49 protein-coding genes (1 of these 49 running past the window's edge) are annotated in these 57,671 nt (G+C 51.9%); 7 read left to right on the forward strand and 42 right to left on the reverse strand.

The annotated features are described in order from the left end of the window. The 29 genes from LUCIF_RS03205 to LUCIF_RS03345 all read right to left on the reverse strand — a co-directional run. A partial coding sequence (locus LUCIF_RS03205; RefSeq protein WP_122626436.1) for an amino acid permease occupies positions 1–469 on the reverse strand: 469 nt, incomplete at its 3' end. A gap of 409 nt (positions 470–878) precedes the next feature. Then, complete coding sequence (locus LUCIF_RS03210) at positions 879–1,277, reverse strand: hypothetical protein (protein ID WP_122626437.1); 399 nt, start codon at positions 1,275–1,277, stop codon at positions 879–881. 77 nt (positions 1,278–1,354) lie between these two features. Beyond that, positions 1,355–2,020 carry an MgtC/SapB family protein gene (locus tag LUCIF_RS03215; protein WP_122626438.1) on the reverse strand — a complete coding sequence of 222 codons (666 nt, stop codon included), beginning with the start codon at positions 2,018–2,020 and terminating at the stop codon, positions 1,355–1,357. Positions 2,021–2,229: 209 nt separating this feature from the next. Continuing rightward, positions 2,230–2,607 (reverse strand): DUF1667 domain-containing protein, encoded by a 378-nt coding sequence (locus tag LUCIF_RS03220; RefSeq protein WP_122626439.1) that lies wholly within the window; start codon positions 2,605–2,607, stop codon positions 2,230–2,232. A 68-nt stretch (positions 2,608–2,675) separates the two neighbouring features. After that, on the reverse strand, positions 2,676–3,941 hold the full coding sequence (locus LUCIF_RS03225) for an NAD(P)/FAD-dependent oxidoreductase (protein ID WP_122626440.1): 1,266 nt from the start codon (positions 3,939–3,941) through the stop codon (positions 2,676–2,678). Next, the gene (locus LUCIF_RS03230; protein WP_122626537.1) at positions 3,934–5,415 is read right to left on the reverse strand and encodes an NAD(P)/FAD-dependent oxidoreductase; all 1,482 of its coding nucleotides are present in this window, start codon (positions 5,413–5,415) and stop codon (positions 3,934–3,936) included. The genes LUCIF_RS03225 and LUCIF_RS03230 overlap by 8 nt, the downstream gene beginning before the upstream one ends. Before the next feature lie 223 nt (positions 5,416–5,638). Next, complete coding sequence (glpK, locus tag LUCIF_RS03235; RefSeq protein ID WP_122626441.1) at positions 5,639–7,135, reverse strand: glycerol kinase GlpK; 1,497 nt, start codon at positions 7,133–7,135, stop codon at positions 5,639–5,641. Positions 7,136–7,212: 77 nt separating this feature from the next. Continuing rightward, entirely contained in the window at positions 7,213–7,938 is a 726-nt protein-coding gene (locus LUCIF_RS03240; protein WP_122626442.1) for an MIP/aquaporin family protein, read from the reverse strand. Between the two features lie 271 nt (positions 7,939–8,209). Next, positions 8,210–8,791 (reverse strand): glycerol-3-phosphate responsive antiterminator, encoded by a 582-nt coding sequence (locus tag LUCIF_RS03245; RefSeq protein ID WP_122626443.1) that lies wholly within the window; start codon positions 8,789–8,791, stop codon positions 8,210–8,212. Between the two features lie 273 nt (positions 8,792–9,064). Beyond that, positions 9,065–11,464, reverse strand: coding sequence for a phosphoketolase family protein (locus tag LUCIF_RS03250; RefSeq protein ID WP_243638672.1), 2,400 nt, complete (start codon positions 11,462–11,464; stop codon positions 9,065–9,067). Positions 11,465–11,570: 106 nt separating this feature from the next. After that, positions 11,571–12,950, reverse strand: a complete 1,380-nt coding sequence (gene rpoN / locus LUCIF_RS03255; protein WP_243638678.1) for an RNA polymerase factor sigma-54 — start codon at positions 12,948–12,950, stop codon at positions 11,571–11,573. A 98-nt stretch (positions 12,951–13,048) separates the two neighbouring features. After that, positions 13,049–14,056 (reverse strand): hydrogenase expression/formation protein HypE, encoded by a 1,008-nt coding sequence (hypE, locus tag LUCIF_RS03260; RefSeq protein WP_243638674.1) that lies wholly within the window; start codon positions 14,054–14,056, stop codon positions 13,049–13,051. Further along, a complete protein-coding gene (gene hypD, locus LUCIF_RS03265; protein ID WP_122626446.1) occupies positions 14,053–15,147 on the reverse strand; it encodes a hydrogenase formation protein HypD in 1,095 nt (364 codons plus the stop codon). Before hypD ends, hypE begins: the two co-directional genes overlap by 4 nt. Next, entirely contained in the window at positions 15,128–15,358 is a 231-nt protein-coding gene (locus tag LUCIF_RS03270) for a HypC/HybG/HupF family hydrogenase formation chaperone (protein ID WP_122626447.1), read from the reverse strand. Before LUCIF_RS03270 ends, hypD begins: the two co-directional genes overlap by 20 nt. 41 nt (positions 15,359–15,399) lie before the next feature. After that, a complete protein-coding gene (gene scfB, locus LUCIF_RS03275) occupies positions 15,400–16,761 on the reverse strand; it encodes a thioether cross-link-forming SCIFF peptide maturase (RefSeq protein ID WP_122626448.1) in 1,362 nt (453 codons plus the stop codon). 64 nt (positions 16,762–16,825) lie between these two features. Beyond that, positions 16,826–16,966, reverse strand: coding sequence for a six-cysteine ranthipeptide SCIFF (gene scfA, locus LUCIF_RS03280; protein WP_122626449.1), 141 nt, complete (start codon positions 16,964–16,966; stop codon positions 16,826–16,828). A 90-nt stretch (positions 16,967–17,056) separates the two neighbouring features. Then, positions 17,057–18,115, reverse strand: a complete 1,059-nt coding sequence (locus LUCIF_RS03285) for a copper amine oxidase (RefSeq protein ID WP_122626450.1) — start codon at positions 18,113–18,115, stop codon at positions 17,057–17,059. 86 nt (positions 18,116–18,201) lie between these two features. Then, complete coding sequence (gene treC / locus LUCIF_RS03290; RefSeq protein WP_122626451.1) at positions 18,202–19,875, reverse strand: alpha,alpha-phosphotrehalase; 1,674 nt, start codon at positions 19,873–19,875, stop codon at positions 18,202–18,204. 69 nt (positions 19,876–19,944) lie between these two features. Continuing rightward, positions 19,945–21,402, reverse strand: a complete 1,458-nt coding sequence (gene treP / locus LUCIF_RS03295; protein WP_122626452.1) for a PTS system trehalose-specific EIIBC component — start codon at positions 21,400–21,402, stop codon at positions 19,945–19,947. A gap of 22 nt (positions 21,403–21,424) precedes the next feature. Next, the gene (locus LUCIF_RS03300) at positions 21,425–22,285 is read right to left on the reverse strand and encodes a PRD domain-containing protein (protein ID WP_126720567.1); all 861 of its coding nucleotides are present in this window, start codon (positions 22,283–22,285) and stop codon (positions 21,425–21,427) included. 16 nt (positions 22,286–22,301) lie between these two features. Continuing rightward, positions 22,302–22,793, reverse strand: coding sequence for a PTS sugar transporter subunit IIA (locus LUCIF_RS03305; protein ID WP_122626454.1), 492 nt, complete (start codon positions 22,791–22,793; stop codon positions 22,302–22,304). 165 nt (positions 22,794–22,958) lie between these two features. Continuing rightward, complete coding sequence (gene whiA, locus LUCIF_RS03310) at positions 22,959–23,894, reverse strand: DNA-binding protein WhiA (protein WP_243638675.1); 936 nt, start codon at positions 23,892–23,894, stop codon at positions 22,959–22,961. Between the two features lie 49 nt (positions 23,895–23,943). Continuing rightward, the gene (gene mgfK / locus LUCIF_RS03315) at positions 23,944–25,302 is read right to left on the reverse strand and encodes a gluconeogenesis morphogenetic factor MgfK (RefSeq protein ID WP_122626456.1); all 1,359 of its coding nucleotides are present in this window, start codon (positions 25,300–25,302) and stop codon (positions 23,944–23,946) included. A gap of 10 nt (positions 25,303–25,312) precedes the next feature. After that, positions 25,313–26,191, reverse strand: coding sequence for an RNase adapter RapZ (gene rapZ, locus LUCIF_RS03320; RefSeq protein ID WP_122626457.1), 879 nt, complete (start codon positions 26,189–26,191; stop codon positions 25,313–25,315). Positions 26,192–26,208: 17 nt separating this feature from the next. Then, entirely contained in the window at positions 26,209–26,922 is a 714-nt protein-coding gene (locus tag LUCIF_RS03325) for a phosphatase (protein ID WP_243638679.1), read from the reverse strand. 375 nt (positions 26,923–27,297) lie between these two features. Next, complete coding sequence (locus LUCIF_RS03330) at positions 27,298–29,364, reverse strand: EAL domain-containing response regulator (protein WP_122626459.1); 2,067 nt, start codon at positions 29,362–29,364, stop codon at positions 27,298–27,300. A gap of 352 nt (positions 29,365–29,716) precedes the next feature. After that, the gene (locus LUCIF_RS03335) at positions 29,717–30,523 is read right to left on the reverse strand and encodes a Cof-type HAD-IIB family hydrolase (RefSeq protein ID WP_122626460.1); all 807 of its coding nucleotides are present in this window, start codon (positions 30,521–30,523) and stop codon (positions 29,717–29,719) included. Positions 30,524–30,706: 183 nt separating this feature from the next. Further along, on the reverse strand, positions 30,707–31,042 hold the full coding sequence (locus tag LUCIF_RS03340) for a phage holin family protein (protein ID WP_243638681.1): 336 nt from the start codon (positions 31,040–31,042) through the stop codon (positions 30,707–30,709). Positions 31,043–31,120: 78 nt separating this feature from the next. Beyond that, positions 31,121–31,624 carry a methylated-DNA--[protein]-cysteine S-methyltransferase gene (locus LUCIF_RS03345; protein ID WP_122626462.1) on the reverse strand — a complete coding sequence of 168 codons (504 nt, stop codon included), beginning with the start codon at positions 31,622–31,624 and terminating at the stop codon, positions 31,121–31,123. A gap of 297 nt (positions 31,625–31,921) precedes the next feature. On the opposite strand from LUCIF_RS03345, the gene LUCIF_RS03350 reads away from it, so the two are divergent. Continuing rightward, on the forward strand, positions 31,922–32,461 hold the full coding sequence (locus LUCIF_RS03350) for a DUF3231 family protein (RefSeq protein WP_122626463.1): 540 nt from the start codon (positions 31,922–31,924) through the stop codon (positions 32,459–32,461). A gap of 251 nt (positions 32,462–32,712) precedes the next feature. Here LUCIF_RS03350 and rd read toward each other — a convergent pair whose 3' ends face one another. Next, on the reverse strand, positions 32,713–32,874 hold the full coding sequence (gene rd / locus LUCIF_RS03360) for a rubredoxin (RefSeq protein WP_122626465.1): 162 nt from the start codon (positions 32,872–32,874) through the stop codon (positions 32,713–32,715). Positions 32,875–33,036: 162 nt separating this feature from the next. Here rd and LUCIF_RS03365 point away from each other — a divergent pair, with 162 nt between their 5' ends. The 5 genes from LUCIF_RS03365 to LUCIF_RS03385 all read left to right on the forward strand — a co-directional run bounded on the left by LUCIF_RS03365 (position 33,037) and on the right by LUCIF_RS03385 (position 40,651). Beyond that, positions 33,037–35,013, forward strand: coding sequence for a TPR domain-containing glycosyltransferase (locus LUCIF_RS03365; RefSeq protein ID WP_122626466.1), 1,977 nt, complete (start codon positions 33,037–33,039; stop codon positions 35,011–35,013). Then, on the forward strand, positions 34,998–36,737 hold the full coding sequence (locus tag LUCIF_RS03370; RefSeq protein ID WP_207856919.1) for a tetratricopeptide repeat-containing glycosyltransferase family 2 protein: 1,740 nt from the start codon (positions 34,998–35,000) through the stop codon (positions 36,735–36,737). The genes LUCIF_RS03365 and LUCIF_RS03370 overlap by 16 nt, the downstream gene beginning before the upstream one ends. Beyond that, positions 36,734–38,203, forward strand: coding sequence for a tetratricopeptide repeat-containing glycosyltransferase family 2 protein (locus tag LUCIF_RS03375; protein ID WP_122626468.1), 1,470 nt, complete (start codon positions 36,734–36,736; stop codon positions 38,201–38,203). The genes LUCIF_RS03370 and LUCIF_RS03375 overlap by 4 nt, the downstream gene beginning before the upstream one ends. Continuing rightward, positions 38,200–39,705: a glycosyltransferase gene (locus LUCIF_RS03380; RefSeq protein WP_122626469.1), complete on the forward strand. Its 1,506-nt coding sequence runs from the start codon at positions 38,200–38,202 to the stop codon at positions 39,703–39,705. The genes LUCIF_RS03375 and LUCIF_RS03380 overlap by 4 nt, the downstream gene beginning before the upstream one ends. A gap of 91 nt (positions 39,706–39,796) precedes the next feature. Further along, positions 39,797–40,651 carry a DUF6385 domain-containing protein gene (locus LUCIF_RS03385; protein ID WP_122626470.1) on the forward strand — a complete coding sequence of 285 codons (855 nt, stop codon included), beginning with the start codon at positions 39,797–39,799 and terminating at the stop codon, positions 40,649–40,651. A gap of 118 nt (positions 40,652–40,769) precedes the next feature. Here LUCIF_RS03385 and LUCIF_RS03390 read toward each other — a convergent pair whose 3' ends face one another. From LUCIF_RS03390 to uvrC, 3 genes are all read right to left on the reverse strand, one after another. Beyond that, positions 40,770–41,543 (reverse strand): TPM domain-containing protein, encoded by a 774-nt coding sequence (locus tag LUCIF_RS03390; RefSeq protein ID WP_122626471.1) that lies wholly within the window; start codon positions 41,541–41,543, stop codon positions 40,770–40,772. Between the two features lie 91 nt (positions 41,544–41,634). Further along, positions 41,635–42,186 (reverse strand): LemA family protein, encoded by a 552-nt coding sequence (locus tag LUCIF_RS03395; protein WP_322353399.1) that lies wholly within the window; start codon positions 42,184–42,186, stop codon positions 41,635–41,637. 723 nt (positions 42,187–42,909) lie between these two features. Further along, complete coding sequence (gene uvrC, locus LUCIF_RS03405) at positions 42,910–44,697, reverse strand: excinuclease ABC subunit UvrC (RefSeq protein ID WP_122626473.1); 1,788 nt, start codon at positions 44,695–44,697, stop codon at positions 42,910–42,912. Positions 44,698–44,831: 134 nt separating this feature from the next. On the opposite strand from uvrC, the gene accC reads away from it, so the two are divergent. Further along, positions 44,832–46,223 (forward strand): acetyl-CoA carboxylase biotin carboxylase subunit, encoded by a 1,392-nt coding sequence (gene accC / locus LUCIF_RS03410; RefSeq protein ID WP_122626474.1) that lies wholly within the window; start codon positions 44,832–44,834, stop codon positions 46,221–46,223. 24 nt (positions 46,224–46,247) lie between these two features. On the opposite strand, the gene uvrA is transcribed toward accC, so the two are convergent. The 9 genes from uvrA to LUCIF_RS03455 all read right to left on the reverse strand — a co-directional run. Further along, positions 46,248–49,082: an excinuclease ABC subunit UvrA gene (gene uvrA / locus LUCIF_RS03415; protein ID WP_122626475.1), complete on the reverse strand. Its 2,835-nt coding sequence runs from the start codon at positions 49,080–49,082 to the stop codon at positions 46,248–46,250. Next, on the reverse strand, positions 49,079–51,139 hold the full coding sequence (uvrB, locus tag LUCIF_RS03420; protein WP_122626476.1) for an excinuclease ABC subunit UvrB: 2,061 nt from the start codon (positions 51,137–51,139) through the stop codon (positions 49,079–49,081). Before uvrB ends, uvrA begins: the two co-directional genes overlap by 4 nt. A gap of 6 nt (positions 51,140–51,145) precedes the next feature. Then, positions 51,146–52,390, reverse strand: a complete 1,245-nt coding sequence (locus LUCIF_RS03425) for a PDZ domain-containing protein (RefSeq protein WP_122626477.1) — start codon at positions 52,388–52,390, stop codon at positions 51,146–51,148. Positions 52,391–52,653: 263 nt separating this feature from the next. Beyond that, entirely contained in the window at positions 52,654–53,808 is a 1,155-nt protein-coding gene (locus LUCIF_RS03430) for a S41 family peptidase (RefSeq protein ID WP_122626478.1), read from the reverse strand. Positions 53,809–53,935: 127 nt separating this feature from the next. Continuing rightward, positions 53,936–55,057: a murein hydrolase activator EnvC family protein gene (locus tag LUCIF_RS03435; protein ID WP_207856921.1), complete on the reverse strand. Its 1,122-nt coding sequence runs from the start codon at positions 55,055–55,057 to the stop codon at positions 53,936–53,938. A 32-nt stretch (positions 55,058–55,089) separates the two neighbouring features. After that, positions 55,090–55,977 (reverse strand): permease-like cell division protein FtsX, encoded by an 888-nt coding sequence (ftsX, locus tag LUCIF_RS03440; RefSeq protein ID WP_122626479.1) that lies wholly within the window; start codon positions 55,975–55,977, stop codon positions 55,090–55,092. After that, a complete protein-coding gene (ftsE, locus tag LUCIF_RS03445) occupies positions 55,967–56,653 on the reverse strand; it encodes a cell division ATP-binding protein FtsE (RefSeq protein WP_122626480.1) in 687 nt (228 codons plus the stop codon). Before ftsE ends, ftsX begins: the two co-directional genes overlap by 11 nt. A gap of 131 nt (positions 56,654–56,784) precedes the next feature. Then, positions 56,785–57,525, reverse strand: a complete 741-nt coding sequence (locus LUCIF_RS03450; protein ID WP_122626481.1) for a site-2 protease family protein — start codon at positions 57,523–57,525, stop codon at positions 56,785–56,787. A 76-nt stretch (positions 57,526–57,601) separates the two neighbouring features. Continuing rightward, positions 57,602–57,671: the end of a transketolase family protein gene (locus LUCIF_RS03455; RefSeq protein ID WP_122626482.1), read on the reverse strand. 875 nt of this gene lie beyond the right edge of the window; only the last 70 of its 945 coding nucleotides appear in the window; its start codon lies off the right edge, out of view — the gene reads right to left on this strand; the stop codon is at positions 57,602–57,604.

Here is a 57,671-nt window from a genome sequence, read left to right on the forward strand (position 1 = left end):
GTAAATTAATAATTCCCCCATCCGCCGGAACTGCCGTCCAAGCCTTGGGCAATATAATTCCCGCCGACTTAAGCAGTCCAACGGTATAGCCTGACCAGCCGGCGGCAACCGCCGACGCCCCGACCGTATACTCGCAAACCAAAGCCCAGCCTACAACGAACGCTATTATTTCTCCCAGGGACGCATAGGCAAAGGTGTAGGCACTACCTGCTACCGGCACCATTGCGGCCAGTTCGGCATAAGCCAGTGCGGCAAATGTACAGGCAAGACCTGACAGAACAAAAGATAACATGATCCCCGGTCCGGCATATTTGGCGGCAGCTACTCCAGTAAGGACGAAAATACCTGTGCCGATAATGCATCCGATACCGAGTAGCACCAGATCCATGGCGCCAAGAGATTTTTTTAGGGCATGTTTTTCCGTCCCGGCAATCATGTCGGCAATACTTTTTGTTCGAAACAAATTCATTTGTTCTCCCCCTCTCGCGAATTACAAATCAATCAAACCAGTATGGCTGTATCCTCCTGCCCTTTCAAATTGCCAATATTCATACAAATTACTATATGGAAACCGTTGTCCGCATAAGCAGTGGCACACCAACAAGCATAAATAGGACCTCCTTTTATTGTGATGCAATTATTAAATGCAAGTACTGTGCCAAGCTAAAATCCGACTATCTAACCCCGCTTGCCAGTGACTTTTACCGGGTAATCTCACTCGCCGCTTGTCGACTCGCCGCCAACGTTTGGAACGAAATGTTTCCGTTGGTTGGAATGAAAAACTGATTTATTCATTATATACTTTCCGGTCCTGCGCAAAAAAATAGTTAAACGACCTGGCCAGGGCCAGGTCGTTTAACTATTCCTTCTACGCTTCACTAATCCCGCAGAAATTTAACCGTCACTTCCGGCAAGTACTTCCGGATGGCTGCGGCGGTATCTTCCATGAACGCCGCCTCATTCGCCAGCATTGCCTCCAGCGTAGCTTTTTCCACAACCAAATAGGGCCGGATCACGCCGAGAAACGGATGATGAATCTCCGGTGACAGCTTATCCGGTTCCGTCCGGGAAATTTTCACCCCCGCCAGATGCAGGGTATAACGGCCGCTCACATTTCCCTTTTCCGTAACCTCTACACCGAACCGGTTTTGTTTTCCGCTTAAGAACGCATTCACCATACCCATCAGTTGGGGATGCTTGTCGGCCACAGCCGTCAGCACCCGCTCCCGGAACGGCACAAACCGCTCCATAAACAGGGAATCCACTTCGCTTGCCATAGTAAATCCTCCTTGCCCGTAATCATTTTATATTAGGATTATGCACCGGACCGCAAGCATTTATGTATGAACAACGCTTATTGATGATGGACGGCTTCCATTCCGTCGATATTCATCAGATTCGTCAGTACGTCACTTGGTTGTAATTGCGGCGGTAAACTTAGGGAAAAGGTAATTGAAAGGTTTTTTTGCTCCTCTTGAGACTCCATCCGGATGTCCCGGATGCGAATCCCCATATCACCTAAACTAGAAGAGATTTTGCCGATTTGTCCCGGCCGATTCACGGTTACGACACAAAGTTCCATCAGGCAGTCACTGCCAATCACCGCAGCTTCAAACCGCGAAAGAATACGTAATGTCAAAAAGGCCAGAACCGTTGTAGCTACGGCGCTTACAAAACTGCCGCTGCCAACGGCCAGTCCGATCCCGGCTACTACCCATAAACTGGCCGCCGTTGTGAGACCGGTGATAAACCGCTTTTGAGTAAGAATCGAGCCGGCCCCCAAAAAGCCAATACCGCTGACGACCTGAGCCGCAAGCCGCTCCGGGTCTGCTTTCGTTAATCCGATAGTTGTTTTCCAAATGCTGATTGACAGGAACATGATCAGACAGGACCCCAGACACACCAGAATATGCGTCCGGAGTCCGGCCGCCTTATGTTTTGCCTGCCGCTCATAACCGACAATACCGCCTAATAGGCAGGCGAGAACCAGCCGCAAAACAACATCCAATTCATTTGCCAAAAATTGTTACCTCCTTGCGGCTTCAACCGGTTTCTTCAATGTATGCCCGGCCCCCGGCCATTATACGTGGATAAGAACGTTGGTTGAGCTTCGAATCAATTTCCTCCGGTTATTTTTCTTGCCAGCAAAGAAAAAAACCTGCCTTGGCAGTAAAAATCTTCTATCCCACAAAAAAAAACGGCTGTCTAACCGACAGCCGCTTTTTCCGTTTATCCCGCCATTTTGTTGAGGCTCCGGGAGGCCACAATATCCACTCCCAGCCCCAGGATATTGGCGCAGACCACATCCCCTTCCCGGACTGGCGCCGTTACCGTCAATCCTGACAGGCATCGGGCGCATTCCACTATTTTCTCCTTGGGCAGGGCCGTCTTTGATATGACCGGCAATAAAGGCAATTCACCGCTAAGGACCCGGACGGTCGTCGTCAGCATCCGCTTGGGAGCAGTGACCTCCTCCCGGGCGTAGTTCATCCCCCGCTGACAGGTAAAACCGCTAATCGCTTTAATCTCACCATTTTCAACAGTGACTTCGCCCATACAACTCAACGGACATACGATACAACTAATTTTCCGGCTACTTTCCGCCATCCCTGTTCACCTCCATAGATCGGTTTCGAATCTTATTTCCCGTTAATCCCATCATTCCTGATTCGCTGTCACTCCGCCAGCCGGACTTCAATCCCGTCGTCAATGGCCGACAGTTTTTCCACCGGGACGTCAATAACAATCATTTCACCCGGTTTTACAATCGGCAGTTTACGGCTAAGCAATATCCCGCCATCGCCGAGAACCTCCAACGTAACCTTCGGTTTGGGTTCGGTAACGCGCATAAATAACCGTATCTGACCATCGTCGGTCTTGCGGAGAGCAATGCGCTGCGGCACTACCGACCTCATACCGCGGCCCGGCTTAACCGGCAAAAATCGCTGTGGTACCGGCATTTCCCCCCGGGCATAGAGAGCGGCGTATTTCCCGGAAATATCGCCTTCTTCCGATACAAAATCAACCAAGTCGTGCACATGAACCACATTGCCGGCGGCAAAGCAGCCGGCGAGGTTTGTCTGCCGGGTTTGGTCCACCACCGGCCCGCCCGTAATCCCGTCCAATTCAACCCCGGCTTGCTGCGATAACTCATTCTCCGGGATCAAGCCAACCGATAATAGCAAACAGTCGCAGGGAATATCAAATTCGGTTCCCGGCACCGGACACTTGGCATCGTCAACCTGAGCGCAACTGACGCCGGTTATCCGGTCCTGACCGTGAACTTTGGTGATGGTATGGGCTAAATACAAAGGTATGTCATAGTCTTCCAGGCACTGGACCACATTGCGGGTCAACCCGTTGGAATAAGGCATAATTTCCAGCACGGCCTGCACTTTGGCCCCTTCCAAAGTCAGACGGCGGGCCATAATCAAACCGATGTCCCCCGATCCGAGAACAACGATGTTTTTCCCCGGCAAATAGCCTTCCATGTTAACCATCCGCTGAGCGGCTCCCGCCGTAAACACGCCGGCCGGTCTTCCCCCCGGAATCCGGATGGCGCCGCGGGTTCTTTCCCGGCATCCCATTGCCAGAATAACCGATTTCGCGGCAATGCTGACGAGGCCGTTACGGGGATTAACCGCTAAAATATGCTTATCCCGGCTGACCTCCAAAACCATAGTATCCAGCATAACTTCAATCCCGTCCTGATCATTTACCATCCGGACATAACGGCTGGCATATCCCGGGCCGGTCAATTCTTCCTTAAACCGGTGCAGACCAAATCCGTTATGAATGCATTGCTGCAAAATGCCGCCCAACTCCCGGTCCCGCTCAATAACCAGCACCTTTTCCGCCCCGGCCTGACGGGCGCTGTAAGCCGCCGCCAAGCCCGCCGGACCGCCGCCGATGACGGCTACATCATAAATTTGTTCATTCACTGCAGGCCACCTCACAGTCTGCGGGTATTTCTATTTTATCGTAAAAAAGATATGACTCCAGCATGTCTTTACGGACTTGCGTAATCGGAATATTCAATTCCCGCGCCAGAATCGCCGTAACCCGCGGGCCGCAGAACCCGCCCTGGCAGCGTCCCATGCCGGCCCGGGTGCGGCGTTTTACCCCGTCAATGGTTCTTGCGCCGCAAGGAGAATGAATGGCTGCCACAATTTCCGCTTCCGTCACGGTTTCACAACGGCATATAACCCGTCCATACAGCGGATTTAACGCAATCAGCCGCTGTTTCTCTTCGGCGGACAATTCCCGGAAAGGAATATAGCGCGGCACTACCGGATCAAAGGAAGCTTTAGGCTTCATCGCCAGGCCTTCGCGGCGCAAAATATCGGCAACCAGTTCCGCAATGGCAGGAGCGGACGTCAACCCGGGCGATTGAATCCCGGCGGCATGAATCAGTCCCGCCACAACGGCCGAAGGCCGGATAATAAAATCGCCGCCTGTAGCCGCAGCCCGCAGGCCGGAAAATTGGGTAATGGCGGCGCCTAACGGCAGCCTCGGCACCAGCCGCTGCGCCCCGGCGATAATTTCCGCCAAGCCGTCCGGCGTTGTCGCCACATCCTCTTTATCGTCAATATCCTGGGCATTGGGTCCGATAAAAATGTTGCCATGTACCGTCGGCGAAACCAAAATTCCTTTGGAAACTTTCGTCGGGGTCGGAAACAGGACATTATTGATTAAAGCCGATACCTTTTTATCAAAAAGAATATATTCTCCCTTGCGCGGCTTAATTTCAAAGCTGCTGTCCCCGGCCAGGCGGCTGATATCATCGGCATGAATCCCGGCGGCATTGATAACAAACGAAGCGGCCATTTCGCCCCGCGGCGTGCGAACCCCGCTTATCCGGCCGTTTTTCATAGTAAATCCTTTTACCGGACATTCCCTAATCACTTGGACGCCATTTTTCACCGCACTCTGGGCAAATGCGACGGCGGCGCCAAAGGGCAGCATGATTCCGGCGGAAGGCGCCCATAAAGCCCCCAGCGTAGCTTGGGATAAATTCGGTTCTTGCGCCAGGACTTCATCCCGCGATAACATTTTTAATCCGGGAACGCCATTTCCCCGTCCCCGTTCCAGCAGTTCCTCCAAAGAACGCATTTCCTCTTCATTCACCGCCACTACCAGCGAACCCGTCCATTTAATATCCAGTCCCAGTTCGTCCGCAATTTGATGGTATAATGCATTGCCGCGAACATTCAAGGTTGCTTTCAAGGTACCGGGGTGAGCGTCAAAACCGGCATGAACAATAGCACTGTTGGCTTTGGTCGTGCCAACGGCAATATCCGGCTCTTTTTCCAGCAAAACAACTTTTAATTCATACTTGGACAATTCTCTGGCAATAGCCGTGCCGGTAATCCCGCCGCCAACAATGACTACATCCGTTTTCATTTTGTCTGCCATCCTTTTCACTTCCTTCTCTCCTCCAGGAGAACCATAATGTTTGACTTCCTAGTTTATATATTAAAAGCTCTGTAAAAGCGCTTTTTTCGCAACCCAATAACCTTTTTGGCAAAAAAATCAATCAATGGTTAAATTTGTAAAATAAGAGACAGTCCTCACGTGGCCGCATCGTTACCTATACGTGGTGAGGACTGTCTCTTCATCTCAAAGTCCCGTTATCAAATTAATCTTCCCAATCCATGGCCCGTTTGACAGCTTTTTGCCAGCCTTTATACAACTGGCCGCGCACATCCTGGTTCATGGAAGGTTCAAAGCGGGCATCCAGTTTCCAGTTCTGGACCAGATCTTCTTTACTCTGCCAGACACCGACCGCCAAGCCGGCCAGGTAGGCTGCTCCCAAAGCCGTCGTTTCCGTGACTTGCGGACGGTCAACGGGAACACCAAGAATATCGCTTTGGAATTGCATCAGTAAATTGTTGCTTACGGCACCACCGTCAACTTTCAGCGCCTGCAGCGTAATGCCGGAATCGGCTTCCATTGCGCTCAGTACGTCTTTGGTCTGATAAGCCAGCGAATCCAGCGTGGCCCGGACAATATGAGCCTTGCTGCTGCCCCGGGTCAACCCCAGAATCGCGCCGCGGGCCTTCATATCCCAATAAGGAGCCCCCAGGCCGACAAAAGCCGGTACTACATAAACGCCTTCTGTATCCTTTACTTTTTTGGCATAATATTCGGAATCAGGCGCCGTTTCAATCAGTTTCAGCCCGTCCCGCAGCCATTGCACCGCCGCGCCGGCAATAAAGATACTTCCTTCCAAGGCATATTCCACTTTGCCGTTCAAGCCCCAGGCGATGGTCGTCAATAAGCCGTTCTTGGATTCAAACAGTTTGTCGCCCGTATTCATGAGCATAAAGCAACCCGTACCGTAGGTATTCTTCGCCATCCCGGGCTGGAAACAGGTTTGGCCGAACAAGGCGGCCTGCTGATCTCCCGCCGCACCGGCGATAGGTATTTTGGCACCAAGGAAAACAGCCGGATCGGTCGTGCCATAGACGTCGCTGGACGGACGGACCGTCGGCAGCAGGGATGCGGGCACATTTAACTCTTTTAGAATTTCCGCGTCCCATTTCAGCTCCCGGATATTAAACAAGAGAGTGCGGGAAGCATTGGAATAATCCGTGACATGAACCTTGCCGCCGGTTAATTTCCAAATCAGCCAGGTGTCAATCGTACCGAACAAGAGTTCCCCTTTTTCCGCCTTTTCCCGGGCTCCCGGAACATTATCGAGAATCCATTTTACCTTGGTGCCGGAGAAATAGGCGTCCACTACCAGACCGGTTTTTTCCCGGAACATCGGGGCCAGTCCTTTGGCTTTCAATTCATCACAAATGGGCGCCGTACGGCGGCATTGCCAGACAATGGCGTTATAAACCGGTTTGCCCGTGCTCTTTTCCCAAACAACGGTCGTTTCCCGCTGGTTGGTAATGCCTATGGCGGCAATATCCTTGGCCTCAATGCCCGCTTTCGCTACCGCTTCCGCCGCGACGCCAATCTGCGTGCTCCAGATTTCTTCGGCATTGTGCTCCACCCAGCCCGGTTTGGGATAGATCTGCGTGAATTCTTTCTGCGCTACCGCCACAATGTTCGATCCCTGATCGAATACAATGGCTCGCGAACTGGTAGTCCCCTGATCTAACGCCAGAACATATTTTTTTCCCATAACAGCCACTCCCTTTTAATAAATTCAGCAAACAACCCATTCATTCCCGTCTTTTGTTTTCTGTGTTTTTATTTTTTTTAGATAATACCAACCGCTTTGCCGATTGCAAAAGCCAGTGCACCGCCGATAAACGGACCAACTACGGGAATCCAGGAATAACCCCAGTCGGAATCGCCTTTGCCGGCGATGGGAAGAATCGCATGAGCAATACGGGGGCCCAAATCACGGGCCGGGTTAATGGCATATCCCGTGGGACCGCCAAGACTTAAGCCGAGACCCCAGACCAGCATACCGACAAGATACGGACCAAACCCGGGGGCCACACCGCCGACAGGTTTTGCAAAAATGCAGAAGATAACGGTTACCAGCATAGTAGTACCAATAATTTCGCAGAGGAGGTTGGCAGTCGAATTGCGGACGGCAGGACCGGTGCAGAATACCGCCAGTTTCAGCCCTTTATCTTCCGTTAGTTCCCAGTGGGGTAAATAAGCCAGCCAGGCAACCGCGCCGCCTACAATGCCGCCGCACAGTTGAGCCAGCATGGTGGCTGCAGCTTGAGCGCCGGTGTATACGCCCATAAACGTTTTCGCCAACGTAACGGCGGGATTGATGTCGGCTTGAGGAGCTCCGGTGGAAACCGCAGCAAATACCCCCATAATAACCGCAATCGCCCATCCTGTGGTAATAACGATCCAACCGGAATTTTCCCCTTTGGATTTTTTCAGTAGAACATTAGCAACTACGCCACAACCAAAAATTATTAAGACCATGGTACCGAAAAATTCCCCAAAAAGATTAGACATAAGCAAATCCCCCTTTTTCTTTTTTAACCTACCTTCTAGCCACCTCCGGAAAGTAAAGAAGATTCAGACTATGCCGGGCACCGCCTCCTATTTTTAGACAAGAAAAAAGTCCACAATTTACCTCCCTCTGACACTTGTAATCAGGGGCGTAAACCGGACTTCTCTTATCTCTAGTCCCAATATGCTGTTGACTGCTTTTATTTATTAATATGTATTCTGCAGCCAAAACCATATTCCTGCCGGAATTTACAGAAAACATAAAATAACTTTTTCACATATCAGAAAAATCCCATAATTCCCGGTGACTTGTACTTACGGCGCTGATTCCGTTGCGGAGGGCATTCGCCACATCTTCCCGGGTGTGCAACAAACCGCCGGCTAAAATAGGCAAATTAGTTTCCCGGGCCAGTTGTTCCACCGTACTGGCCGGAATGGAAGCCGGCAGAGCCTCCAGGGCGTCCGGTTTATAACTGTTTACCAAATGAATGCCTGTTTTTAACGCCTCGGAATCCACCAGAAACAGGCGCTGAATTACGATCATGCCTTCTTCCCGGGCGAATTTTCCTAAATGCGGCTTGGTGGTAATCAGGGCGGTTACTCCCATCCGGGCCAATAACTTGATGCCGGCCCGGTCCTTACCCGCTCCATCCAGCAAGTCCAAATGAACCACTAACCGCTTTTTATGCTGCTGGGCTTGTGCCAACAGCCCCGGCAGCGTATTTACATCACTGAATAACAAAATAATACTGGGTGCCGCCGTCTGGGTTAAAGCAAATTTAAAATCTTCAATCATCCGCGGTGCCGGAATAACCGGTCCGTTACACAATAATTTTAAAAAACTTTGATGTGTCATTTCCACTCCTTAAGTTCCCACTTTCGCCAGATCCTTCTTTATCTTTATTATATATGAAAAAGGGAAAACGGAACAGTCATTTTTTAGAAAATACTAAAAATTTACCATCCTACCGCAAGGATTTCTTCTTTCCCCTCTAAGTATTTTACTTTTCGTTTTTTTACTAAAGACGTACTATCTAACAATACCCCGAAAAGTTATACTTTCCGATCCCACAAAAAAACCGGCAGCCTAATGCTGCCGGGCAACTTGTCAATTTGTTCTTTTCACCGTTTATTTTATCCCCGCCCCGGATTCATAGGGCCATTTCCAGCCGGTAATCTCCGGCTTATCAATGCCGTTCTCATAGGCATAATTGGTATTCTCAATAATTTGGTCTTTTAACCACTCCTTGACGTGAGCCCCGGCAGTTTGGAGCCGGGGAACCCGGTCGATCACATCAATGGCCAGATTGAACCGGTCTGTCTGATTTAACATGGCCAGTTCCAGCGGCGTATTAATATTTCCTTGTTCCTTATAACCGCGCACATGAATATTTTTTTGATTGCTGCGGCGGTAGGTCAGCTTATGGATCAGCCAGGGATAGCCGTGGAAATTGAAAACCACCGGCTTATCCGGCGTAAACAAGCTGTTAAAGTCCCGGTCCGACAGGCCGTGGGGATGCTCGCTTTGGGGCATCAGCTTAAACAGGTCGACCACATTGACGAAGCGGATCTTGATACCGGCAAAGTGCTCCCGCAACAAACTGGTCGCCGCCAGCGCTTCCATAGTTGCCACATCGCCGGCGCAGGCTATTACCACATCGGGATCACTTCCCTGGTCATTGCTGGCCCAGTCCCAGATACCGATCCCCTTAGAACAATGCTTAATGGCTTCGTCCATATTCAGATACTGAAGATGAGGCTTTTTATCGGCCACGATGACATTAATATAGTCCGTGCTGCGCAGAGAATGGTCCATCACCGAAAGCAGGCAGTTCGCGTCGGGCGGCAAATAAATACGGGTAACATCCGGACTTTTGTTGGTAACCACATCCAGAAAACCGGGGTCCTGGTGGCTGAAACCGTTGTGATCCTGCCGCCAGACCGTGGAAGTAACCAGTATATTCAGGGAAGCGACGGCAGCCCGCCAGGGAACCTCCCGGCATTTCGCCAGCCATTTGGCATGCTGGTTGAACATCGAGTCAATGACATGGATAAACGCTTCATAAGAAGCGAATACTCCATGGCGTCCGCTCAGCAGGTATCCCTCCAGCCAGCCTTCCAGCGTATGCTCGCTGAGCAGCTCCATTACCCGGCCGTCGGGCGACAGTTCCCCGCCGTCGGCGTCCTCGGGCCGGATTGTCTCCAGCCAGGTCTTTTTCGTAACTTCATAAATGGCGGTAAGACGGTTGGAGGCCATTTCGTCGGGACAGAAAATACGGAAAGAGGTCATATTATTCCGCATGGCATCACGCAAAAAGGTACCGAGAGTATAAGTATTTTCAGCCAATTTTACACCGGGCGCAGCTACCTCTACGGCATAATCCCTAAAATCGGGCAAACGCAGGGGCTTGCGCAGCAGCCCGCCGTTGGCAACAGGGTTTGCGCTCATTCGCCGCAGACCGGCAGGCGCCAAATCCTTTAGTTCTTGAATCAGCCTGCCGTTTTTATCAAATAATTCTTCCGGCTTGTAACTCCGCAGCCAGTCTTCCAGCAACTTCAGGTTGGCAGGGTTTTCCCCAACGTCGAAAGGAACCTGATGAGCCCGCCAAAAATCTTCTATTTTGTGCCCGGCTATTTCTTCCGGTCCTCGCCATCCTTTGGGAGTGCGCAGGATAATCACCGGCCACTCGGGAAATTGCGCTAACTCCCCGGTGCGCGCCTTGCGTTGAATCTCCTTAATTTCAGCGATCACGGTGTCCAGCGTCTGCGCCATCGTCCGATGCACGGCTTCCGGTTCGGACCCCTCGACAAAGTAGGGCTTATACCCATAACCAATAAATAGACTCTCCAGTTGTTTCGGACTCATCCTTCCCATCACGGTCGGATTGGCGATTTTGTAGCCATTTAAGTGTAAGATCGGCAATACTGCCCCGTCCCGGACAGGATTCAAAAATTTGTTTGAGTTCCACGAAGCGGCCAAAGGTCCGGTCTCCGCCTCGCCGTCGCCTACCATGACCGCAACAATCAAATCAGGGTTATCAAAAGCCGCGCCGAAAGCATGGGAAAGGCTGTAGCCCAATTCACCACCCTCATGGATCGAACCGGGAGTTTCGGGGGTGCAATGGCTGCCGATGCCACCCGGAAAGGAAAATTGCTTGAAAAATTTTCGCAGCCCTTCCCGGTCTTCACTAATATCCGGATAAACTTCGGAATAAGTCCCCTCCAAATAGGCATTCGCCAGGGAAGCCGGCGCACCGTGGCCGGGACCGGAAATAAAAATCATGTTTAGATCGTACTTCTTGATCAGCCGGTTGAGATGAATCCAGGTGAAAGCCTGGCCGGAATCAGATCCCCAATGCCCCAGCAGCCGTTTCTTGATATCGTCAAAAGCCAAAGGTTCCGTTAAGAGTGGATTGCCTTTAAGATAAATCATACCTACACAAAGATACAGGGCTGCGCGCCAATAGGCGTCAAGCTTTTGCAGTTCCTCCGCGGTCAGCGGCCCTTCCGCCATAGTTATCTTATCCATAACACCCCTCCGTTTATTTTAATAAGTTATATTCCTCCTTCATAGTTTTTACAACAAATAACAAAAAAACTCCTGCTCTGCGAGTAGGAGTTTTTTCTGCTGCCTGTTAGTACCGCCGGCGCTTGCTGGACGATGCAATTCCCAGCTCTTCCCGGTATTTCGTCACCGTCCGGCGCGAAATGGCCATGCCCCGTTCCGTAAGCATATTAGCCAGCACCTGGTCACTCAGGGGCTGGGACGGACTTTCGTTTTGAATCAATTCTTTCATTTCCCGTTTCACCCGGGACGCAGCCACATCCTCGCCGTCCATTCCCTGGATCGCCGCGGAAAAAAAAGTACGCAGCCCATACAATCCGTGAGGAACCTCCACATATTTATTGGCAATGGCCCGGCTGACCGTCGATTCATGCACACCCACCCGTTCCGCCACTTTGCGCATCGTCAGCGGTTTCAAATACTTAGGCCCGTAGTCGAAAAATTCCCGCTGCATGTCCAGAATGGCTTCCATTACATTATACAAAGTACGCCGCCGCTGTTCGATGCTTTTTATAAGCCAGACCGCTGCATTGAGCCGGCCTTCCAGGTACTTCCGGGCATCGCTGTCAACATCGCGGGCCACCTGACGATAAAAAGAATTGATCGTCAGCCGGGGCACATTGGTATCATTCACCAGGATGACATATTCATCATTGACCTTTTCCACCGTCACGTCCGGTGTAATATATTGCAGATCGCCGCTTCGCCCGAAAACCATGCCGGGCTTGGGGTCGAGGGTCCGGATCACATCCACGGCTTTTTGCACCTCATGGGGAGTGCAATTTAATTTTTCCGCTATTATTTTGAATTTTCCCGCCGCCACGTCATCCAGATGATGCTCAATAATCAGGCGGACTAACCGGTCATGTATCCCTTTCTGCTCCACTTGAATGAGGAGACATTCTTTCAGGTCTCTTGCCCCTACACCCGGCGGATCAAAAGTCTGCAAAACCCGCAGTACCTGATTCACCCGTTCTTCCGTGACTCCCAAAGACTGAGCCGCATCGGCCGTTGTCCCGCAAAAATAGCCGTTATCGTCAATACAGCCGATCAGGTAGGCGCCAATCTCCCGGGCATCATTTTCCAGCACAGCCAAATGCAGTTGGAATTCCAGATGATCATGCAGCGAGCTTTCGCCGGCGGCAAAAATCTCAAAGGATGGTTTGTCCTCATTCCTGGTCACACCGCCGGTATCCGTACCGTCATTAAAATATTCAGCCCAATCAAAATAATCAGTTATTGATTCCGGCTCAGACGCTGCCGTCTCCTCAACGGCGGTGTCCGTATCCTGAAACGGTGCATCTTCTTCCAAAACAGGGTTTTCCAACAGTTCCTGTTCCACCATGCCAGCCAATTCCTGGGTAGAAAGCTGCAGAATGGCTATGGCTTGGCGCAATTGCGGCGTCATAACGAGTTTCTGCGATAATTCCAGTTTAAGACCATAATCCATACCCAACGTCTTCAGCCTCCCTTCGCTTTATCTGATTCATATGCGAAAAAGTCTGCATCTAGCACTGCCGGGACCGGATTGTCCGGTGGGCGCCGAGACTAACAAATGCGGGGCAATTGGTCCCCAGTCAGCATATCTAAAAGACGGATACCGCCGATAGCCGTTCGTAAACCCACCTGACCGGCGGGCTGAGATGTTACTTTGCCGATAACCCGGGCTTCCCGGCCATAAGGATGGTTGTGCAAAACCGTTAAAATATTCTCTGTATTTTTATGTTCGCTAAGTACAATCATTTTTCCTTCATTGGCAAGATACAAGGGATCAAATCCCAGTATATCGCAGACGGCCCGCACTTCCGTAGAAACCGGCAGGGCCTCCTCTTCAATGAGCATTCCCACTTTGGCCGCTAAGGCAATTTCGTTTAACGCCGTGGCCAGACCACCCCGGGTCGGATCCCGCAAAACGGCTACCTCCGGCACCTTGGTTAAAATTTCTTTTACCAAGCCTGCCAGCGGCGCACAATCACTGTTGAGGGATGCGGGGAAAGTCAAGCCGTGCCTGTCCTGCATGACCGCCAGGGCATGCTCGCCCAGAAAACCATTGATAATAATGTCCTGCCCCGGCCGGGCGTTAAGCGGCGAGATATGAACCCCTTCCATAATCGCGCCAATGCCGGCCGTATTGATAAAAATACCGTCGGCGGCTCCTTTTTCCACCACTTTGGTATCGCCGGCTGCAATCTGCACGCCGGCTTCCCCCGCCGCCCGGGCCATGGAATGCAAGATTCGCTCCAGTTCATCCAGGGAAAACCCTTCTTCAATAATCAATCCCAGCGTTAGAAAAAGGGGAACGGCTCCCGTCATGGCCAGATCATTTACCGTACCGCAAACAGCCAGTTTGCCGATGTCGCCGCCGGTAAAAAACAGCGGTTTTACCACGAACGAGTCCGTGGTAAAAGCCAGCCGGGTATTCTGAATGCAAACAGCCGCCGCATCATGCATCTGGTCCAGTACCGGATTGCCCAGTATCGGCTGAATCACTGCCGATACCAGTTCGTGGCTGAGTTTGCCGCCGCTGCCATGAGCCAATTGAATTACATTCTTCAAAGGTTCCATCTCCCCGTTCCATACTTATACCAGGCCGCGCAGGTTCCCTCCACCGATACCATACAGGCCCCTACCGGCGATTCGGGGGTGCATGGCCCGCCGAATAAGGAACATTGCCGGGGGGTGATGGCGCCCAGCAATACTTCACCGCACCGGCAGCCGCTATTTTCCCGCATCGGTTCCACCGCCACGGGAATCTGTTGCCGCGCGTCAAACCGTCTGTACCGGCTGGTGAGGGTCAGCCCGGAAGCAGGTAAAACTCCCAGCCCCCGCCAGCGGGAAGAGACGGTTTCATAAACCTGCGCCAGGACTTGCTGCGCCACCGGGTTTCCCGCCGGCGGCACAACCGCCGTATACTGGTTTTCCAAACGGCATTCGCCGTGATGAAGCTGCAACACCAGGGTATAAACGGCCCGCAGTATCGCCAGCGGCTCAAACCCGGCAATCACCGCGGGAATATCGTATTCTTGCGTCAAAAACCGGTACGGCCCTTCGCCGATAATGGAACTTACATGTCCGGGCAGCAAAAAGCCGTCGACCCGGCAGCGGCTTTCCACCAAGAAGCGCAAGGCCGGCGGAACCAGTTTATGAGCCGTAAGGACGAAAAAATTATCCACCCCTGACTGCTCTGCCGCCTGAACGGTCGCAGCAATGGCCGGAGCCGTCGTTTCGAAACCGACGGCTAAAAAAATCACTTGCCGGGACCGGTTTTCCTTCGCCAGCATTAACGCATCCAGCGGCGAATATACAATTCGAACATCCGCACCGGCACTTTTGGCCGCCATCAGGCTGGTGGATGACCCCGGCACCCGCAGCATATCGCCGAACGTGGCAATCATACACCCGGGAAGCCGGCTATAAGCAATCGCCGTATCCAGAAAATCATTGGCCGTGACGCATACGGGACAGCCCGGACCGCTGACCAGTTCCACCGCCGGCGGCAAAAGCTGCCGGATACCGGCCCGGAAAATCGCCACCGTATGAGTACCGCATACTTCCATTAAACGGACCGGCCGGGTAGCCATTTTCCGGATCTCACCGGCAAGAAAAGCGGCCGCCCGCTGTGTCTCCTCAGTCCCCAGCTGCTGCATACCCTTCCAGCTCCTTAAAAAGTTCCAGTGTCTTTTGTGCTTCCGCGTCGTCAACCGCCTGAATGGCAAACCCTGCATGGACCAGTACATAGGTGCCAATATCAGCCTGAGGCAGCAGCATCAAACTTACTTTACGGGTTATGCCGTTCATATCCACGGTAGCCAGTAAATCCTGCTTGGCAATAATTTTTCCCGGTACAGCCAGACACATGCTTGACCCTCCCGTAAGTTATTCGGCCCGGGGCACGGAGCTCAGGGCATAGGACGGTTGTGAAGAGCCAGCGCAGCTTGAATGGCCAGAGCGCATTCCAGCCGTTTCTTTTGCAGTTCACAGCCGATTTTATAAGGTTTATGAATGTCGTTATTAAACAACTGCGCGTTGGCGTGACAGCCGCCGCTGCAGTAAAAACGGGCCCAGCAGGACGCGCATTCCGCTTTGTTCAGTACATGGGCCTGACGAAAGGTATCCGGCAAGTCCGTCGCCTTCACTCCGTCAAATACATTGCCCAACAGGTAGCCTTCCCGCCCCACGAACTGATGGCAGGGATACAAATCCCCCTCCGGCGTGACGGCAAAATATTCATGGCCGGCGCCGCAGCCGCTCAAGCGTTTGGCCAGACAGGGTCCGTTGTTAATATCCAGGTTGAAATGGAAAAAGTCAAAGCCCTTGCCGGCCAGCTTCCGTTCCAGATATTGCTGCGCCAGCAATTCATACTGGCGGAACAGTTCCGGCAGATGTTCCTCTTTGATTTCATAATCACAATCTTTGCCTACCACCGGTTCCACGGAAAGCTGCGTAAATCCCATATCGGCCATAGACAACACATCGGCGGCAAAATCAAGATTGTAAGCCGTAAAGGTCCCCCGCAGAAAATAGTTCTGTCCCTGCCGGGAATCGACGACCCGGCGGATTTTAGCCGCAATAAGGTCAAAGCTGCCGCTGCCGTTGGGGAAAGGCCGCATTTTATCATGCACTTCCCGCCGGCCGTCCAGGCTGAGCACTAAACTGATGTTATTGTCATTTAAGAAGCGGTCGGTCTCGTCATTTAATAAAACACCGTTGGTCGTCAGGGTCAGTTTGAAAATCTTGCCGGTTTCGGCTTCCCGCCGGCGCACATAGGCAACGACATGCCGGACTACATCCAGATTCAAGAGCGGCTCACCGCCGAAAAAGTCAATTTCGCAGTGACGGCGGGGACCGCTGTTGTCAATGATGAAATCGACGGCCCGTTCCCCCACTTCCCGGCTCATTAGCCCCCGTTCGTGACCAAAGTCACCCGTTCCGGCAAAACAGTAGCCGCAGCGCAAATTACAATCATGGGCCACATGCAGGCAGAGCGATTTGACCAGCGGCTGCTGCCGGAACGTTAAAGGCACCTCCACAGCCGGCGCAAACAGCAGCTGCTGCTCCATGAGCCCGTGCAGCTCCGCCAGTGCCTCCGCCAGTGCTTCCCGGCCGTATGCCGGTGCCAGACGCTCTATCACTGCGGCATCGTTGGTGCCGTCAAAAAAATCCATGATGTCATATATAATTTCATCAATTACATGCACTGCGCCGCTGTTGACATCCAACAGCACAGACAAATCATTTACCCGGAATTTATGTATATTCATGCAATTCACCTTTTCAAAAAATTAAGCCCCATCGCCTACGCGGCAAGGGGGCCTTCCCTGTTACCTACTTCTGGCAGACTTGATTGCCAACCGTGCAGGATGTCTTACAGGCTGACTGGCAAGAAGTCTGGCACTCTCCGCAACCGCCCGTCAGAATGGTTTTCTGCAAAGAAGCTGTATTTACAGTCGTAATATGTTTACTCATAGTTCCAATCCCTCCTTACGCCGGTATCCCGTTACTAATTCATCATAACATAGATTGAAACCAGGGACAATATGCAGGCGGAAAATAATGTTATTGCGGTATGACGATCAGTTTTACCGGCAAATTGGAGGCACCCGGCGGTGAAAAAGTAAACCATAACGACTGGCCGCCTTCGTAAACTCCCACAGGGGCAAAATCAGTCATTTTTTCATCGCCCAGAGCCAGACGGCCGGATGGTGTGGCAATCGACGGCAACTTCACATGCCGGTATTTAAGACCGATAAAACCCGCATAACTCCCGCCGCGGGGATTCAGGAAAAATGCCATCTTCCCCGGATAATCCGACGGGATGAATAATTTATACATGACCCCATAATTGCCGTAATTCACAACCGGGCTGCCGTCGGTGGCATCCACGCCCGTCAGATAGCGGTCGATTTTATTATCCGCCAGCGTAAGGGCAAACATCTGCTTATCTGCCGGATTATAGACCTGCTCCGGAATCAAAAGGCGGTTTGGGCCCTCGAAAGTGCCGCGGAGGTGCTGCGCATCGGCCGGCAATATCTTTGCATGGCGGATATACCTCCCGGCGTCGGCGTGCACCGGCAACATCAATACACTGACTTTAACCGGCCGGTCTGTCAGAAAATCATAAATGCCGTTAATCAGCATGTTGGGTTTAACGACCACATCGTTGAGATGACGGTCCAAATAGGCCGAGTCCCCGGCCGGCACCTCAGTCCGGTATAAGCCGCCGCCGGCCAGATAATCGGCCTGCGCCGTCTTGCCTACGTCCATATAGTTTTCACTGGGACCGGCGAAACCGTGCTGATACACAATGACATGCGCGTTTTTCGGCCCGCTGTTTTCCAGCAGCACCACAATTTTTTTCGGTTTCGACGTACCGTTTACATTATAGACAAACAAGCGGACGTTGCCGCTTACCGTATCCTGATACAAAATACCGTCGGCCGGCGCCGTCTCCGGACTGTCGGAAAGCAGCAGCGTACCGCCGTAGGAACTGGTAAGAACCGGCCATTCCGGCAATTTTAGAACGTCTATATTGTTCAAGCCGGCGGCCAAAGCCGGGCCGGTCAAAGTAATACATAACACCGCTACTGCCACGAAACGCTGCAACCACTTCATCATAAATACCTCCGTTTTACACACTTATTACCATTATAGCAAGGCAATCCTGGCATGTAAACGGAAGCAATTTACATCTCGCGACCGGCTCAGGCCCCGTTCTGCCAAAAACGGTACACTACCGATTCATACGGCTTCAGCGCCAGCGACCGGCTTTTCAAAGCCATTGCCGGATAATTGCTGATGAGCACTTCCCGCTGCCAATTGTCCGGGACGGCATGGGCAGGCAAGCTCACCGCCGCCGCGTAAGGGAAAAAATTATTGACCACCAGCAGAATCTCGCCCTGTCCTTTTCTGAGGTACGCCCAAACAGCAGGGTGCCCGGCCAGCAAAAGTTCATATTCGCCCTCGGTGACAACCGGATAGGTCTTGCGCAGTTCAATCAGCCTTTGGTAATGATAAAAAACGGATTCCAGGTCCTGCAGAGACTTCTTCACGTTAATTTCCTTATAATTAGGGGCTACCGCAATCCATGGCTCTACGGCGGAAAATCCGGCATAGGGTGAATCATCCCACTGCATCGGCGTCCGGGCGTTATCACGCGACTTCTGGCCAATGGCGGCCATAACCGCCGCCGGGTCCAGACCGGCTTTAATTTTAGCGGCATAGGCCTGCAGGGTTTCCACATCCCGGTATTTCTCAATGGATGAGAAACCGGGATTAGTCATGCCGATTTCCTCGCCCTGATAAATATACGGCGTTCCCTGCAGCATATGCAGCGCTGTCGCCAGCATTTTAGCCGACACGACCCGGTACCGGCCGTCGTCGCCAAAGCGGGAAACAACCCGCGGCTGATCATGATTACACCAGAACAGGGCATTCCAGCCTCCCTCCCGGTGCATGCCCGTCTGCCAGTCGCTGAGGATCTGCTTTAAGGCTAAAAAATCAAAATCTGCTTTCACCCATTTTTCTCCCTGCGGATAATCCACTTTCAAATGATGGAAACTAAAGGTCATGTTCAGTTCCCGCCGTTCGGGACAAGAGTAGCGGGCACAGTGCTCCAGGGAGGAAGAGGACATCTCCCCGACGGTCAATACATCGGCTGAGGTAAAAACCGCCCGGTGCATCTCCTGCAAATAATCGTGTACCCGCGGTCCGTCGGTGTAGAAACGCCGTCCGTCTCCGTCCGGGTCGTCAGGAAATTCCCGGTCTTTGGAAATCAGGTTGATCACGTCCAGCCGAAAGCCGCTCACACCCTTATTGACCCAAAAGCGCATCATCTCGTATACTTTTTCCCGGACCGCCGGATTCTCCCAGTTCAAGTCGGCTTGGGTGCGGTCAAAAAGATGCAGATAATACTGTCCCGTCGCCGCATCGTACTGCCAGGCCGGGCCGCCGAATTTTGACACCCAGTTATTTGGCCGGTCCCGCCAGATGTAGAAATCGCGGCAGGCGCTGTTCCGGCTCCGGGCGGCTTCTTGAAACCAAGCGTGCTCTGTCGAGGTATGGTTGACAACGATATCCATTATAATGCCGATACGGCGCCTTTTGGCTTCCGCCGCCAGTTCCTCCCAGTCGGCCACAGTTCCATAGCTCTCATCCAGCTGATAATAATCACTTACGTCGTAGCCATTGTCTCGTTGCGGCGATTTATAGACCGGCGTCAGCCAAATGTAGTCAATCCCCAGAAACTCCAGGTAATCCAGTTTTTCTATAATCCCCCGGAGGTCACCGGCCGGACGGTTGGAATGGCTCTTAAAACTGCGGGGATAAATCTGATAGATAACAGATTGCCGCCAATCTTCCTCTTTGAGATTTTTCATTTTTTTCCTCCCAGGCAGCCCCCGGATTTACCGGCGGGCTGCCGTTGCCGGATACCGGCAAATTTTTGTCTATTCCATAACGGCAGCTCCTTGTTTACCGGCTTTTAGCAGGCGGTGTTTAGCCACCGCTACGGTTAATAAAAAGGGCACGGCAACGGCGATGACCATCCCGACCAGAAACATGGGAATGTTCTGCGGGAAGATGGAAATAAAGGCCGGCAGGCCGCCCACGCCGATAGCCGGCGCCAATACCCGGTTCAGAGTTATAAAAATTGCGGCCGCCACCGAACCGGTCAACGCAGCATAAAAGGGATACCGGTAGCGTAAATTTACCCCGAACATAGCCGGCTCGGTAATGCCGGCATAAGCGGACAACGCGGCGGTAGACGCCATGCTTTTTTCTTTGCCGTTGCCGGCAACCCAGAACATGGCCAGAGCCGCGCTGCCCTGGGCGATGTTCGACAAGGCGATCATCGGCCAGATGAAGGTGCCGCCGTTTTGCACAATTAGCTGCAAATCAACGGCAATAAACATGTGATGCATGCCCGTAATGACCAGCGGCGCATACAGGGCGCCGAAAATAAGCGCGCCCAATACGGGAACATGCTCATAAATCCCCACAATGCCGCTAGTCAGCACAGTGCCGATCGAACGGGTAACCGGCCCAATGATGCCGAGAGCCAGAACGCCCGTAATTACAATCGTCGTAATCGGCACAATCAGCAACTGCAAAGCGGCAGGCACCCGTTTTTTCAGCCATCCTTCCACCTGGCTCAGAATATAAGCGGCGATTAAAATGGGCAGGATTTGGCCCTGATAGCCGACCTTTTCGAAATGAAACACGCCGAGAATATTGAAATAAGGCAGTTTGGCGCCGCCGATGCCTGCCGCCGCCTTGCCGTAAGCCCAGCCGTTTAACAGGTCGGGATGAACCAGCAGCAGCCCCATAACAATGCCGAGAATTTCGCTGCCGCCGAACTTTTTAGTTGCCGACCAGCCGACCAGAGCCGGCAAGAATACGAAGGAGGTATTGGCCATCATATTAATCAGGTCCCAGGTCCCCTGCAATCCTGGATAAGCGTCCAGCAAACTCTTACCGTCGATAAACAGCCCCTTGGACCCAATCAGGTTATTTATGCCCATGAGCAAACCGGCCGTAATAATTGCCGGCAAAATGGGCATGAAAATATCCGACAAAATTTTGACCAGCCGCTGCACCGGATTCAGCTTGGCGGCGCCTTCCTCTTTGACATCCGCCAGGGTGGCCTGTTTAAGCCCTGTAACCTGGAGCAGTTGGCGGTACACCTTCTCCACCTCACCGGCCCCGATTACAATTTGAAATATACCGGCCGCAGCGAAACTCCCCTTGACAACCTCAATGGCATCGAGCTGGGCCTGATTGACCTGGCTCTCATCTTTCAGCACGAGCCGCAGCCGGGTTAAGCAATGGGCTGCTTGCTTAATATTGTCCCTCCCTCCAACAAATTCCAGAATACTTAGAACAATCTGATTATAATCCTTCGGCATTCCAGGTCCCCCTCACTGTTTTTTATTTTCCCATTTGCCCTGCCGGAAATTGAACGCATAACTTTTCCACATAGAGCGCAATATAAGCGGTTTCCCCGACGGGAACCTCAACTTCCAGTTCCTCGGCAATATAGGCGCTCAACTGTTCCGCCAGTGCGTAGGAAGCCTTATATTTGCGCCGGATGACCGGCAACAAATCGTTGGTAATCCGTTGGCGCCGCAGCAGACGCTCCATGGTATAGCGCAAATGAGTAACAAACCGGGCATAATCAAGGGATTGGCGGTCCACGGCAATTTGCCGCTCTTCTTCAATGATTTCCACCAGACTGTTCGCCAGAAACGTCTGGCGCATGGTTTGCGACAACTTGCCGTTTTTACGGGCGGAATGAATATGAATGGCAATGAAGCCGGCCTCTCCCTCCGGAATTTGGACGCCGGCCTGCTGTTCCAGCATGGCCACGGCCTTTTGCGCCAGCAGATACTCCTTTTCATACAAAATCTCCGTTTCAACCATAAACGGATTGGTAAACTCTTCCCCCCGCCGGACCCGCTTCAACATAAAGGCAATGTGTTCTACCAGGTTGATATGAATGTTCTCATTCAATTCCTCATTGAGTTCCGAGCTGATCATGGCGATGACGGCTTCACACATGGCAAAAACAGCGTCGTCCACCTGCGTCAGGAGCTGCCGAAAACGGCCCGAATTCCCGGCATCCATAATGGTGAACTTTTTTTCCACCGGCGTTGCCGCCAAAATGGTATCGCCGCTCTTCCTGCCAAAACCGATGCCGCGGGCGAAAAGAATTTCTTCCCGGCCCGAACGGAGCGCAAGAACCACATTATTATTAAACACTTTGACCAGCGTATAATGATCTTGCCGCACCGCACCTGCCTCCTCTTCATCCAATTTGCTTAAGCGTACACACAAACAGAATATCCCGACCGCCCCGGAGAATATCCTGGCCGGTCATGTTCAATTCCGCCACCGGCGCCATATCGGTAATAATCACGCAAGTTGCCGTTGATTTGCCATAGGAGGCAATAACACCCGGTTCGATGGCAATCACCGGCGTGCCGCCTTTAATCCGGATTCCCGGTTCCAGCAGGCGGGTGAAACCCCTGCCCGCCAATTCAACCGTGTCGACGCCGATATGAACCAAAACGGTCAGTCCCGCCGCTGTGGTAATACCAAAAGCATGATTGGTGGGAAAAATCATTTCCAGCCAGCCGTCAACGGGAGCGTAGACCGTCTTTCCCCGGGCCTCGACAGCTGCGCCGTCCCCCAGCATTTTACGGGAAAAAACCGGATCCGGCACCTGGGACAAAGCCAGCGCCGGGCCATCAACGGGGGCAATAAAGGGGACGGAAAAATCCCCGGTCTCGTTGGTCATATGTACCTCCCCAAAATAAAAAGGCACGAGTTATAATATAACTCATGCCTGATTGAACAGTAACACGTTACTATATTTAGTATATATAGATTTGCCAATCCTTGTCAATCCCTCTTCCAAAATAATTCCCAGTACTCTGTTAACCCTAAATCTGTAGGATGAGCACTACTCCGCCGGCTCCGAATTGCCGTCGAAATCCAGACTGTCCGCCATTTGCTCCAGCTTGCGCAAGCGGTGGTTAATCCCGGATTTGCTTACTTTCCGCTCCATTAGCGCGACTAATTCCTGCAGTGTGGCTTCCGGATAGGCAAGGCGGATTTCGGCGGTTTCCCGCAAGGCGGGAGGCAGCTTATCCAGCCCGACACGGCGAAGCAGAAAACGGATCTTTTCCACTTGCCGCACCGCGGCGTTGACTGTTTTCTGCAAATTAGCCGTTTCGCAATTCACCAGACGGTTGACCTGATTACGCATCTCTTTGACGACCCGTACGGTTTCAAAATTCATGAGGGCATTATGGGCGCCGATAATGCGTAAAAAGGAGGTAATGGCATCGCCATCTTTTAAATAGATGATATAATCCTGCTTGCGGTCGGTCATTTTGGCCGGCAAATGGAATGCCTTTAAAAGCCGCTGCAGCGTTTTGGCAAAGTCGGGGTTGCCCGTCACCAGTTCCAGATGATAATCGCCCTCGGGGCGGCTGACGGAACCGCCCCCCAGAAAAGCGCCGCGTAAATAAGCCCGCCGGCAGCAGGCTTTGCGCAATAACCCCGTATCTTTGCCGGCATTAATGTTATCACCGCGCATAATACCCAGGGCGGACAATAATTCCGTCACCACCGGCGACGGAATCGCTTTAATCAGATAGCTGTTATTTTTTTTCAGCCGGCGGCCGCGGCTGACAACCACTTCGGTTTTAAGCGGAAACCGCTTGATCAGAGAAAGGACTTTCCGGGCCACCGCCGCATTTTCCGTTGTAAAATTGATGCCCAGGTTGCTGTTGCCGCCGATCAGCATCGTGCCGCCCATGCGCATCAGCGAAGCCAGTTCGGCTATAAAACAGCAGTTATTCTCCCCTGCTACGCGGGCCAGCTCATTTTTCACATCCGTTGAAAAGGACAATCCGGTTCACCCACTTTTTTCAACACCACAATTAGGATTCGTCTTTCAGTTCTTTGATATTTTCCGCCAGCAAATAATAATCAAGCAGTTTCATTCGCTCTGAATTCGCCTTGAGTTTATAGACCATGGACATAATGGTACGGGATAATTTCAGCGGGTCGTGACGTACCAGATTGGTTTCACTAATTAAATTAGCCTTCACCGCCTTGACTCCCAACCGTTCAATTTCTTCCGTATCCGGCGCCACCGGATAAGCCCCCTGGTTGGCATACGCCGCCTGCAGGCCCGATGCCACCGTTTGCGCATTGACCACCACATAGTCGATAATTCCGTCACCGGCGTGTTCCAAAATCGCCTTAACATGCATGGAAGCCGAGTAGCCGTCCGTTTCCCCCGGCTGAGTCATCACATTGCAAATATAAATCTTAACGGCCTGGGTCTGGCGCAGCGCATCGGCCACACCGTCCACCAGCAAATTAGGAATAATACTGGTATATAAACTCCCCGGTCCCAGGATGACCGCATCGGCCTCATGGATAGCTTCCAGCGCACTGGGCAGCGGTGCGGCGGCCGGTTCAATATAAACCCGGCGAATTCGTTTATTGGCCAGAGGAATCTGTGATTCCCCCTCGACAACGCTGCCGTCCCCCATTTCAGCCAACAGGCGGATGGTCTGCGTGGAAGAAGGCACAACCCGGCCGCGTACGGCTAAAACTTTGCTCGATTCTTTCAGGGCCATTTCCGCATCGCCCAATATTTCCGTCATCGCGGCAATAAATAAATTGCCGAAGCTATGGCCGGCCAGCTGTCCCGAACCGCCAAAGCGGTGCTGAAACAATTTTTCCATAAGCGGTTCCGTATCGGCCAGCGCTACCAGACAATTGCGCAAATCGCCGGGAGGAATAATCCCCAGGTCTTCCCGGATCCGGCCGGAAGAGCCGCCGTCGTCCGCTACCGTGACAATGGCGGTAATATTACTGGTTACGCTTTTGATCCCCCGCAACAGCACGGACAGACCCGTACCGCCGCCGACAACGGCAATAACCGGCCCCCGGTTGAGCTTGCGTTTTTCGAAAATGATCTCCATCAGTTTATCCGGTCCTTCCGGCATTACTACACTGATCACCGACCGGATAATCCGCCGGGTTGCAAAACCCATAACGGCGAGTCCCATAATGACTATGGCAAAACCGACAAAGCTCGTTACCGCATAGTGATAAGTACCGGTTGCGCGGTATACCAGACGAAAAATGCCTTCTTCCAGCAACCCCACATATTTATAGTTAAAAACCATGGCCAAGCCGATGCTGGCCGCAATTACGCCCAGTGAAAACAACAACAGCCAACGCTTTAATTTCATGCCCGGGTACAGCCATTTTAAATAGTGCATTCAACACACCTCAGCTCTTGGGAAAGTTATGCTGCAGGTCCCGATGCTCAACATTGGCTTTATATCCTTTACTGCGAAGATATTCATAAATTTTATCGGCAATAAATACCGAACGGTGCAAGCCGCCGGTACAGCCAATTGCAATAATCAACTGGCTTTTGCCTTCCTTTACATAATTCGGCACCAAAAAGTCCACCAACCCCAGCAATTTTTCCAGAAACTGCTTGGTAATCGGCCATTTCCAGATATAGTCAATTACCGGTTCTTCCTGACCGCTATGGCGGCGCAGGGATTCCACATAAAACGGGTTAGGCAGGAACCTTACGTCAAAAACCATGTCCGCATCCAGCGGAATTCCATATTTAAAACCAAACGAAACGATGGTAATGGTCATCCGTTCGTATTCCCGGTCTTCGGCAAACATGCCGGCAATGTTACCCCTTAACTGGGCCGCCGTTAAGTCGGACGTATCAATAATATGCATCGCCCGGCCCCGGATGTGTTCCAGCCGCTCCCTTTCCCGGAAAATACCCTCGCTGATCCGTCCGTGCGGCGCCATCGGATGGCGGCGGCGGGACTCCTTATAACGCCGGATGAGGGTCTCGTCCGATGCCTCCAAAAACAGGATCTCATACATATAGCCTTGCTTTTCCATGTCTTCCAGCACCTGGACCAGGGTATCGAAAAATTCGCCGCCGCGAATATCGACAACTAAGGCAATTTTAGACACCCCGCCCCCCGACTGGGCACACAATTCGGCAAATTTGGGAATCAGCATGGGCGGCAAGTTGTCCACACAAAAGTAACCCAGGTCTTCCATGGCCCGGACTACCTGCGTTTTACCGGCACCAGACATACCTGTTATAATGACCAAGCGAAAATTCTCCATCCTTGTCACATCCCAATTTAGTTTCGGTTCCGGTGCCGCCTGTTTAGATGCTCATAAATCCTGTCAACGGATGTATTGATAACCTGCTCCGGTCCGATATCATGGTTATACAATAGTTCGACCGCCTCACCAAAGTTTCCCACCGATAAAGCCAGGTGACTGTCGGATCCCAACATAATTTTAGCCCCGTAGGCCTTGGCTAACGCGGCAATATGATCGCAGTGCGGCCGGCTGCCTTTGCGGGATACGGTCAATGAACTGTTATTGATTTCAATAACGACATCCTGCTCAACCGCCGCCTTGACAACCGCCTCTTCATCAACGGGATATTCCGGATTTCCCGGATGAACAATAATATCTACCCAGGGATTTTTCATGGCATTGATCATCATCAAGGTATTTTCCGCCACCGTCCCATAGGGTGAACAAACCGTATGCAACCCGGCCAGTACAATATCCAGCTTTGCCAACCGGGTATCTTCCAAATCCAGCGTCCCTTCCCGGTCGATCACGTTAGCTTCCACGCCTTTTAAAATCCGCACGCCAAACAGCTCTGCGGGAATAGCGGCTAAATTGCCAAAGTGATACGGATGCGGCCCTCCCGGCATGGAAGGTCCATGGTCAGTCAGGGCAATCAGTTCCAACCCTTTATCGGCAGCGGCGCGGGCCACTTCTAAAACCGTGCTGTATGCGTGGCCGCTGGCAATCGTATGAACATGTAAATCAGCCACAAATTTCAAAATAAATTCCTCCCCTACCTTACCATGGTATTATATAACAATTATATGGCAAACGATGCAAAAAAGCAAAAAGACCCAGTAGGCCGGTTTGGGCGCCGTAATGTCAATATGCATTTGGGTCTCTTCAGTATTTCCTTTTCCAACAATCTGCCTAAATATATGGCAAAAAAAGCGAAGATATGCCAAAGAAAGACCGCGGAAAGCGGTCTTTCGGCTCAAGGCGCAGGGCTCAGAGCGCGGGAAAACCCGTCTGCAATCATTGGGTGTGTCCACCCTGGCAGAAGGGTCATTTTGTCGTAAGCAGGGGTAAGGAAGCAAAAAACAACGGCCCCCTGGTAAAGCGACCGTTGCTCTAAGAACCTATGCTTACAAACGAAACCGGCGCAGAAAGAATTCGACTTCCGGCAGCGGCAGGGGCTTGCTAAATAAATAACCTTGAATTTCCTCGCATTGTTTCTTTTCCAGAAACCGGGCCTGGGCCTCGGATTCCACTCCTTCGGCAATCAATTTCAAATTAAGATTATGGGCCAGCGAAATAATTGTGCTGACAATGGCGGCATCTTGCGGGCTGTGGACCACATCCCGCATGAAGGAACGGTCAATCTTCAAAATATCAATAGGCAGACGTTTCAAATAGCTCAACGAGGAAAAACCGGTGCCAAAGTCATCCATGGCAATCTTAATTCCCATAGCCCGCAGGGACTGTAAGGTGGCAACCGTAAAATCCACGTCTTGTAAAGCAACACTTTCCGTAATTTCCAGTACTAAATAGCGGGGATCAAGGCCCGTCTCCCTTAGTACCCGCTCCACCATATCCACCAGCCTGGCCTGCCGGAACTGACGGGCGGACAGATTTACCGAAATATCCATGGGAGGATAACCGGCCGACTGCCAGGCCCGGTTTTGGCTGCAAGCCGTACGCAGCACCCATTCCCCCAACGGAATAATAAGGCCGGTTTCCTCAGCCAACGGGATAAAATCCTGTGGCAGAATCAAGCCATCCTCCGGTGAATCCCACCGCACAAGTGCTTCCATGCCCACAACTTTTCCTTTCCGGACATTGACCTGCGGCTGATAATGAAGAATAAACTCATCGTTTTCCAGGGCGGCACGCATTTTTGTTTCCATAACCATGCTATTTAAAATTTTATCATTCATCGTATAAGTGTAAAACTGATAATGATTGCCGCCTTGTTCCCGGGTCCTGTACATAGCGGCGTCGGCATTTTTGAGGAGCGTTCCGCCGCTTTGACCATCCAGAGGATAGACCGCAATACCAAAGCTAAATGTAATGTATAACTGATACTCTTCCAACGTAAAGGGCGCCTCGAACTGACGAATCATTGCCTGAATAACGCGGACCGCATCTTCCGATTGATTAATCACCGGCAACAGCACGGCAAATTCGCCGCCACCCACCCGGGAAACCGTGGCCCCCTCAGGAATGCATTCCAGCATTTTTCCGGCCACAATTTGCAGCATCCTGTCACCTACGCTATGCCCCAGCGTATCATTCACCATATTCAGACGGTCTAACGCCGCTACGATGACAGCCAGTGAATTTCCGTCCCGGTGAGCATGATGAACCGCCATATTCAGCCGGTCCAGAAACAATGTTTTGTTTGGCAAATCCGTCAATGCGTCATGATAAGCCAAATAGCGGATCATGGACTCGGCTTGCTTGCGTTCACTAATATCCCGGGCCATACAAATAAATAACTGCTGCTCATCAAAAGACATTTCCGCACAGGAAAACTCCAGCGGAAACACGGTATTATCCGTCCGCCGGCCCTCCATTTCCAGACTGCCGCCCGCCACCGCCTGCTGTTGTATTTGCTGAAAATCAATAGCCGGTATGAAGCGGCTCAAACTGTCTCCCGTTCCGGCATCCGGTGTCAGATCAAACATCGCTTCCGCCGCCCGGTTCATCGACTCGATACAGCCGCTGCCGTCAATAATAATGAGTCCCTCCAGCATATGGTTAATAATCGCCTGCAAGCGGGCCGTGCTGCGGCTTAAATCACTAAGAGCCTGGGCCGTTTGAAATTCCGCCCGGTAAATGCGCATGGCACTGGACAAACATTTTTCCAAGGTTGCGGCATTCAGCTTCGCTTTAACCAAATAATCCGTGGCTCCGGCTTTCATCATCGCCACCGCCGTCTGTTCATCACCATGCCCGGTCAGTACCACTACCGGCGTTTGAATTCCGGCAGCCCGTATGGATTGCAATACCGCTGCGCCATCTTCCCGGGGCAGCTGATAATCGAGAAAAACACAATCAAAATTTTGCCCTTGCAATTGAGTAATGCCGGATACCCCATCTGACGCTTCCGTAACTGCCACATGCAGCGTCGCAGACTGTAAAAACCGTTTAACAGTCATTCGATCGACATCATCATCATCAATGATCAAAACTTTTAGTTGCTCATCCATACCAATCTCCTATTTATCCCCTTATGGGTGTTCTTGCCAAGTGTTGTCGCTGGTTAAAACATTCGAAATAGCCCGTTCATAATCCTGCTTATTCCTACTTTTTTTGACACAAAATTGGAAATTGGATTTTGGAAATTGGAGATTGGGGGTGGGTCGATGGAGAAGAATTCGTGGGTAAAGGAACAAGATATAGTAAAGCGGCTCAGGAAATGGTCCTGTCCATTTCCTAAGCCGCTGTTCGTTTTTACTGGCCGAAACCCTTCTAGATTACTTTTAGTACCTAGCCTCATCCGTCTTACCCATTTCCCAATATCCAACGTCCAAATTCCAATATCCAACACCCAACGTCCGATTACCGGCAGTCTTGCAACGCGTACCGCTCAATAGCCTCGGCTACGCCGTCTTCCTCATTACTCCGGGTTACCAGGCGGGCTGCGGCTTTTACCTTATCGGCGGCATTGCCCATTGCTACGCCCCAGCCGGCATACTGGATCATGTCCAGATCATTATGGGAATCCCCAATCGCCATGACTTCTTCCCGGGGAATGTTCAGCATTGCCGCAAGAAATGCCAGCGACTTTCCTTTGTTCACTCCGGGAGCAACCATCTCTAAATAATTCGGCTTGGAGGTGGCCATGCTTAACCGGTCACCAAACAATCCTTGCATGACATGCTGGATACGGCTGATTTCCTCCGGCTCGGCCATAGCCAGCATTTTGGTTGGCAACTCGCTCATTGTATACAGCTCATCCCCGACAGGTATGGCCTTAACCCCGGCAAGGTTCTCATAATAACGCGCCTTGGCATTAATTTCGGCAACATACAGTTTGTCCTGGGTGTAAGTCTGAATGTACCAGCCGCGGGAACGAAACAAGGACAGCACTTCCCTTGCTATCTCCTGTTCAATGGGTACGTGCAGTAAAGTTTCTCCCGACAGACTGCGGCGAATCATCGCTCCATTATAGGTAATCAATGGCACGTCCAGTCCCAGCTGCTGCGCATAAGGCAACGCCGAACAATGCATCCTCCCCGTGGCCACCGTTACGGCAATCCCCTTGGCAACAGCTTGCCGGATTACGTCCTGGGTATGCGGTGAAATACCGACAGCAGCATTTAAAAGTGTATCATCCAAGTCAACAGCAATTAAACGAATCGACATAAATACTCCTCCTCAGAAAAACCGCGAGCGCGTTTTTTCGGTAATTGGTAATCGGAAAAAGATGGGATACGAAAAACCAAAAACTTGTGCTTGTCCGCCTAACAGTAAGAAAAGACTTGGCTTCCGCCAAGCCTCGGCCACCTATTCCAATCCGGCCAATTCCTTTACTTATATTGAAAATTTCTAACGGTCCTGAATCATCCTTGATAAGGTAAAACTACAAACCGTCATCAGTAAAATTCCGGCGGCGGGAGCCATCAGGCTGGAAACTTCAAATCCCGGCAGCGTTTTCACTACCATAAACAAAGCCAGCAAGTTAGTTAACAAAGTTAAACTTCCCAGGGTCAGGAAATTAAAAGGAATCTCGGCGTAAATCAACAGCGGCCTGATTATACCATTGGCTAACCCGACAATCAGCACACCCAGAAGGGCTCCTCCCAAGGTATCTACAAAAATTCCCGGTAATTTTCCAATCACGATAAATAATACTACGGCATTAATGATAATGCGCAGTAACATGCCACACACAGTCCAATGCCTCCCCTGATTATTGGGTGTTAAAGAATTCATTTATATATTATAGCCTGTTGGACAAAATTATGGCAATATTTTTTCCAATAAAAGCAATGCCTTTTTCATTTCCAGGCCACCGCCAAAACCGGTCAGACTGCCATTGGAACCCACTACCCGGTGGCAGGGAACCACGATGGGTGTACGGTTACTGTGCAGAGCGCCGCCGGCTGCCCGCGCCCCGCGGGGAGATCCGGCAGCAGCGGCGGTTTCACCGTAATTCCGGCTTTGACCGTAAGGAATTTGCGCCGTATATTTAAGCACCGCCGCCTGAAACGCCGTATAACCCCGCCAGTCGACCGGCACAGTAAAGGAAACCGGGAAACCGCGAAAATAAATATTCAATTCGCGCCGCAGTTCCTGGCCCCGTTCATCTACCGGAGAAACGGGCCCAGCGGCAAAACTGTTTAAATCAGCCAGGGCCTGTTCCGTTTGCGGCCGGGGAAAACTAAGCTCCCATAAGCCCCGTTCCGACCACACGGCAGCCATATATCCCCAATCGGTAGACAATACTTGAAAAACAGGTTGCATAATCTATATCCTCCAACGACTTGAATGCTTGTATGATTCGCAGTTAGCCGGCAAACTCCTGCTTATGAACCCACATTTCGCACCCTGAACTTATGGCGACAATAAATTCTCCCAATATATAGCCACTAAGTAAATAATGAGTTTATATTTAGTTTAAAATCCACTCAGTTTATCTTTTGCAGGAGAATTATTGTCGAATGACAGCAGACTACGAAAAATGGGAACGTATGAGTTTTCCTTTTCCGGTTAATCTAACTCATGTAATCTATATTTCAAACCAGGAGGCGAAATACAGTCATGAGTATTCTTGACAAAGTAAATGCGGAAACCCGTAACATATTCAATCTTTTTTTTGACAAAGAACCGCTTAATTACTTCGAAGCAGCCGGCCTTTACGGAATCATATCCCAGGGAAGAAACAACATTGCTCTCCTGGAGGTCATGTACAATCATGCCCAGGACCCGGACCTTAAAAATTTGATTCTTGCCGCCATTGATGACCAGACGCTGCCGGTGGTGGAAGAAGCGGAAAATCTATTGCAAAAGGGCGGCGTCGCTCTGCCGGAACTGTCCTTCTCCCACCGGGAATTGCATAATGAAGCGCTGGATATTCCCCGTGACGTCCGTATATCCGACAAAGAAATCGCCCTTTCTCTGTCCAATATGGGCCGGGCATCGCAATTGGTTTTACTCAGCACGTTGCATCAGAGTTATCAACTCAATATTGCGTTAGTTTATCGCGAACAACTGGATTCGGCGCTAGACTGGAGTTACCGCTTGCTGGAGTTAATGCTGGAACGCGGCTGGCTGCCCCATATGACCAAGGTTGAGCATTGAAAACCGCCGACGGGCGGTTTTCGGCTCTTGGCGCAGAGCGCAGGACGCGGGCAAGTCGTCTGGAACACAGTTTGGAGCGGTAATCCAGGCAAAAGATCATCTTGTATATAATAAAAAACCCTCCGGCCCGGCCGGAGGTTTTTTTGTATTAAGAAGTATATCCCAGAAGGTTAAAAAACGAAATGCTTTCGGGCTGATTTCCCGCGCCCTGCGCCACGAACCAAGAGACCTCACCAGCGGTCTTTATTAAGCTAATCCTGCTTTTCAAACTGGTCTTTATTAACCCCGCAGACGGGACAAACCCAGTCTTCCGGAACATCCTCAAATCTGGTGCCCGGTTCCACTCCGTTGGCAAGGTCGCCTTCTCCCTCATCATATACATAACCACAAACTGTACATACATACTTAGCCATCAAGCAACACTCCTTTTTATGTAATAACGCTTACAATTTATTATAAACGTATTCTTAGCAAAATACAATAGTCTAAGTTACCGCATCGTTTGAAAGAACACAATGCTCCTGACCGGTCATATATTATAACAAAACTATACTTTATTATGGAGAGCAAAATCTATGTTGAGTTTATGTATGATCGTCAAAAATGAGGAGAAAAACCTTGCCCGGTGCTTGTCCAGTGTAAGCGGCGCCGTAGATGAAATCATCATTGTCGATACGGGCTCCGCCGATAACACCCTGGAAATCGCCCGCAGTTTTGGGGCCAAAATCACATCATTCCTCTGGAACAATAACTTTAGCGACGCCCGGAACGCTTCCCTCAGTCTTGCCGGCGGCGACTGGATCCTTTTTCTTGATGCCGATGAAGAACTTGCTCCCGGTAGTATAAATTTTTTAAAACAAGCAATGGAAGCCGAGGATGTGGAAGGCTACTTTCTCAAAATCGTAAATTTTCTGGGCAATGAAGGCTGGCAGGATACCTGCCCCGACCTGGTCTTCCGCCTGTTCCGCAACCGGCCGGATTACCGGTTTCACGGCGCCATTCACGAACAAATTGTCGACGTAATTTTAGAAAAGAATAAACAGGCCCGCTATCAGCGGGCTGAAAATGTCATTATCCTGCATTATGGCTATCTCGACAGCCAAATCGAAGACAAGGATAAAAAGGCGCGAAACCTGCAACTCATTGAACAGGAAGTTGGCCAGGATCCGGAAAATCGTTTGCTGCGCTATCATTACGGCGTAGAACTCTTTCGGGACGGCCGTTATGAGGAGGCGGCGGCAGAACTCATCCGGGCCGCCAACGGCATCGATCCGCAAACCATTTATCTGCCCAAACTGCTGCGTTATATTGTTTTAGCCTATCACGCAGCCAAAAAAACAGAGGAAGCGCTTAACATCCTGAAAACAGCGATCCCCGTATTTCCCGACTATGCCGATCTCTATTATTATCAGGGCTTGCTCCATTATGAACGCAAAGAATATGACCGTTCCTTTCAGGCTTTCAACCTGGCCGTCACCATGCCGGAACAAGCCGTGCATTACGCTCCCTTTGCCGGCACCCGCGGCTTCCGCGCCTATTGTATGCTCGGCCAGCTGGCCGAACTGTTTTGCAACCCGGAAGAAGCCCTTCACTTTTACATTGCCGCGCTGCGCGACAATCCCCGGTTCACCACGGCGCTCGAAAAAATAATTGCCATTCTGGATCCCGTAAAAGAACCCGCTTATACGAAAACAGCCCTGTTTCAGTTATGCGACGTTTCGACGCCTTCAGCCAATCTGTTTATGGCGCAAATTTTATTTTCCCAGGCCGCCTATGGGTTGGCGCTGGAGTTTCTCGACCAGGGCACAGTCCATCAGCCGTTGGCGCCGGAAACATCCTTGAGTAAAGCCATCTGTCTCATCCAAAACAGACGTTTTTTTGAAGCCCTCCGGATTATCGAAACGTTCGAGCCCGGTCATCCTTTATTTCCCCTGGCCAAACTCAATCAGTTGTTCTGTTTTTGGCTGCAGGGAAACCGCCGGCAGGTCCGGTTGCTGGCCAATGATTTGCTGTCTTTGGGATTATCGGCGGATACCGCCGCCGTTGTCGGTCTGCTCCGGGACTCTTTGACGAAAAAAAATCCCAAACCGGTTACCCTGGGGGAGGATGGAACCGCTTTACTGGCTGATATTTTAAAGCGCACCCTCAGCCTGGACGAAGCGGCGAAAGCCGAATCCCTGCTGGGCAGCCTCAATCCGGAAATAATGGAAACCTTCAGCGGCACCGCCGGAAAACTTTATTTACGATTCGGCTTTCCCGCCCTGGCCGAACACTACCTCCGGCAGTACTCAGCCCGTTTTAGCGAAGATGCCGAAACCCTGGAACATCTGGCCACCGCGCTGACGGAACAAGACCGGCCGGAAGAAACCATTCTTTGCTACCAGCAGTGTATTCGGCTGGAACCGAAAATGCCTAGATATTATATCAAATTAATCCGGTTATATGAACAACTGCGGAATAATCTGCTGCAAACGCTAACCCATAAATACCCTCAACTGGAGATGTTCCGGGTGGCGCAGAGCAGAGATGATACAGCGTGGTGGTCCCCATGATCAGTCTGGCGATGATTGTCCGGAATGAGGCAAAGCATCTGGCAGCCTGTCTAAACAACGTCCGGCATCTGGTCGGAGAAATCATCATCGTCGATACGGGCTCGACCGATGAAACCATCGGCATTGCCCGCCAATATACGGATAAAATCTATTCCTTTCCCTGGGAAAATGATTTCAGCGCCGCCCGCAATTATGCCATTGAGCAGTGTACGGGCGATTGGATTTTGTCTCTCGATGCCGATGAGCGGCTCGACTCTTCCCGGGGAACTTTGCAGCAGCTGATTGCCCGGTATCCGGAACGGGAAGCCTTTTTCCTGCCAATTTATTGCCAGGCGTCGGCCAAAGAGTCCTCTGCCGATACCTGCATTGTCTTGCGCCTTTTCCGCAACCTGCCCTGCTACCGTTTCCGGGGCAAGATCCATGAACAAATCCCCTGGCCCAATCAAGAAGCCGTTATGCTGGCCCCCTTTCCTTTAATCCATCACGCTGCCTCCGGCAGCAAGGAACGGAACCGGAAGCGGCACCGCAACCTCCTCTTGCTGCAGCAGGAGTTAACCAAACAGCCGGAACAGCTCCATTACCGCTATTATATCTCCCTGGAATGGCTGGCCTGGAACCACTTTGACCGGGCACTGCCAGGCTTGCGCCAAGTTTACGGCAGTTTGACGGAAACAAACATTACCTTTCGCGCCAGCGCCGCCCGCCATATCATTTACTGCCTGCGTATGACGGGAAAGCTGGCGGAAGCGTTGGCGCAAACACTGCAAGCTGCGGCCGAATACCCTTCCTATGCCGATATTTATTTTGAAGGCGGGCTCACCCTGGAACAGATGCAGGAATACGAAGCGGCCTGCCGCTGGTTTCAGGCCGCTTTGGACAGCGGACCGCCGGCCCCGGTTTTTGTGCATGCCGTGGGAACGGAGAGCTTCCTGGCAAGTTACCATCTCGGCTATTGCCGGGAAAAAATGCAGGATTTTTCCGCCGCCCTCGCCACCTACCGGCAGGCCTTAACGCAAAATCCTTCCTTTTATTATCCGCTGTACCCTCTGTGTTCCCTGTTATTGCGGCGCTATCCGCCGGCTGAAATGTTATCGCTCTTGCATTCGGGCGGCTATTTGGCCAGACCGGAATGGGCCCGTGCCCTGGCTGAATTTTTCTTCGCCGCCGGCGAAGCGGAAGCGGCCGTGTTATGCAGTCAAAAAGCCGGTGAAGACGCTGCGGGAAAGCTTCCCGTCTATCTTCTCTACAGCGGACGCGCCCTGGATGTGGTAGCAATGTATAACCGCCTTAGCCCGGCTTCCTCCGGTGCGCCCCTGCCGGCCGAGTATACGCTCGCCTGCCTGCTCTGTCAAAATTGGGACGAAGCCAGACAGGCTGCCCTGGCGCTTTGGCGGTCCCCCGCCTGTCGCAGCACGGCCTGGGTGCTGCTTTGTCTGCTGGATTTCTATACCGGCCAAACCCAGTATTTATATCCTGAACCGGCCCGGGAACCGGAAATTATCGCCTCTCTCCTCTCCATTCTGGAACATTGTCTGCGCTGTTCCGCTGTTTTGCCGTCCGCCGGCGGTCTAACCCAATTGTCTCACAACTGTATCCTTGCTTTAACGGAACGTACACGAACCGGTCCGGCTGCGCTGGCGGCTTACTGGGATGACCGGCGCAACCGCTGTGAAGGCAAACTGGCAGAACAGACAGGTCTGCCCAAGGAGTTGTGGTCATCATGACAACCGGAATCAGCCTGTGCATGATCGTTAAAAATGAAACCGATACCTTAGCCGCCTGTCTTGACAGCGTGAAGGGTCTGGTCAATGAAATCATTCTGGTCGATACCGGCTCCACCGACCAGACCGTCGAATTGGCCCGTTCCTTCGGTGCTACCGTCTTTTCCTGCCCCTGGCAGGGAGATTTTGCCGCGGCGCGGAATTTTTCCCTCGCCCAGGCGAGCGGAAACTGGCTGCTTGTGCTGGACGCCGACGAAACTCTTGCCCCAGGTTCACCGGCCATCCTGCTGCAGGAAATCCGGCAACCGGGAGTGGAAGGATTTTATATTCCGATTAGAAATTTCATCGCTGACGGACACACTTATGTTGCGGACCAGGCCGTACGCCTGTTCCGCAATAAACCGGCCTACCGCTTCACCGGCGCCATTCATGAACAAGTTGCCGGTTCCATCCAGGATACCAATCATGGCCAGGGCCTTGCCGTATCCCAAGCAACCATCCTTCACCGCGGTTACCTTGCCGCCGTAATTCAACGTAAGGAAAAGCAGGCCCGCAATATCACTCTCCTGAAGTCCGCCCTGGCCTCCGCCCCGTCCGACCCGTTTCTCCTGTATAGTTTGGCCGCAGAATACATGCAGGCGGAGGACTTTAACCAGGCTGAAAACCTGCTGCATCAATCCCTGTCCCATATGCATGGCACCGAAGGGTTTGGCGCCCCTGCGCTCTACGCTCTTCTTTTCTGTTTATATCAAAACAAAAAATGGGAGGAATTGTCCCGTTTGCTGGCTGACGCACTTCGGTCGAATCCGGAAAATGCCAACCTGTTTTTTTTCCGGGGATTACTCGCCGCCGCTTCAAACGACGCCCCGGCAGCCCTGGCTGACTTTGCCACTGCCGCCAGGCAAGGCGCCGACACGGTTCCCCGCCACTATATAGCCACACTCTGCGGCAACCTTTGTCTGGCCCTGGAAGACTGGCCGCAGGCGGCAAACTGGTTTCTCCTGGCCTGGCAAGAGCAGCCCCGTTCCCCGTACGTACTCGAACAATTTCTGTTTTTAAACCGGCAGGAATCAGTACAAATCAATTGGGAGGAATTGGCCTCGTCTTATCCCGGTGAACCGGAAGAACCGCTTGCAAATCCCCGGCTTGTCTGGGCTAACTGGCTGTTGAGCATCCTCCGTTTCTCAGCCGGCGCCACCTCTGCCGCCGCCTGCCTTGACCGGAAATCCGGCTTACCTGTTCCCGGCGGTGCTTCCCTGCCGCCGGAATGGCGGTATCTGACCCTGGTAGCGGCGGAAATCCACGGCATATTGCTTTTATGCAACAATCATCCCGCCTACAAGCCGGTCTGCCTGACCGCTAAAATCCGCCATACCGCAATAGCCGGGCTGGAAATTCTCAGCCGCCTCGATTCTTCTGATCCTAAAACCCTTTCTGAACTTCCCCCTAAAGAAAGGAGCAGCCTATGATCAAAGTAATGCTGGCCAGCCCGGTGCGGCAGACTCCTGCCATTTTGCAGGAATTTCTCCGGGCTTTGGAACAGTTAAATACCGCCGGATTGTCAATCGAATATGCCTTTATTGACGACCATAATGAGCCGAGCGCCCTTCTGACCGGCTTTGCCAAACAGCACGGCGGTTCAGCCCATATCCTGCCGGGAAAGCCGGCAGCGGATTACGTCTGCGACGAAACCACCCATTACTGGCGGGAAAATTTAATGTGGAAAGTAGCGGAGTATAAAGACCGGCTTATGGCGCTGGCCTTGGCAAGGAACTGTGATTATATCCTGCTGCTTGATTCCGACCTGGTCCTCCAGCCTGATACTCTTCAGCATTTGGTCAGTCTGGGCAAAGACATCGTTTCCGAAGTTTTTTGGACAAAATGGACTCCCGGCGCACCACCCCTTCCCCAGGTTTGGCTATGGGGCCAATACGAGTTTTATTACTTCCGGGAACGGAATGAAACACTGACGCCGGAACAGAAAGAAGCCCGGCAGCAGGAATTCTGGCAGATGCTGCAGACGCCGGGAACGTATAAAGTAGGCGGTCTCGGCGCCTGCACGCTCATTAGCCGCAAAGCAATAGAAGCCGGTGTCGCTTTTCGCGAAATCTACAATTTGGGATTAGTGGGTGAAGACCGTCATTTCTGCGTCCGGGCAGCCGCTTTAGGCTTTACGCTCTATGCCGATACCCGGTATCCGCCCTTCCATATCTACCGGGAATCCGAACTCGCTTCGCTGCACGAATATAAATGGCGCCATTTTCCCGCTTACCATCCAGCAAAGGGCAGTCTGACTCTGGGCATGCTTGTACGGAATGAATCCGGGCGCTATTTGCCTGCCGTGCTCCGGCAGGCCGTTCAATATGCCGGCCATGTTGTCATCCTGGATGACGCCAGTGACGACGACACTGTTTTGCTCTGCAAACAGATTCTTAATGGTACGCCCCATACAATTGTAAGCAATTCCGTCTCCGGTTTTGCCAACGAGATTGTTTTGCGAAAGCAGCTTTGGCAACTAGCAACCGCCGGCCGGCCGGATTGGGTCTTGCTGTTGGATGCCGACGAGCGGTTTGAAGATACAATTATTTCACAAATGCCCGTCCTTGCCGCCAATCCTTATGCCGATACCATTCAGTTCCGTCTCTATGATATGTGGAATGAAACCCATTACCGGGATGACAGTAACTGGTTTGCTCACAAACAGCACCGGACTTTCATGGTGCGCTACCAACCGGATTATGCCTACCGCTGGCGGGAGACACCCCAGCATTGCGGCCGCTTTCCCTGCAACGTTCCCGTCAGATATCCTTTTAACAGTAACATTCGCCTGCAGCATCTCGGCTGGGCCAAACCGGAAGACAAGGTCTATAAATATTTGCGTTACCGGCAGTTGGACCCGCAGGGACGTTACGGATCCAAAGCTCAGTATCTCTCCATTCTGGACCCGAAACCGGCCCTTACGCACTGGTGACATAATTTCCTTTTTGCCGACACACCTCAACGACCTTCCCCATATTATGTAATGAGCCCAAAATTATATCAAATTAAAGGGGGAACCTCATTTGCCGAACTATAAAATTATTCAAGACCAGGCCGATCAAGCGAGAATTAAAGTTTACGGTTCATCCGACGTAGCCCTTAGCACGGATGCGACCGGGAATCTGGGCATCACCTCCACCGGTCTGGCCATTACACCACCGACATCCGGTCTGTCCATTACGCCGCCGACAGATGGTTTATCCATCACTTCCTCCGGTTTGGCCATTACACCGCCGACAGCCGGTCTGTCCATTACTTCCACCGGCCTGGCTATTACACCGCCAACGGATGGTTTATCCATCACCTCCACCGGTTTGGCTATTACACCACCGGCAGCGGGTCTGTCCATTACGCCGCCGGCAGATGGTTTATCCATTACTTCCACCGGCCTGGCCATCACGCCGCCGGCAGATGGCCTGTCCATTACCTCCACCGGCCTGGCTATTACACCGCCGGCAGATGGCCTGTCCATTACCTCTACCGGCCTGGCTATTACACCGCCGGCAGACGGCCTTTTAATCACCAGCACGGGTTTGGCCGTGTTGTCGACCCTGGCCACGACGGACGTATCCTTTACGCAATCGGGCATCACCGAAACTACGGGCGCTCCCACCCAGGATTTCAATGTCCTCAGTATCCGCGATTACTCTTTCGGCATCGTCAACAGTACGACCAGCAGCGGGCAGGCGACGGCGCAGCTCCAGCTTAGCCCGGACGGTACGACCTGGCAAAATAACGGCGCCGTGATTACGATTGATGCCGGCACGGTAGATACGTTAGTGCCCTCCATTTTCTTAAAATACTCCCGTGTTTATTACGCCGCCGTCAACGCCGCCAGCGCCGTAACCTTAACGTTCTACTTCCAGGGGCAGACCTGATGATAAGAAAGACCGCGCTAACGCGCGGTCTTTCAGCTCGTAACGCAGGGCTCAGGACGCAAAAATGCCACAAAAAAAATCACGGCTTTAACCGTGATTTTTAGCTGTTCTTGGTTTCTTACCACTTCCGGTCCGAGCCGCCGCCGCCGCCGGAACCGCCGCCATAACCGCCGCCACCACCGTAGCCGCCGCCTCCTCCTCCGCCGCGGCGGAACAAAAGAGCAAGCAGCAAATAGGTGATGGAACCGCCGAAAAACAGCCAATCTATAACAAACAGCAGCAGCAAGCCGGCAAACATGCCGATTTGCGCCCACCAGGGAAGGCGGTCCCACAAGGATTGGGAATGGACTGTCCGGTGTTGTACCGTTCTGGCATCGGTTTTCAATTCCACATTATATTCTTTAGCCACAACATTGACCAAAGCATAATAGCCGTTTAAGATTCCCCGGTCATAATCACCGCGTTGAAAATAAGGAATCATATACTCATCCTGCAACCGGCCGGTTTTCGCATCCGGCAGGGCTCCCTCAAGACCGTAGCCCACCTCAATCCGGGACTGCCGGTCATTGACCGCAACCAGCATGACAACCCCGTTATTGAGTTTTTTATCGCCTACACCCCATTGGCGCAATATTCCCAGCGCGTATTCCTCGGGCGGTGTTCCCTCCAGTGACGGGGTAGTAACGACAACCACCTGCGCCTTGGTCCTTTCCGCCAATTGGCTTCCCAATTGATTGATGCGGTCTTTGGTTTCGGCGCTAAGTGCCCCGGCATAGTCCTGAACATAAATACTGCTTGACGGCGCCGGTGGAATTGAAGCCTGAGCCCAAACTGTGGCCGTTCCCAGCAGAACATATACTGCCAGCAACAGCCAGACTAATTTTTTCTTCATGGCGCTCCCTCTCTTATCCGCTTACAATTCGCCTCCACAATAGCAAGAATGAATGCCGCGCTGGTGGCGGTATTCTTACTTTTTTGCGATGTTAAAACTGAACCTTGGGAACCGCTTTCGCCCCTTCGGCGGCCTTAAAATATTCCCTCGGTCCGTAACCAAGCATTCTGGCGTAAATTACAGTGGGGAACGACTGAATTTTAGCATTGTAAATTTGAACGGCGTCATTATAATCTTTTCTGGCTACGGCCAGACGATTTTCCGTACCGGCTAATTCATCCTGCAAAGCCCGGAAATTTTGGTCCGCTTTTAAATTCGGATAATTCTCGGCAATCACCAGCAAACGGCTTAACGCGCCATTCAGGTTATTATTCGCCTCCGCCTTTGCCGCCGGCCCCTGAGCACCGGCCAGTTTAGCCCTGGCATCGGCAACTTCCTTAATCGCAGTCTGTTCGTGACTGGCATACCCTTTTACCGTGTTTACCAAATTCGGTATTAAATCAGCTCTGCGCTGCAGTTGGTTTTCGACCTGCGCCCATCGCCCGTTTATATTTTCGTTTAGGGAAACCAGACTGTTATAGCCGCCAATTCCTGTCACAACCAAAAGTACTACCACAATTCCAACAATGATCCAGCCTTTCAAAACAAACACCTCCATATAAAATTGCAGATAGACATCTGTTTTTATATTATATCATAAGATGGCATATCTAAAAAACCCGCTCACACGGGGTTCGGCAACACACTAGCGGATATTGGATATTGGATGTTGGTTATTGGTTTTTTGGGGGGAGATTGGGCAAAAATATAAAAGCGTCTGGCCGGTACAGACCGACCAGACGCCTGAAAATCGTTGGGAAAAGCCCGTAATGATCTACGCTACAGCCAATACCGATCATTACATACCTATATACAATCTTTCGACTGCACACAAGCATTACACAACCGGCACCGACCTTTGCTCGACTGCCAGGAATCCCTGCCGAACCTACTGCAATCGCCAGACTGCAATAGACCCATCTTACAGTTTTCGGGGAACCATCTCCAGCACCCCTGGCAGTCTTAGCTCGACTACCATACATCCCTTTCGACCATACGGCAACAGTTGGGCTACCGCACAGCCTTACAAGACATATGGCAATCTGCCCGCCGACTCATACCGAACCTTTCGATCCGGCATAAATCTTTGGCCGACTGACACCGAACACCATTGATATCCGATGCCAATCTTGGCTCGACCATTACGAACCCTTACACACATAGTATGGCCGTCCGTCGCGGTTTCATACTTGGAAAACCATGTAACTTTCTTATCTCGAGCCTGCTTAAAAAGATGTGGATACTAGGCGCGCTTTTTAAGCAGGCTCTATCGCCGAAAAAAAGCGTATACCGCCTCGGCGGCGGGCTTGGTCATTCCTTCCACCCGCGCCAGTTCCTCCACCGGCGCCGCTTTGATCGCGGCCAGGTTGCCGAAATGATTCCATAACGCTTTGCGCCGTTTTTCACCGATACCGGCAATGTGGTCCAGGACCGAAACCATATTCCGCTTCGAACGGAGCTTGCGGTGATAGGTAATCGCAAAGCGGTGCGCCTCGTCCCGGATACGCTGCATCAAATATAACGCCGGGGAATGACGCGGCAGAATTACGGGATCACTTTCTCCCTCCCGGAAGATATGTTCAAACTCTTTGGCCAGCCCGACGACCGGTACCGTGATACCCAGGCCGCGGATAATTTCCAGGGCCGCGCTAAGCTGCCCCTTGCCGCCGTCAATGACAATCAAGTCGGGAAGCCCGTCGGCCCCGCCATAACGCCGGCTCAACACTTCCTGCATGGAGCGGAAATCGTCCGGTTTTCCCTCCACCGTCCGCAGTTTATAACGGCGATAATCGTCCTTACGCGGCAGCCCCCCCTCAAATACCACCATGGAAGCCACCGTTTCCGCCCCCTGTATATGGGATATATCAAAGCACTCCATCCGTTCCGGCGGCTTGACTAATCCCAGGTACTCTCCCAGTTGCACCACGGCGCCTTCGGTCTGTTCCGTCCGGTTCTCCAGGCGGGCCGCCTGTTCCTCCAGGACAATGGCGGCATTGCCGGCAGCCATGTTCACAATATCCTTTTTGGTACCCCGTTTCGGTGTTTCCAGACTTACCCGGCCGCCTTTCCGGCCACTCAGCCAGGCTGCCAACAGTTCCTGCTCCGGCAGGGCTGCGGGCAGCAGTACTTCGCGAGGTACAAAAGCAGCCTGACTATAATACTGTTTTATAAACGCGGCCAGTACTTCGCTATCCTCCTCGCCCTCTCCATTAGCCAGGAGAAAATGCTCCCGGCCGATCATTTTGCCGCTGCGAATAAAAAACACCTGCACGCAAGTTCCCAGCGCAGACCTGGCTAACCCCAACGCATCCTGATCGCCGCTGCCGGTAACAATATTTTGCTTCTCCGTTATCTTTTCCACCGCCAGCAGTTGGTCCCTAAGCCGCGCCGCCGTTTCAAAATCCAGTTCCATCGCCGCTTTTTCCATATGCCGGCGCAGGTCTTTCGCTACCGCATCGCTGCGCCCTTCCAAAAACAGGCACACCGACCGGATCATTTCACCGTAGTCCGCGACGTCCACCTTACCGGTACAAGGCGCTAAACAGCGTTTAATATGATATTGCAGACAGGGGCGCGGCACATCCAGACTGCGGCAGCTGCGCAGGGGAAACAACCGTTTCAGCAGGCGCAGCGTTTCGTGCACAGCGCCGGCGCTGGTATAAGGACCGAAATAACGGGAACCGTCCTTCTGCACCTTGCGGGTAATATACACCCGGGGGTAATTCTCCTGCACCGTAACCTTGATATAGGGATAACTCTTATCATCCCGCAGACTGATGTTGTATTTCGGATGATACTTTTTGATTAAATTACATTCGAGGATTAAGGCTTCCATCTCCGAAGCCGTAATAATATATTCCAGATCCGCAATCCGGCTTACCATGGACTGTACCTTCGGCGAGTGATTGCGGCTGGACTGAAAATAGGAACGGACCCGGTTTTTTAAAACGACTGCCTTACCAACATAAATGATTTTACCCTGGCTGTCCTTCATCAAATAAACTCCCGGCCGTTCCGGCAGATGGGACAATTTTTCTTCCAATTCCGGGTTCATAAAAAACCTCCTGGTCCTGTGTATACATGATTTAAAAACTTGAATTTGCAATTCGGTTATAGTATAATATGAATCAATTAGTACCTGGTAATAAAACCTGGTCAACTAAAATTGCAAATGGGAGGTCTATACCGATGTTTAAACGACTGCTTATCGCCAACCGGGGCGAAATCGCTGTCCGAATCATCCGGGCCTGCCAGGAGCTGGGCATTGAAACTGTTGCCGTTTACTCTCATGCTGATGCGGATGCTCTCCACGTCAAACTGGCAGATCACGCCTGCCACATTGGACCAGAAGATGCACTTCACAGCTATTTGAATAACGCAGCCATCATCACAGCGGCTTTGGAATCCAAAGCGGATGCCGTGCACCCTGGTTATGGTTTTTTATCTGAAAACGCAGTTTTTGCTGAAATGGTCGAACAGGCCGGTCTGACTTTTGTCGGGCCCCGGCCGGAAACAATCAAGCTCGTAGGCAATAAAGACAGCGCCCGCGAAGCGATGAAACACGCCGGTCTCTTGATGGCTGCCGGCAGCGATCCGGTTAGTTCTGAAAAGGAAGCCTGTTTGCTGGCGGAAAAAATCGGCTATCCCGTTATGGTTAAGCCGGTAGCCGGCGGCGGTGGCAAGGGAATGACCGTAGCTGCCGATAATTCGGAACTGATCAATGCAGTCAAACACTTTCCCGCGGCCGGCGGCTCGTTCTATTTGGAGAAATACATTGCCGACGCCCGCCATATTGAAGTCCAGATTGTAGCTGATTCTTTCGGCCACGTCATTCATTTGGGAGAACGGGAGTGTTCCCTGCAGCGCCGTAACCAAAAACTGTTGGAAGAAGCGCCTTCCGCCGCCTTAACGCCGGCAATGCGCCAGCAGGTCGGCGAACTGGCAATCCGTGCCGCGAAAAGCATTCACTATTCTAATGTAGGTACTGTGGAGTTTTTGCTTGATCAATCAGGAAACTTCTATTTTATGGAAATTAATCCCCGGATTCAAGTCGAGCATGGCATTACTGAATTAATAACCGGCATTGATCTGGTAAAAACGCAAATCCAAGCTGCTGCCGGCGAACCTCTCGCGATTCAACAGCAGGATGTAGTGATTCGCGGTCATGCAATTGAGTGCCGCATTAATGCGGAAGACCCGGTTCGCAACTTTTTGCCGTCACCCGGTCAAATCAATTTTTATCATCAGCCGGGAGGACCCAATGTGCGGGTTGACAGCGGTGTATGCGCCGGCTCCATCGTGCAGCCTTATTATGATTCCCTGATCGCCAAAGTCATCGTGTACGGCCATACGCGCGGTGAAGCGATCAAAACCATGCGGCGGGCCCTGAAGGAGTTTCATATCGGCGGAATCAACACCACGGTTGGCTTTCATCATCAGCTTCTGAACGATCCTAACTTCTGTAACGGGGATATTGATACACAGTTTGTTACTAAATTTTTATCGTCCCAAGAGCGGAAACTGGCACTGGACAGCAATGTCTGGACCATGATGAACGGAAATGTTGCATTTGGTTTATAAAGGCGGGTTATAACCCGCCTTTTTTTATTGCCGGGCCTGTCCCCGCTCCAGTACAGGACCGAGAAATTGACCGGTGTAAGATTGAGAAGCGGCAGCAATTTGCTCCGGTGTGCCGGTGACCACCACCGTACCGCCGCCCGAACCGCCTTCCAGACCCAGGTCGATAATATAATCGGCCGTCTTGATGACATCCAGATTATGCTCAATGACAACGACGGTGTCTCCGCCGTCTACCAGGCGCTGCAGCACTTCCAGCAGGCGGTGGATATCCGCCGTATGCAGTCCCGTCGTCGGTTCGTCCAGAATATAAAGCGTTTTGCCGGTGCTGCGCCGGGCCAGTTCGGTCGCCAGCTTGATCCGCTGAGCTTCGCCGCCCGACAGGGTGGTGGCCGGCTGGCCCAATTTGATATACCCCAGGCCCACGTCCTGCAAAATCTGCAGCTTACGGTAAAGGCGCGGCACATTTTGAAAGAATTCCACCGCTTCATCAACAATCATGTCCAGAACCTGGGCAATGCTTTTCCCTTTATAGCGCACTTCCAGAGTTTCCCGGTTATAGCGCGCTCCTTTGCACACTTCGCAAGGCACATAAACATCAGGCAGGAAATGCATTTCGATTTTAATGATGCCGTCGCCTTTGCAGGCTTCACACCGTCCGCCCTTGACGTTAAAACTGAACCGGCCCGGCTTGTAGCCCCGCATCCGGGCCTCCGGCGTCTGGCTGAACACTTCCCGGATCAAGTCGAATAAACCGGTATATGTGGCCGGATTGGAACGGGGGGTGCGGCCAATGGGCGACTGGTCGATATCAATGATTTTATCAATATATTCGGCGCCGCGGATTTGGTCGTGCTCGCCGGGACGGGTGCGGCTGCCATACAGCCGGTTGGCCAGTCCCTTATAAAGGATTTCGTTGACCAGCGTACTTTTCCCTGAACCCGATACCCCTGTCACCGCGGTAAATACACCCAGGGGAAACCGGACATTCAATTTTTTCAGATTGTTTTCCCGGGCGCCGACTACTTCCAGCCATTTCCCGTTGGGCCGGCGCCGTTCGGCCGGTATGGGAATCGCTGCCGCTCCGCTTAGGTAACGGCCGGTAATAGATTCCGCACAGGCTTTAATGTCTTCGACCGTTCCCTGGGCAACCACCCGGCCGCCATGGGCGCCGGCCTGCGGCCCAATATCAATGATATGATCGGCGGCGTACATGGTGTCTTCATCATGCTCCACTACCAGCAGGGTATTGCCTAGGTTCCGCAGCGATTTCAAAGTAGCCAGCAAACGGTTATTATCCCGCTGATGCAGTCCGATGCTGGGTTCATCCAGAATATACAAGACTCCTACCAGACCGGAGCCGATCTGGGTTGCCAGCCGGATGCGCTGCGCCTCGCCGCCCGACAGGGTTCCCGCCGCCCGGTTCAGGGTCAGATAGTCCAATCCGACATTAATGAGAAAACCCAGCCGGGCGTTGATTTCCTTCAAAATTTGCTGCGCAATGGTCTGTTCCCGTTCCGTTAAGGTAAGTCCGGCGAAGAAATCCCGGCATTCCGCCACGGTTAAACTGGTTACTTCATAAATGTTTTTCCCGCCCACTTTTACGGCCAGGGCCTCCGGTTTCAGTCTGGCTCCCCGGCAGCTGGGACACGGTTTGGAACTCATATATTCCTCAATCTCTTCCCGCGACCAATCAGAGGTCGTTTCCCGGTAACGCCGGTTCAGGAGCGGAATCACCCCCTCAAAAGGGGAATGATAAGTTTTATGCTCGCCATACATATTTTCATATTGAAAGGTAAACCGTTCTTCGCCGGCTCCCCAAAGGAGAATGTGCCTGATTTTTTCCGGCAGACTATCCCAGGTGTCATGCAGGGAATGTCCCAGTTTCGCTATAACCGCTTCCAATTGACACATAAAATAGGAATTAGTGTTTTTGCTCAAAGGGGCAATCGCCCCGTCAATCAAGGCTTTACTGCCGTCCGGTACAATCATGGCCGGGTCAATCTCCATGTTGTTGCCGAGACCGGTGCAATCCGGACAGGCACCGAAAGGACTGTTAAAAGAAAACATGCGGGGAGCGATCTCGGGCAGACTAATACTGCAGTCCACGCAGGCAAAGTTCTGGCTGAATACCATTTCCTTGCCCTCTACGATACTGACAATCACGACGCCGCCGCTCAAATTCAGCGCTGTCTCCAGGGAATCGGCCAGCCGGGAGGCAATGCCTTCCCGGATCACCAGGCGGTCAACCACCACTTCAATGGTGTGCTTTTTATTCTTTTCCAACGGTACTGTCTCGGTCACATCCTGAATCTGGCCGTCAATCCGCACCCGCACATAACCGTTTTTGCGGATATCCTCCAGCAGCTTCACGTGTTCTCCCTTTTTGCCCCGGACAACGGGCGCCATAACCATGAATTTGGTCCCGTCGCCTAGTGCCAGCAGTTGATCTACCATCTGCTCTACCGTCTGCTGGCTGATCGGCTTGCCGCACTTGGGGCAATGCGGCCGGCCGGCCCGGGCGAATAAAAGCCGCAAATAGTCATAGATCTCCGTAACCGTACCCACGGTGGAGCGTGGATTGCGGCTGGTCGTCTTCTGGTCAATGGAAATGGCCGGTGACAACCCTTCAATATAATCGACATCCGGCTTGTCCATTTGCCCCAAAAATTGCCGGGCATAGGCCGATAAGGATTCCACATACCGGCGTTGCCCCTCGGCATAAATGGTATCAAACGCCAATGACGACTTGCCGGAACCGCTCAAACCGGTAATGACCACCAGTTCGTTGCGGGGAATTTCTATATCAATGTTTTTCAAATTATGCTGTCTGGCACCTTTAATAATGATCTTTTCCTTCACGGTTTACTTCCCTTCTCCTTTTTTCCCCGTCCTTTGGAAGAAACTGCTTTGCCGCCGGCCAGCGGCTTGGTTTCTCCCAGACGCTGACGCAGTTCCACGATCATATCCCGGAACTCCGCTGCTTTTTCAAATTCCAACAATTTGGACGCCTGGCGCATTTCCTTTTCCAAATTGGCAATCAGATTGAACATTTCACTGCGGCTCATTTGCTGCAGACGGTCCGTTTTATAATCGGCAGGCGTTTCGGCCACCTTGGTGGTCTCAATCAATTCTTTCACTTTCTTTTGAATAGTCTGCGGCGTAATACCGTACTCCGCATTATAGGCCTGCTGAACTTCCCGGCGGCGGTTGGTCTCGGAAATAGCCCGCTGCATGGAATCGGTAATCCGGTCGGCATACATGATTACCCGTCCCCGGGCATTCCGTGCCGCCCGGCCGATGGTCTGAATCAGCGAGGTATCCGAGCGGAGAAAACCTTCTTTATCGGCGTCCAGAATGGCCACCAGCGACACTTCCGGCAGGTCCAGGCCTTCCCGCAGCAGATTGATCCCGACCAGCACATCAAATACGCCGGCCCGCAGGTCACGGATAATCTCCACCCGTTCAATGGTGGCAATATCCGAGTGCAGATAACGCACCCGTATCCCCATTTCCTTTAAATATTCCGTCAGGTCCTCCGCCATTTTCTTGGTCAGGGTAGTAACAAGCACCCGTTCCCCGGCGGCCGCCCGCTGTTTGATTTCTCCCAGCAAGTCGTCCATTTGGCCTTTAATCGGCCGCACTTCCACCTCCGGGTCCACCAGGCCGGTGGGTCGGATAATCTGCTGAACAACCTGTTTTCCGTCCTTTAATTCATAGGGACCGGGCGTGGCGGAGACATAAACAATCTGATTAATCCGCTGCACAAACTCGTCAAACGTCAGCGGTCGGTTGTCATAGGCCGACGGCAGGCGGAAACCATTCTCCACCAGCGCTGCTTTGCGGGAACGGTCGCCGGCATACATGGCCCGCAGTTGCGGCAGCGTAGCATGGGACTCGTCAATGACAATCAGAAAATCATCGGGAAAATAATCAATCAAAGTATAGGGCGCTTCGCCCGCCTTACGGCCCGTCAAATGGCGGGAGTAATTTTCAATTCCTGAACAATATCCCATTTCCAGCATCATTTCCAGATCATAACGGGTGCGCTGGCCTAACCGCTGCGCTTCCAGCAGCTTGTGATTCGCCGTCAAATCCTGCAGTCTGTCTTCCAGTTCGCCTTCGATATCGGACATAGCCCGCAGCAAATTTTCCCGGGACGTAACATAGTGAGAGGCGGGATAAATGGCCATATGCTTACGCTCGGCCAGAATTTCCCCGGTCAGGGTATCCACTTCCAGGATTCGTTCCACTTCATCGCCAAACAGTTCCACCCGCACCGCCTTCTCCCCGTAGCCGGCGGGAAAAATTTCAATGACATCCCCCCGCACGCGGAACTTACCGCGGGTAAAATTGATATCATTCCGTTCATACTGGATTTCCACCAGCCGCCGCAGAATGCTGTCCCGGTCTTTCACCTGCCCCTGCCGCAGCGACAAAACCAGATTATAATAGTCTTCCGGTGAACCCAAGCCGTAAATGCATGACACACTGGCCACAACAATGACATCCCGCCGTTCAAAAAGGGAGCTTGTGGCCGAATGCCGCAGCTTGTCAATCTCATCATTAATGGAAGCGTCCTTTTCAATGTAAGTATCCGTATGGGCAATATACGCTTCCGGCTGATAGTAATCATAATAACTTACGAAATATTCCACCGCATTCTGCGGGAAAAACTCCCTGAACTCACTAGCCAACTGTGCGGCCAGCGTTTTATTATGCGCAATGACCAGGGTTGGCTTTTGCACTGCTTCCACCATTTTCGCAATAGTAAACGTTTTGCCTGTACCGGTCGCCCCCAGCAGCACCTGTGCCTTGTCACGGCGCTGAATTCCGGCCGCCAGCCGGTCAATGGCCCGGGGCTGGTCGCCCGTAGGCTGAAACGGCGCCACCACCTGAAACGGAATTCCGTCTTTCATCTTCCATCACCTGCCAAATAACTTTCGTTTTAGCCACGTCCACAGCCAAAACCGGTCGCGGGAAATGCTTACATAATACGGTTCATGCCCTTCCGGCGCCAGAATAATCCCCAGGCGCCGTTCACCGTTCTGAAAGCGGGTATGATACTGCAGCCGCTTTTGACTACGCTCAATCTCCAGAGTAAACTCCGCTCCGGCAATGTAAATAGCCCCGGCTAATTCGCTGCCGCTGTTAACCGGCCTGCCGTCCAGACTGAGTAAAATATCACCCGGCAAAAGACCCAATTGACGGGCCGGGGTGTCTATGACCGTATCCAGCACCATAACACCGCGCGGCGGCGGAACATAGCGGGGAATTCCCTCCAGTTCGCGCTTATTGTCCCATTGGATCAGGAACTCATGCCCCAGCGGCGACAGGAGCGCCGCCATAACCTGCAGCCAGGAATAGTGAACCGATAACAATGCCAGAACCAGAAGCAGCACGCTGTAAGCGGCCAGATGCAAGGCCGACTGGCGGCGGCGGACAACGGGAAAACTGGCTACAGCCATATCGGAATAACCCAAAGCGGCCACCACCGGTACCATGGCATAAAGCCATTGCTGCCCTGCCGGCGGCGCGGCCGGCAGCGGCAGCAACGGCCACCAGTCCGGCATGGAAATCATGCCGCGCACCGCTTCCGTTCCCGGCACCGGTATGACGGCCAGCAGCATTAGCGGCAAGGGCCAAAAATTCTGCAGACTGAAAGCTCCCACCGTAGTACCGTCTTCCCGCCGCAGCAGGAGCGGCATGGCGCTATACCGGCCGCTCACGGCAATAAGCAGACTTTCCGTCATATGCAAAACAGCGACAAGAGCCATAACTTGCGGCACATTGACATCCGGCCAGCCGAACAGACTGCTTGAAAGCGCTACCAAGCCGCCGGCATAAGCAAAACACAAGAACCGCATGTGAATCATCATCAGCAGGAGCGCCAAGGGCCAAATATAATTCAATCCCAGATGATTCAGCGTAACGCCGACAAAAGTCAGCAGAAAACTGCCTACCAGACCGCCTACCGTTCCGTATACGGCCGCCATGGCCACTTGCCTGACAAGGGACTGGCCGGCTACACCGAAAATCCGGACCTGGTTACGCTGCATCTGCCAGTATTGATAACCTACCAAAGCCAGAATCAGCCAAAACATCGGTTCCCCGTATATCGACAACGCGCCTGTCACAATCAGCTTAATTATATCCTGCCAGGGAAACATCTTTTCACCTCAACCGGTATTTTTTTAAACAATTTATGTATTTCACAAGAAAATACTATCACAATTTGACGGAAAGGGCAAATGTATGTTTGGGGGCAATGAACGGCTATTGGAAAATTGGATGTTGGATTTTGGGGTATTGGGTATGGGGTATGGGAGAATAGGGCTGGACGTTAGGGAAGGAAAGCAGCAACGGCTGACGCAAGGTCAGCCGTTTGTTAATGGGAAAATCTTTCATTATTCCGTTTTTCCGACGCCTTTTCTTAGCTTTTATTGGTCTTTTCGGCCTTTTCCAATATTTCGATGGCTTTATCCAGTTGCGGATCTTTTCCCGGTTCTTTGGAAGGCTCGACCTTGATATCCGGCTCAATACCGATCCCGTTAATGGAACGGTCTTTCGGTGTCAGATACTTGGCAATAGTTAACTTGATCGCCGTACCGCTATCCAGCCGGATCAGAGTTTGCACTGAACCTTTGCCATACGTTTTTGTGCCGATCAATGTGCCTGAACCGGTGTCCTGCATTGCCCCGGACACAATTTCCGCCGCGCTGGCCGTACCGCCGTTGACCAGGACAGCCGCCGGATATTTAACGGCCGGCAAATCGGAATTATGAACTTCCCGTTGTCCGTCCTTGGTTACAACGGATACAATCGGCCCTTTGGGCACCAGCTTGTTCGCCACTTTCACGCTTTCTTCCAAAAGACCGCCCGGATTATCCCGCAAATCCAGAATCGTTGCCTGCATGCCTTCTTTTTCCAGCTCAGCATATTTTTTCAGAAAATCCTCGCCCGTATTTTCATTGAACATGGAAATCCGGATATAGCCGATATGGTTGGGCAGCATTTTGCCGGCAACCGTCTTGATCTCGATATTGGAGCGGGTCAGGGTATAATCTTTATCCGCCTCACCGGCGCGATGGATGGTTAAAACCACCTTGGTGCCTTCCGGACCGCGGATCTTATTCACCGCCGCATCCAGCGCCATATTTTTGGTCTCCTGACCGTCAATTTTCACGATCTGATCACCGCTTTTGATACCCGACTTTTCACCGGGAGTTCCTTCAATCGGCGACACCACGGTAAGGACTTTGTCCTTGACACCGACGACAATTCCCACGCCGCCAAAATGGCCTTCCGTCTCAATCATGAAATCCTTAAACATTTTCGCATCCATATATATGGAGTGAGGATCCCCGAGCGAATCGACCATTCCTTTGATGGCACCGGCCATCAGGGTGTCAACCGGCACATCCTCTACATAACGGCTCCTGATAATCTGCATGGCCCGGAAAAACTTCAGCGTATCAAGAAGATCTACCGATTTGGTCTGCAGCAGATATACAAATGCCCCCGTAGTAACCATAAAAGTAATCAGAACCAAGAGAACGGCACCCACAACGACTTTGCGCCGGCTCATAATCAACACCACCTGTCTGAGGCTCGAGGTTTGATACTCGAACATGCAAATTTTAACATACTCCATTAGTGATATGTGGAAACAAACGAATTTATTCCTGTCACAAACCTCTTGCCCCGGTCCGCCTCTACGGCAAATAGCCGAGCGGATTTACGGGCTTACCATTTAACCGCACTTCAAAATGCACGTGCGGCCCCGTAGCATAGCCGGTCATACCGGACTTGGCTATGATTTCTCCCTTGCGGACCCGTTGGCCTACTACTACTAAGAGTTCGGAATTGTGCCCGTACAAAGTAGTTAGGCCGCCGCCATGGTCAATCATTACGGCTTTCCCGTAACCGTCTATCCAGCCGGAATAGATTACCACCCCGCCGTCGGCCGCTGCCACCGGGGTACCAATATCCACACCGATATCAATTCCGCTGTGAAAGATCCGGGTGCCGAAAATCGGATGAACCCGCCAGCCGAAAGGAGAAGTAATCGGACCGGATACCGGCCAGAGAAAGACTCCCGTGCCGCCGGCCGCTCCCGGACTCATCTGGTCACGGTTGCGAATCATCTCTTCAATCCGCCGGGAAGTCTCCTGCAGTTCCCGGTATTCTCTTTCCGCCGCATTCCGGTCATTTTGGGCAGCATTTAATATTTGCTGCTGTTCCCTTTTACTGGCCTCAATGGTCTGTTTTCTGGCTTCGGCCGCCTGCTGCAACGTTAAAATGGTCTGGCGGTCCTGCTCCAGTTCATTCTTTTTCTGAATAACGAGTTCCCGTTCGGCTTTCACTTGGTCAATTAAGGTTACATCCTGATGCAATACTCTTTTCAATAGATCCATGCGGGTAATTAGGTCGTTAAAATCATTGGCGCCGAACAAAACATCCAGATAACTGACCTGACCGTTTTTATAAATATCCCGGACCCGCCGGTCAAGAATCTGACTACGTTCTTTCAGATTCTGTTCCGTTTTGTTTAAAATCAGGGTGTTGGCCGCAATTTGTCCGTTCGTATCAGCCAACTTGGACTGAATGGCTTTATAGTCACTCTCGGCGGCGTCCAGCTTATCCTGAATTTGCTTCAACCGTCCGGAAACGCTGTCAACCTTTTGCTGCGCAGCGTTAACCCGGTTTTGCTGTTCTTCCATCTGCTGCTGCACGTTCTGCTGTTGATTATCCAGTTCATCAGCCAGAACCGGCCCAATCAATCCTAAGAGCAGTGTGAAAATCAGACCGATTACCGCATAACGTCGAATCCGCAATCTATGTACCTCCTTAAGGGCTCTTGGCTCACTTATACTCTCATAAACCGCCTCAATGAGATAGTACTGCCCAACGCTCCGATTACCGTCCCGACGACCATTAGCAAAATACTAATGCGGGACATGAACGGTTCTTTCGGAATCAGCGGCAAAAAGGCGAGGGAATGATACACCTGGGCCAATAGCATGCTATATACCCTGGAAAGCAATAATACTGCAATCAGGGCGCCGCCAAACCCCAAAACCATGCCTTCAATCAGAAAGGGCCAGCGGATAAACCAGTCCGTAGCGCCGACATACTTCATAATGCCAATCTCTTTGCGCCGGGCAAATACGGTAATCCGGATGGTATTGGCAATAATAAACAAAGCCGCCAGGGCCAAGAACAGGATAATTAATAAACCGAAAATACGTACCATTCTGGTTAGTGCAAACAACTGTTTAATAATTTCCTGACCGAATTTGGTATTTTCGACCCCTTTCATTTGTGCGGCTGCCTGGGCCACCGGCTTCACCTGCTCCGGCTTGTCCACCTTTACCTCGAACGAATCCGGCAGCGGGTTCGTATTGCCCAGCGCCGCGAGCAGATTCTGCTGGTCGCCGAGACGCTTTTTGAAACGGGCCAGCGCCTCTTCCTTGTTTACATACACAACCTGGTTAACTCCCGGCATTTTACTGATCTGGGTCCCGATTTCCCGGGTATCCTGATCGCTAAGCCCGTCCTTTAAATACACGGAAATTTGCACCTGCGATTCCAGCATTGACGCCATGTGGTTCAGATTCAGCACCAGCACTAAAAACAGGCCCAGAATCAGCAGGGATAAAGCCACCGTGCTCATTGAGGCCACGCTCATCAACCCGTTGCGCCGTAAAGAAGACAGCGATTCCCGGACAAAATATTCTACCGTCTTAATCTTCATAGCCGTAGGCCCCCCTCGTTTGATCCCGGACAATACGGCCTTTTTCGATGGCAATAACCCGCTTTTTCATCGCGTCGACCACCGGCTTGTCATGTGTTGCCATTACAAGGGTCGTGCCGCTCTGATTGACCCGTTCAAAGATCTTCATAATTTCCCAGGATGTTTCCGGGTCAAGATTCCCCGTCGGTTCGTCGGCTATGACAACGACCGGACGGTTGACAATGGCACGGGCAATCGCTACCCGCTGCTGTTCGCCGCCGGAAAGCTGATTGGGATAATTACGGAACTTATGCTTTAATCCTACCAAATCCAGAACCGTATGCACCCTTTTTTGTGTTTCCCGCCGCGACGCTTCGATCACTTCCATGGCAAACGCCACATTCTCATAAACCGTTTTATTGGGAAGAAGGCGGTAATCCTGAAATACGATTCCCAGACTACGGCGGAGATACGGAATCTCCGCCGGCAGCATGTCCACCACATTGCGTCCGTTTACCACCAAATGTCCCCGGGTCGGCAGTTCCTCCCGGAAAATCAACTTAATAAATGTAGATTTGCCGGCACCGCTGGGGCCGACTACAAAGACGAACTCTCCCTTGTCAATTTCCACGGTAATGTCGGAGAGGGCGGCGGAACCATTGCTGTAGATCTTGGAAACATCGGACATATGAATCACTCCATACCACACCCCTCTCTGGCTGTTTCAAAAATGGGACAAAATAATTTTTGGCCTATATTAAATTTGTGATTCTACACGGGAAAAAAAAAACCTTCTTAATGCCTAAAATTGTAGAATCATGCCAGGAGTCAACGCAGCAATCCGACAACGTACACGGTTGTAGTCCCCAAAACGGACAACAGGCCGAAATACCAGAAGGCCACTTTGAGACGCTGATTGCGGGTAAGATGATAGTAGCTTGCCGCATAGTCCCCCTCGCCGTGCCAAAGGCGAAATAAGGATACGACAAAAATGACAAAAATAAAAATATTGTGCGTAGTAAAGCATAATATTGCCAAAATAACACTGCCAAACAGCCAGATACGGGAAGAAATAGCGGCGGCGATCCGTTCCCCATCCAGGGGTACGCAAGGAATCAAATTAAATAAATTCAACAGGCAGGCCGTATAGGACAGTACCAGCATAAACAAGCTGTCCGTCCATAAATAAAAAAGCAGGCATAACAGGGCGCTTAAGGTCCCCGCCGCCGGTCCGCCAATAGCCACATTCGCCTCCATTTTGGCATTGACCGGACTTTGCCGCAAATTGATAACTGCACCGAGAAAGGGAATAAACATGGGAGCGGAAGCGTTCAGACCCACGACCCGGGAAGCAACCCAATGTCCCATTTCATGAATCAGCAGCAAGATAATAAAGCCGATGGCAAATTTGAGGCCAAAAGCAACCGCGTACACCGCCAGCGACACCAGCATGGACACCGCCATCGTTGCCGTCGCGCTCAAATTAAGCATGGCAAAGCCACCGGCCAGACAAAGACCGGTCCGGCGAATCACTCTCACTCCCAGGTTGATCACTTTCCAACTGCGCACCGGCATTCCTCCTTAGAAAGAAAAAACGACTCACTACATGCTTATGCAGGTAGTAAGTCGTTTCATACCTCTGCCGTTACTGCTGCTTGCGGCCAATTACCCGTTTAGCCGCCGCCACAATATCCGGCGCCGTCAAATGATATTTT

This window comes from Allolucifera butyrica, assembly GCF_900476375.1.
GTDB lineage: Bacteria > Bacillota > Negativicutes > Sporomusales > UPPP01 > Lucifera > Lucifera butyrica.

Excerpts from the sequence above, each read along its gene's own strand:
- rd (WP_122626465.1), bottom strand. The coding sequence starts at position 32,874 with ATGGCTAAGTATGTATGTACAGTTTGTGGTTATGTATATGATGAGGGA.
- LUCIF_RS03230 (WP_122626537.1), bottom strand. The coding sequence starts at position 5,415 with ATGGCAGACAAAATGAAAACGGATGTAGTCATTGTTGGCGGCGGGATT.
- LUCIF_RS03425 (WP_122626477.1), bottom strand. The coding sequence starts at position 52,390 with ATGTTTCCCTGGCAGGATATAATTAAGCTGATTGTGACAGGCGCGTTG.
- glpK (WP_122626441.1), bottom strand. The coding sequence starts at position 7,135 with ATGGGAAAAAAATATGTTCTGGCGTTAGATCAGGGGACTACCAGTTCG.
- LUCIF_RS03305 (WP_122626454.1), bottom strand. The coding sequence starts at position 22,793 with ATGACCAACGAGACCGGGGATTTTTCCGTCCCCTTTATTGCCCCCGTT.
- LUCIF_RS03210 (WP_122626437.1), bottom strand. The coding sequence starts at position 1,277 with ATGGCAAGCGAAGTGGATTCCCTGTTTATGGAGCGGTTTGTGCCGTTC.
- scfB (WP_122626448.1), bottom strand. The coding sequence starts at position 16,761 with ATGAATATACATAAATTCCGGGTAAATGATTTGTCTGTGCTGTTGGAT.
- ftsX (WP_122626479.1), bottom strand. The coding sequence starts at position 55,977 with ATGAAGATTAAGACGGTAGAATATTTTGTCCGGGAATCGCTGTCTTCT.
- rpoN (WP_243638678.1), bottom strand. The coding sequence starts at position 12,950 with ATGGATTATGGTCTTAAACTGGAATTATCGCAGAAACTCGTTATGACG.
- LUCIF_RS03365 (WP_122626466.1), top strand. The coding sequence starts at position 33,037 with ATGTTGAGTTTATGTATGATCGTCAAAAATGAGGAGAAAAACCTTGCC.
- treP (WP_122626452.1), bottom strand. The coding sequence starts at position 21,402 with ATGCCGAAGGATTATAATCAGATTGTTCTAAGTATTCTGGAATTTGTT.
- LUCIF_RS03240 (WP_122626442.1), bottom strand. The coding sequence starts at position 7,938 with ATGTCTAATCTTTTTGGGGAATTTTTCGGTACCATGGTCTTAATAATT.
- LUCIF_RS03350 (WP_122626463.1), top strand. The coding sequence starts at position 31,922 with ATGAGTATTCTTGACAAAGTAAATGCGGAAACCCGTAACATATTCAAT.
- LUCIF_RS03270 (WP_122626447.1), bottom strand. The coding sequence starts at position 15,358 with ATGTGTCTGGCTGTACCGGGAAAAATTATTGCCAAGCAGGATTTACTG.
- LUCIF_RS03330 (WP_122626459.1), bottom strand. The coding sequence starts at position 29,364 with ATGGATGAGCAACTAAAAGTTTTGATCATTGATGATGATGATGTCGAT.
- LUCIF_RS03285 (WP_122626450.1), bottom strand. The coding sequence starts at position 18,115 with ATGATGAAGTGGTTGCAGCGTTTCGTGGCAGTAGCGGTGTTATGTATT.
- LUCIF_RS03340 (WP_243638681.1), bottom strand. The coding sequence starts at position 31,042 with ATGTTACTGCGCATTATCATTAATGCCGTAGTATTATTTATCGTGATT.
- hypD (WP_122626446.1), bottom strand. The coding sequence starts at position 15,147 with ATGCAGCAGCTGGGGACTGAGGAGACACAGCGGGCGGCCGCTTTTCTT.
- mgfK (WP_122626456.1), bottom strand. The coding sequence starts at position 25,302 with ATGCACTATTTAAAATGGCTGTACCCGGGCATGAAATTAAAGCGTTGG.
- LUCIF_RS03250 (WP_243638672.1), bottom strand. The coding sequence starts at position 11,464 with ATGGATAAGATAACTATGGCGGAAGGGCCGCTGACCGCGGAGGAACTG.
- uvrC (WP_122626473.1), bottom strand. The coding sequence starts at position 44,697 with ATGAACCCGGAATTGGAAGAAAAATTGTCCCATCTGCCGGAACGGCCG.
- LUCIF_RS03430 (WP_122626478.1), bottom strand. The coding sequence starts at position 53,808 with ATGAGCCGGCGCAAAGTCGTTGTGGGTGCCGTTCTCTTGGTTCTGATT.
- rapZ (WP_122626457.1), bottom strand. The coding sequence starts at position 26,191 with ATGGAGAATTTTCGCTTGGTCATTATAACAGGTATGTCTGGTGCCGGT.
- uvrB (WP_122626476.1), bottom strand. The coding sequence starts at position 51,139 with ATGAAAGACGGAATTCCGTTTCAGGTGGTGGCGCCGTTTCAGCCTACG.
- LUCIF_RS03335 (WP_122626460.1), bottom strand. The coding sequence starts at position 30,523 with ATGTCGATTCGTTTAATTGCTGTTGACTTGGATGATACACTTTTAAAT.
- treC (WP_122626451.1), bottom strand. The coding sequence starts at position 19,875 with ATGAAAAATCTCAAAGAGGAAGATTGGCGGCAATCTGTTATCTATCAG.
- LUCIF_RS03220 (WP_122626439.1), bottom strand. The coding sequence starts at position 2,607 with ATGGCGGAAAGTAGCCGGAAAATTAGTTGTATCGTATGTCCGTTGAGT.
- LUCIF_RS03345 (WP_122626462.1), bottom strand. The coding sequence starts at position 31,624 with ATGCAACCTGTTTTTCAAGTATTGTCTACCGATTGGGGATATATGGCT.
- LUCIF_RS03380 (WP_122626469.1), top strand. The coding sequence starts at position 38,200 with ATGATCAAAGTAATGCTGGCCAGCCCGGTGCGGCAGACTCCTGCCATT.
- accC (WP_122626474.1), top strand. The coding sequence starts at position 44,832 with ATGTTTAAACGACTGCTTATCGCCAACCGGGGCGAAATCGCTGTCCGA.
- LUCIF_RS03375 (WP_122626468.1), top strand. The coding sequence starts at position 36,734 with ATGACAACCGGAATCAGCCTGTGCATGATCGTTAAAAATGAAACCGAT.
- LUCIF_RS03390 (WP_122626471.1), bottom strand. The coding sequence starts at position 41,543 with ATGAAGAAAAAATTAGTCTGGCTGTTGCTGGCAGTATATGTTCTGCTG.
- LUCIF_RS03245 (WP_122626443.1), bottom strand. The coding sequence starts at position 8,791 with ATGACACATCAAAGTTTTTTAAAATTATTGTGTAACGGACCGGTTATT.
- scfA (WP_122626449.1), bottom strand. The coding sequence starts at position 16,966 with ATGAGTAAACATATTACGACTGTAAATACAGCTTCTTTGCAGAAAACC.